The organism is Ligilactobacillus sp. LYQ135 (assembly GCF_053711055.1).
Window position 1 is genome coordinate 1 of record NZ_JBSJYT010000009.1, and the last position, 57,671, is coordinate 57,671.

General features: G+C 30.5%; 64 protein-coding genes and 1 pseudogene. 10 read left to right on the forward strand and 55 right to left on the reverse strand.

The features are described from left to right. Positions 1-462: 462 nt before the first annotated feature. The 19 genes from ACWCL1_RS07275 to ACWCL1_RS07365 all read right to left on the reverse strand — a co-directional run bounded on the left by ACWCL1_RS07275 (position 463) and on the right by ACWCL1_RS07365 (position 14,381). Complete coding sequence (locus ACWCL1_RS07275) at positions 463-1,038, reverse strand: tyrosine-type recombinase/integrase (protein ID WP_454546245.1); 576 nt, start codon at positions 1,036-1,038, stop codon at positions 463-465. Positions 1,039-1,209: 171 nt separating this feature from the next. Beyond that, positions 1,210-1,914, reverse strand: a complete 705-nt coding sequence (locus ACWCL1_RS07280) for a DNA methyltransferase (protein ID WP_454546246.1) — start codon at positions 1,912-1,914, stop codon at positions 1,210-1,212. Between the two features lie 2 nt (positions 1,915-1,916). Next, a complete protein-coding gene (locus ACWCL1_RS07285; protein ID WP_454546247.1) occupies positions 1,917-6,323 on the reverse strand; it encodes an Eco57I restriction-modification methylase domain-containing protein in 4,407 nt (1,468 codons plus the stop codon). Positions 6,324-6,472: 149 nt separating this feature from the next. Then, positions 6,473-6,715, reverse strand: coding sequence for a hypothetical protein (locus tag ACWCL1_RS07290; protein WP_454546248.1), 243 nt, complete (start codon positions 6,713-6,715; stop codon positions 6,473-6,475). Positions 6,716-6,771: 56 nt separating this feature from the next. Further along, positions 6,772-7,425: a hypothetical protein gene (locus ACWCL1_RS07295; RefSeq protein ID WP_454546249.1), complete on the reverse strand. Its 654-nt coding sequence runs from the start codon at positions 7,423-7,425 to the stop codon at positions 6,772-6,774. Beyond that, entirely contained in the window at positions 7,341-7,601 is a 261-nt protein-coding gene (locus ACWCL1_RS07300) for a hypothetical protein (RefSeq protein ID WP_454546250.1), read from the reverse strand. The genes ACWCL1_RS07295 and ACWCL1_RS07300 overlap by 85 nt, the downstream gene beginning before the upstream one ends. 603 nt (positions 7,602-8,204) lie before the next feature. Further along, positions 8,205-8,456 (reverse strand): hypothetical protein, encoded by a 252-nt coding sequence (locus tag ACWCL1_RS07305; RefSeq protein ID WP_454546251.1) that lies wholly within the window; start codon positions 8,454-8,456, stop codon positions 8,205-8,207. Between the two features lies 1 nt (position 8,457). Continuing rightward, a complete protein-coding gene (locus ACWCL1_RS07310; protein ID WP_454546252.1) occupies positions 8,458-8,787 on the reverse strand; it encodes a hypothetical protein in 330 nt (109 codons plus the stop codon). Further along, complete coding sequence (locus ACWCL1_RS07315) at positions 8,778-9,743, reverse strand: hypothetical protein (RefSeq protein WP_454546253.1); 966 nt, start codon at positions 9,741-9,743, stop codon at positions 8,778-8,780. The genes ACWCL1_RS07310 and ACWCL1_RS07315 overlap by 10 nt, the downstream gene beginning before the upstream one ends. Beyond that, positions 9,706-10,089 carry a hypothetical protein gene (locus ACWCL1_RS07320; RefSeq protein WP_454546254.1) on the reverse strand — a complete coding sequence of 128 codons (384 nt, stop codon included), beginning with the start codon at positions 10,087-10,089 and terminating at the stop codon, positions 9,706-9,708. The genes ACWCL1_RS07315 and ACWCL1_RS07320 overlap by 38 nt, the downstream gene beginning before the upstream one ends. Then, positions 10,086-10,472, reverse strand: a complete 387-nt coding sequence (locus ACWCL1_RS07325; protein ID WP_454546255.1) for a DUF1310 family protein — start codon at positions 10,470-10,472, stop codon at positions 10,086-10,088. The genes ACWCL1_RS07320 and ACWCL1_RS07325 overlap by 4 nt, the downstream gene beginning before the upstream one ends. 70 nt (positions 10,473-10,542) lie before the next feature. Continuing rightward, complete coding sequence (locus tag ACWCL1_RS07330; RefSeq protein WP_454546256.1) at positions 10,543-10,932, reverse strand: DUF1310 family protein; 390 nt, start codon at positions 10,930-10,932, stop codon at positions 10,543-10,545. Between the two features lie 187 nt (positions 10,933-11,119). Continuing rightward, positions 11,120-11,428 (reverse strand): hypothetical protein, encoded by a 309-nt coding sequence (locus ACWCL1_RS07335; RefSeq protein ID WP_454546257.1) that lies wholly within the window; start codon positions 11,426-11,428, stop codon positions 11,120-11,122. A 15-nt stretch (positions 11,429-11,443) separates the two neighbouring features. Continuing rightward, positions 11,444-11,731, reverse strand: a complete 288-nt coding sequence (locus tag ACWCL1_RS07340; RefSeq protein ID WP_454546258.1) for a hypothetical protein — start codon at positions 11,729-11,731, stop codon at positions 11,444-11,446. Positions 11,732-12,701: 970 nt separating this feature from the next. Continuing rightward, positions 12,702-12,878 carry a hypothetical protein gene (locus ACWCL1_RS07345; protein ID WP_454546259.1) on the reverse strand — a complete coding sequence of 59 codons (177 nt, stop codon included), beginning with the start codon at positions 12,876-12,878 and terminating at the stop codon, positions 12,702-12,704. Positions 12,879-12,909: 31 nt separating this feature from the next. After that, on the reverse strand, positions 12,910-13,152 hold the full coding sequence (locus ACWCL1_RS07350; protein ID WP_454546260.1) for a hypothetical protein: 243 nt from the start codon (positions 13,150-13,152) through the stop codon (positions 12,910-12,912). After that, the gene (locus ACWCL1_RS07355) at positions 13,137-13,754 is read right to left on the reverse strand and encodes a helicase HerA-like domain-containing protein (protein WP_454546261.1); all 618 of its coding nucleotides are present in this window, start codon (positions 13,752-13,754) and stop codon (positions 13,137-13,139) included. Before ACWCL1_RS07355 ends, ACWCL1_RS07350 begins: the two co-directional genes overlap by 16 nt. A gap of 24 nt (positions 13,755-13,778) precedes the next feature. Next, positions 13,779-14,168 carry a hypothetical protein gene (locus ACWCL1_RS07360; RefSeq protein WP_454546262.1) on the reverse strand — a complete coding sequence of 130 codons (390 nt, stop codon included), beginning with the start codon at positions 14,166-14,168 and terminating at the stop codon, positions 13,779-13,781. A gap of 69 nt (positions 14,169-14,237) precedes the next feature. Next, entirely contained in the window at positions 14,238-14,381 is a 144-nt protein-coding gene (locus ACWCL1_RS07365; protein ID WP_454546263.1) for a hypothetical protein, read from the reverse strand. A gap of 273 nt (positions 14,382-14,654) precedes the next feature. Here ACWCL1_RS07365 and ACWCL1_RS07370 point away from each other — a divergent pair, with 273 nt between their 5' ends. Further along, positions 14,655-16,040, forward strand: a complete 1,386-nt coding sequence (locus tag ACWCL1_RS07370; RefSeq protein ID WP_454546264.1) for a DHA2 family efflux MFS transporter permease subunit — start codon at positions 14,655-14,657, stop codon at positions 16,038-16,040. A gap of 112 nt (positions 16,041-16,152) precedes the next feature. On the opposite strand, the gene ACWCL1_RS07375 is transcribed toward ACWCL1_RS07370, so the two are convergent. Beyond that, positions 16,153-16,305 carry a hypothetical protein gene (locus ACWCL1_RS07375; RefSeq protein ID WP_454546265.1) on the reverse strand — a complete coding sequence of 51 codons (153 nt, stop codon included), beginning with the start codon at positions 16,303-16,305 and terminating at the stop codon, positions 16,153-16,155. A 26-nt stretch (positions 16,306-16,331) separates the two neighbouring features. After that, positions 16,332-16,631 (reverse strand): DUF961 family protein, encoded by a 300-nt coding sequence (locus tag ACWCL1_RS07380; RefSeq protein WP_454546320.1) that lies wholly within the window; start codon positions 16,629-16,631, stop codon positions 16,332-16,334. Between the two features lie 185 nt (positions 16,632-16,816). On the opposite strand from ACWCL1_RS07380, the gene ACWCL1_RS07385 reads away from it, so the two are divergent. Further along, on the forward strand, positions 16,817-17,566 hold the full coding sequence (locus ACWCL1_RS07385) for a hypothetical protein (RefSeq protein WP_454546266.1): 750 nt from the start codon (positions 16,817-16,819) through the stop codon (positions 17,564-17,566). A 127-nt stretch (positions 17,567-17,693) separates the two neighbouring features. On the opposite strand, the gene ACWCL1_RS07390 is transcribed toward ACWCL1_RS07385, so the two are convergent. From ACWCL1_RS07390 to ACWCL1_RS07470, 17 genes are all read right to left on the reverse strand, one after another. Beyond that, entirely contained in the window at positions 17,694-18,152 is a 459-nt protein-coding gene (locus tag ACWCL1_RS07390; RefSeq protein WP_454546267.1) for an HXXEE domain-containing protein, read from the reverse strand. A 234-nt stretch (positions 18,153-18,386) separates the two neighbouring features. Continuing rightward, positions 18,387-18,851, reverse strand: coding sequence for a hypothetical protein (locus tag ACWCL1_RS07395; protein ID WP_454546268.1), 465 nt, complete (start codon positions 18,849-18,851; stop codon positions 18,387-18,389). Next, entirely contained in the window at positions 18,844-18,987 is a 144-nt protein-coding gene (locus ACWCL1_RS07400) for a hypothetical protein (protein WP_454546269.1), read from the reverse strand. The genes ACWCL1_RS07395 and ACWCL1_RS07400 overlap by 8 nt, the downstream gene beginning before the upstream one ends. 30 nt (positions 18,988-19,017) lie before the next feature. Continuing rightward, on the reverse strand, positions 19,018-19,167 hold the full coding sequence (locus tag ACWCL1_RS07405; protein ID WP_454546270.1) for a hypothetical protein: 150 nt from the start codon (positions 19,165-19,167) through the stop codon (positions 19,018-19,020). Between the two features lies 1 nt (position 19,168). Further along, the gene (locus ACWCL1_RS07410) at positions 19,169-19,540 is read right to left on the reverse strand and encodes a DUF1310 family protein (protein WP_454546271.1); all 372 of its coding nucleotides are present in this window, start codon (positions 19,538-19,540) and stop codon (positions 19,169-19,171) included. 464 nt (positions 19,541-20,004) lie between these two features. Beyond that, positions 20,005-20,667, reverse strand: coding sequence for a hypothetical protein (locus ACWCL1_RS07415; protein ID WP_454546272.1), 663 nt, complete (start codon positions 20,665-20,667; stop codon positions 20,005-20,007). A gap of 17 nt (positions 20,668-20,684) precedes the next feature. Further along, entirely contained in the window at positions 20,685-21,539 is an 855-nt protein-coding gene (locus ACWCL1_RS07420) for an ATP-binding cassette domain-containing protein (protein WP_454546273.1), read from the reverse strand. After that, entirely contained in the window at positions 21,520-21,903 is a 384-nt protein-coding gene (locus tag ACWCL1_RS07425; RefSeq protein WP_454546274.1) for a GntR family transcriptional regulator, read from the reverse strand. The genes ACWCL1_RS07420 and ACWCL1_RS07425 overlap by 20 nt, the downstream gene beginning before the upstream one ends. 200 nt (positions 21,904-22,103) lie before the next feature. Continuing rightward, the gene (locus ACWCL1_RS07430; RefSeq protein WP_454546275.1) at positions 22,104-22,706 is read right to left on the reverse strand and encodes an SAP domain-containing protein; all 603 of its coding nucleotides are present in this window, start codon (positions 22,704-22,706) and stop codon (positions 22,104-22,106) included. 545 nt (positions 22,707-23,251) lie between these two features. Then, the gene (locus ACWCL1_RS07435; RefSeq protein ID WP_454546276.1) at positions 23,252-24,031 is read right to left on the reverse strand and encodes a DUF805 domain-containing protein; all 780 of its coding nucleotides are present in this window, start codon (positions 24,029-24,031) and stop codon (positions 23,252-23,254) included. Positions 24,032-24,182: 151 nt separating this feature from the next. Then, a complete protein-coding gene (locus ACWCL1_RS07440; protein ID WP_454546277.1) occupies positions 24,183-24,479 on the reverse strand; it encodes a hypothetical protein in 297 nt (98 codons plus the stop codon). Next, positions 24,479-24,808, reverse strand: coding sequence for a hypothetical protein (locus tag ACWCL1_RS07445; protein WP_454546278.1), 330 nt, complete (start codon positions 24,806-24,808; stop codon positions 24,479-24,481). The genes ACWCL1_RS07440 and ACWCL1_RS07445 overlap by 1 nt, the downstream gene beginning before the upstream one ends. Beyond that, the gene (locus ACWCL1_RS07450; RefSeq protein WP_454546279.1) at positions 24,808-26,088 is read right to left on the reverse strand and encodes a hypothetical protein; all 1,281 of its coding nucleotides are present in this window, start codon (positions 26,086-26,088) and stop codon (positions 24,808-24,810) included. Before ACWCL1_RS07450 ends, ACWCL1_RS07445 begins: the two co-directional genes overlap by 1 nt. Further along, a complete protein-coding gene (locus ACWCL1_RS07455) occupies positions 26,081-26,458 on the reverse strand; it encodes a DUF1310 family protein (RefSeq protein ID WP_454546280.1) in 378 nt (125 codons plus the stop codon). Before ACWCL1_RS07455 ends, ACWCL1_RS07450 begins: the two co-directional genes overlap by 8 nt. Positions 26,459-26,885: 427 nt before the next feature. Continuing rightward, complete coding sequence (locus tag ACWCL1_RS07460; RefSeq protein WP_454546281.1) at positions 26,886-27,524, reverse strand: hypothetical protein; 639 nt, start codon at positions 27,522-27,524, stop codon at positions 26,886-26,888. Positions 27,525-27,602: 78 nt separating this feature from the next. Beyond that, a complete protein-coding gene (locus tag ACWCL1_RS07465) occupies positions 27,603-28,418 on the reverse strand; it encodes a hypothetical protein (RefSeq protein ID WP_454546282.1) in 816 nt (271 codons plus the stop codon). Between the two features lie 53 nt (positions 28,419-28,471). Beyond that, on the reverse strand, positions 28,472-28,840 hold the full coding sequence (locus tag ACWCL1_RS07470; RefSeq protein ID WP_454546283.1) for a DUF1310 family protein: 369 nt from the start codon (positions 28,838-28,840) through the stop codon (positions 28,472-28,474). A gap of 200 nt (positions 28,841-29,040) precedes the next feature. Between ACWCL1_RS07470 and ACWCL1_RS07475 the strand changes: the two genes are divergently transcribed. Then, entirely contained in the window at positions 29,041-29,484 is a 444-nt protein-coding gene (locus ACWCL1_RS07475; RefSeq protein WP_454546284.1) for a hypothetical protein, read from the forward strand. Positions 29,485-29,516: 32 nt separating this feature from the next. Here the strand turns inward: ACWCL1_RS07475 and ACWCL1_RS07480 are convergent, their stop codons facing one another. From ACWCL1_RS07480 to glsA, 6 genes are all read right to left on the reverse strand, one after another. Further along, a complete protein-coding gene (locus tag ACWCL1_RS07480; RefSeq protein WP_454546285.1) occupies positions 29,517-30,017 on the reverse strand; it encodes a DUF805 domain-containing protein in 501 nt (166 codons plus the stop codon). 505 nt (positions 30,018-30,522) lie between these two features. Then, entirely contained in the window at positions 30,523-31,017 is a 495-nt protein-coding gene (locus ACWCL1_RS07485; protein WP_454546286.1) for a cysteine hydrolase family protein, read from the reverse strand. Between the two features lie 113 nt (positions 31,018-31,130). Next, positions 31,131-33,215: a glycine--tRNA ligase subunit beta gene (gene glyS / locus ACWCL1_RS07490; protein WP_454546287.1), complete on the reverse strand. Its 2,085-nt coding sequence runs from the start codon at positions 33,213-33,215 to the stop codon at positions 31,131-31,133. Position 33,216: 1 nt separating this feature from the next. Then, a complete protein-coding gene (gene glyQ / locus ACWCL1_RS07495; RefSeq protein ID WP_454546288.1) occupies positions 33,217-34,134 on the reverse strand; it encodes a glycine--tRNA ligase subunit alpha in 918 nt (305 codons plus the stop codon). A 298-nt stretch (positions 34,135-34,432) separates the two neighbouring features. Then, on the reverse strand, positions 34,433-35,119 hold the full coding sequence (locus ACWCL1_RS07500; RefSeq protein WP_454546289.1) for a DUF554 domain-containing protein: 687 nt from the start codon (positions 35,117-35,119) through the stop codon (positions 34,433-34,435). Between the two features lie 92 nt (positions 35,120-35,211). Next, on the reverse strand, positions 35,212-36,141 hold the full coding sequence (gene glsA / locus ACWCL1_RS07505) for a glutaminase A (protein ID WP_454546290.1): 930 nt from the start codon (positions 36,139-36,141) through the stop codon (positions 35,212-35,214). 153 nt (positions 36,142-36,294) lie between these two features. On the opposite strand from glsA, the gene gadC reads away from it, so the two are divergent. Together gadC and ACWCL1_RS07515 are read left to right on the forward strand one after the other, a co-directional pair. Beyond that, entirely contained in the window at positions 36,295-37,848 is a 1,554-nt protein-coding gene (gene gadC / locus ACWCL1_RS07510; protein WP_454546291.1) for a glutamate:gamma-aminobutyrate antiporter, read from the forward strand. 2 nt (positions 37,849-37,850) lie between these two features. Further along, entirely contained in the window at positions 37,851-39,260 is a 1,410-nt protein-coding gene (locus ACWCL1_RS07515; protein ID WP_454546292.1) for a glutamate decarboxylase, read from the forward strand. 48 nt (positions 39,261-39,308) lie between these two features. On the opposite strand, the gene ACWCL1_RS07520 is transcribed toward ACWCL1_RS07515, so the two are convergent. From ACWCL1_RS07520 to recO, 3 genes are read right to left on the reverse strand one after another with little or no spacing between them, the layout of a single operon-like run. Continuing rightward, a complete protein-coding gene (locus ACWCL1_RS07520; RefSeq protein ID WP_454546293.1) occupies positions 39,309-40,826 on the reverse strand; it encodes an amino acid permease in 1,518 nt (505 codons plus the stop codon). Positions 40,827-40,846: 20 nt separating this feature from the next. Further along, entirely contained in the window at positions 40,847-42,439 is a 1,593-nt protein-coding gene (locus ACWCL1_RS07525; protein ID WP_454546294.1) for a bifunctional aspartate transaminase/aspartate 4-decarboxylase, read from the reverse strand. Positions 42,440-42,465: 26 nt separating this feature from the next. Next, positions 42,466-43,260 (reverse strand): DNA repair protein RecO, encoded by a 795-nt coding sequence (gene recO, locus ACWCL1_RS07530; RefSeq protein ID WP_454546295.1) that lies wholly within the window; start codon positions 43,258-43,260, stop codon positions 42,466-42,468. Between the two features lie 177 nt (positions 43,261-43,437). On the opposite strand from recO, the pseudogene dhaK reads away from it, so the two are divergent. The 3 genes and pseudogenes from dhaK (at position 43,438) to dhaM (ending at position 45,406) form a co-directional block, all read left to right on the forward strand. Beyond that, positions 43,438-44,432 (forward strand): annotated as a pseudogene (dhaK, locus tag ACWCL1_RS07535) (dihydroxyacetone kinase subunit DhaK). Positions 44,433-44,450: 18 nt separating this feature from the next. Beyond that, positions 44,451-45,035 (forward strand): dihydroxyacetone kinase subunit DhaL, encoded by a 585-nt coding sequence (dhaL, locus tag ACWCL1_RS07540; protein WP_454546296.1) that lies wholly within the window; start codon positions 44,451-44,453, stop codon positions 45,033-45,035. Next, positions 45,035-45,406, forward strand: a complete 372-nt coding sequence (dhaM, locus tag ACWCL1_RS07545) for a dihydroxyacetone kinase phosphoryl donor subunit DhaM (protein WP_454546297.1) — start codon at positions 45,035-45,037, stop codon at positions 45,404-45,406. Before dhaL ends, dhaM begins: the two co-directional genes overlap by 1 nt. A 51-nt stretch (positions 45,407-45,457) precedes the next feature. Here dhaM and ACWCL1_RS07550 read toward each other — a convergent pair whose 3' ends face one another. After that, positions 45,458-46,906, reverse strand: coding sequence for a basic amino acid/polyamine antiporter (locus ACWCL1_RS07550; RefSeq protein ID WP_454546298.1), 1,449 nt, complete (start codon positions 46,904-46,906; stop codon positions 45,458-45,460). A gap of 252 nt (positions 46,907-47,158) precedes the next feature. Here ACWCL1_RS07550 and ACWCL1_RS07555 point away from each other — a divergent pair, with 252 nt between their 5' ends. Further along, positions 47,159-47,932, forward strand: a complete 774-nt coding sequence (locus tag ACWCL1_RS07555) for a sulfite exporter TauE/SafE family protein (protein ID WP_454546299.1) — start codon at positions 47,159-47,161, stop codon at positions 47,930-47,932. 42 nt (positions 47,933-47,974) lie between these two features. On the opposite strand, the gene ACWCL1_RS07560 is transcribed toward ACWCL1_RS07555, so the two are convergent. The 4 genes from ACWCL1_RS07560 to parE form a co-directional block, all read right to left on the reverse strand. Continuing rightward, a complete protein-coding gene (locus tag ACWCL1_RS07560) occupies positions 47,975-48,439 on the reverse strand; it encodes a phage tail protein (protein WP_454546300.1) in 465 nt (154 codons plus the stop codon). A gap of 27 nt (positions 48,440-48,466) precedes the next feature. Next, a complete protein-coding gene (locus ACWCL1_RS07565; RefSeq protein ID WP_454546301.1) occupies positions 48,467-49,213 on the reverse strand; it encodes a LytR/AlgR family response regulator transcription factor in 747 nt (248 codons plus the stop codon). A 111-nt stretch (positions 49,214-49,324) separates the two neighbouring features. Beyond that, the gene (gene parC / locus ACWCL1_RS07570) at positions 49,325-51,766 is read right to left on the reverse strand and encodes a DNA topoisomerase IV subunit A (protein WP_454546302.1); all 2,442 of its coding nucleotides are present in this window, start codon (positions 51,764-51,766) and stop codon (positions 49,325-49,327) included. A gap of 12 nt (positions 51,767-51,778) precedes the next feature. After that, on the reverse strand, positions 51,779-53,809 hold the full coding sequence (parE, locus tag ACWCL1_RS07575) for a DNA topoisomerase IV subunit B (RefSeq protein ID WP_454546303.1): 2,031 nt from the start codon (positions 53,807-53,809) through the stop codon (positions 51,779-51,781). 214 nt (positions 53,810-54,023) lie between these two features. On the opposite strand from parE, the gene plsY reads away from it, so the two are divergent. Continuing rightward, a complete protein-coding gene (gene plsY, locus ACWCL1_RS07580; RefSeq protein ID WP_454546321.1) occupies positions 54,024-54,632 on the forward strand; it encodes a glycerol-3-phosphate 1-O-acyltransferase PlsY in 609 nt (202 codons plus the stop codon). A 35-nt stretch (positions 54,633-54,667) separates the two neighbouring features. Here the strand turns inward: plsY and ACWCL1_RS07585 are convergent, their stop codons facing one another. Genes ACWCL1_RS07585 through hslV form a run of 3 tightly spaced genes read right to left on the reverse strand, consistent with a single transcriptional unit; the run spans position 54,668 to position 57,510 of the window. Further along, positions 54,668-55,543 carry an aldose 1-epimerase family protein gene (locus ACWCL1_RS07585; RefSeq protein ID WP_454546304.1) on the reverse strand — a complete coding sequence of 292 codons (876 nt, stop codon included), beginning with the start codon at positions 55,541-55,543 and terminating at the stop codon, positions 54,668-54,670. A 12-nt stretch (positions 55,544-55,555) separates the two neighbouring features. Continuing rightward, positions 55,556-56,971 carry an ATP-dependent protease ATPase subunit HslU gene (gene hslU / locus ACWCL1_RS07590; protein WP_454546305.1) on the reverse strand — a complete coding sequence of 472 codons (1,416 nt, stop codon included), beginning with the start codon at positions 56,969-56,971 and terminating at the stop codon, positions 55,556-55,558. An 11-nt stretch (positions 56,972-56,982) separates the two neighbouring features. Continuing rightward, positions 56,983-57,510 (reverse strand): HslVU peptidase proteolytic subunit, encoded by a 528-nt coding sequence (gene hslV / locus ACWCL1_RS07595; RefSeq protein WP_454546306.1) that lies wholly within the window; start codon positions 57,508-57,510, stop codon positions 56,983-56,985. Positions 57,511-57,671 lie beyond the last annotated feature (161 nt).

Consider the following 57,671-nt stretch of genomic DNA (forward strand, 5'->3'; position numbering starts at 1 on the left):
AATCTTATCGGCAATCACTTCTCCCTGTTTAACCGTATATTTATCTGCTCGGGGTAAAGTTTTACTTTCCTGACGCTGATCCGCTAACGCTTGAGCTAAACTAGCATCGTAGTGATAATTACGAAACCTTTTGGGCAACTTACGTTGCTTCGTGGAATGATAATCTTGAAAATGTTGCACTCGCCGAATTTCACGGTTAATCGTCCATTCTGGACGATTAACCGTGAAATTCGGGCAATTTCTGCCATATTATGAAGTGTGCTTGATTCCAAAGGACATCAATTTGACATCGTTCATAGTAAGTCAACGGGTGATAAAAATGCGGGTTAGCGTGAATCAACATGTATTCGGTCAACGGATCGTAATGAGCATTCAAATTCAAACACCTTGCTTTCTAATAAATTCAAAAACCAACTTCAATAATTAATAACGATAAAATTATTGATTATTATAAAAAAGCGGTTATTTAAAATCAATCGTATCTAGCAAAGTTTGTTGGTTAATATCATCTAAGCCCAAATAAGTTAAAGCCCTTTTTTCACTAGTATAATTTAGTAACTTCATTACAAAAGCAATATTATGATGTGTTTGTTGATAAATTTGATAAGCGCCCGTTTTACGCATGGTATCCGTACCTAAATAATCTAAATTTAATAAATTACCGATTTTTTGCATAATTTTATAATACTGATGTGGACTTAAAGGTTTTTGTTGATTTTGCATGGAAGGAAATAACCACGTTGAATTAATCTGACGAGTTTCACGCCAAAGGCGGTAGCGGACTAAATCAACTTCAAGCGGATCTAAATATAGCGCAGTTGATGAATCCAAATAAGCATTCAATTTAACCTTGCCTTGTTCATCAAAAACGTCATGATAACGTAAATTAAGGACATCAGATACTCTCAATAAGGTAACTTTACCAACTTGAAAAATAATATAGTTACGCATTCCATACTGAAATTTATCTAATAAAGTATCTTCAATTTGTTTTAAAGTTTGTTTATCTTTAATTGGTAATACCTTTGTTCTCTTCATAAAATAACTTCCTCATAAATTTTTCTAAAAAAAATCGCATCAATTTTGATGCGATTAATGAAAGCCACTGATAAATAAAGGAATTAAATTTCTCTTAACATTATATTTAGCACATATTAGTCTAACTAAAATATCAAAAGAAATATTCAATTTAAAATAAAACTATCATTACTAGATTTCTTCTTTTAACTCTTTATAAACGTCTTCAAAACTAACGACTTTATATTTATATTGTACAGTGTCCATATTCACTGAATCATCATCTAGACAGAATAAATCTAATTGTTCCGTTTTATTTTGGTTTCCATACAACGGTTCATCTTCTCCACTTATTATTGAATCAAAAGTATACTCAATCCGGCTAATTTTTTTAACTCCATATTTTTCAGGAAGTTGTTTCCATTCACTAAATATTATCGGTGAACCATCCTTTTTTTTCCGTGTTAATGTGTCGCCTTGTACCATGTTAGATTCAATAATCACTTGTGCGCTTTTTAGAACCTTTTTATTATAGTTTTTATTAAATTTCTTTACATCACTCTGATATATATTTTTAAAAGTGGACATCATATTTATTCTAAGATGCCTCAAATTATCTGAGAGTAATTCAATACCGTATAAAGAAGATATTGCTAATAATGTATTGTAATCGTAGTCTTTAATATTATCGCTTTTTTTATAAGCAACATCCATTTTTCTTTTTAATAATTCAATCAAAAATGCTCCTTCACCAGCAGCCGGTTCTAAAAAAGTAGCAGATAAATTATTAATTTTTTCCTGAACTTCTGGTTGATTTAACATTAAATTTACAGTTGATAGTGGAGTAAAAACTTCACCATGTTTTTTCACTCTTTTATCAGATTTACTAAATTTCACCACTAGCGCATCTCCTGCACATTTTTTTCAATAAAATCTATTTCCTTATCAGATAAATTATATTTTTTATACAATTGATTATCAATTTCTTTAATAGATTTTTCCCAATTAATATCTGATTTTTCTGAAAAATTCTGCTTTGGCACTAATTTCCAACTTGTTGCACCATTTCTTGGAGTTACCTTTAATATGCCTAATATTCCTCTTGAAAATTTAGTTTTAATATACTTAAGTGCATTTTTAGCTTCAGATTTTGTAGAAAATGCTCCAACACTAATAAATGTAGCAGTATGACCTGTTTTAGGACCTGCAATAAATGGCTTTGTTATTTTCTCTCCAAATTTTCCGCTACCATTCGCACCTGGCATTAAAATTTTATAACTCATTAAATTATCATGTTTTCTAATATATTTAGGATCTATGAATTTTTCAACTCGCTCATTATTTTCTCTTCCATATATACCAATAAGATCTTTGCTATTAATATTATTTTCATTTATAAAAATCTCAGGTAATATAGAAAATATATTAGAGCTAACATCCTTTTCATGCCCTTTACTTGTTTTTTCAGTCACTTTAGGAAAGTCCTTTAGTAAAACATCACTAAAATGATATGAATCTTTAGAATATATAATGCTACTCATTGAATCTTGAAATTTTATATCATAAAACTGTTGAGCTAATTTATTCAATTCGGCATATTTTGTAAAAATTTTTATCTTACCATAATTTTCATTTTTATTGAAAAGTGAAATAACTACTCCCCCTTTTATATCAGTATTAGGAAAAATATTTTTGCTCTCAGCTTCATATTTTATAACCTTAAAATGAGGATTATTTAACATCTTTTCGTTCCATTTTTTTGGTGTACTACCAGCATTAAATAAAAATCTAGCAGGTGTTATTAATACCGAAATATCTGCCAATGAATATGCCAAATTCATAAATAAATTATAAATCGGTTTAGCATAGGAATCATTTGCACCATAGCTATTATCCTGATATGGCGGATTTCCAACTACTACATCAAACTTCATTACATTAAATTCCTCTTTTACTCTTCTTACTTCATTTTCTATGTCATTTTTTGAATCATCAATAATATTTTCAATATATTTAATATTTGTGGAATAGTTCTTAAATCCACATAATGTTCTTTCAGTAATCGTTTTTGCCATAGGAGTCTTGGCAATAACGTAAATATTTTTTTCTAATATTGATTTCCAAATGCGTTGCTCATCTTCTAAACTAAATTTTCCAGCAGTATATTCATTTAATTTTTCAAACTCCTTGTGATAAAAAGAAGTCGCCATATACAATGGATATAATCCTGTTTTAGAATTAATTTCTAAAATTTTACGGCTATCTTCAAAGACGTTATCTGTTAATTCATTTTGAATCCAGTGCATTGCATTCTTACCATCTACCGTTGTCTTATCAAACTTATCATCAAAAAACGATAATCCCCCAACAGTTTTACCCAGTTGCATATTTACAACTTTCCAAGGAGTTAAAACGGTTTCCTTATCTGGATTTTTAAATGTACTAAAAATTTCAGCAATTTTTTCTGTCCGCATTTCTGGATCAAGATTATCATATGCTTTAACTTTATTTCGAATAATATGTCCCGCTTCGATAAATACTTCAGTGTCATAGTATTTAATAAATTTTCTAAATAAACCCTTTGTTACTCCCTTAGGCATGAATTCTTTCCAAGACTCGTCATCGACTTTTTCTAAAAAAGAATTAATGTCAATATCCTTATCAACATCTAAATCCATTCCATAAATCATTAAAGGAATTCGGATAGAAACAGATCTTAAGATAGAAATCATCGTTTTTTTCTGTTTCTTTAATTCGTTAACTTTATCTATAACTGCTTGTTCTTCTGGAGTTCGATCTTTCTTTTGCTTTTTTCTTGCTTTTTCTGAATCGTCATACTCTTCATCTGTTAGATTTTGATTATTTATCTGAATTTCAACTGGCTTCTTTTCTTTTTTTGTTGTTCCAACGATTGCTTTTAAATTGTTAAAATCATTTAAATCAACATCATCTAACATTAAAAGCTCGTCACTATAAATTGAATCATCATCAAAGCCTGTTTTAACCGCTTTTTCAGCATATACTCTCTTTAACTTTGTAAGCAGACTATCCACATTATATGGCTTCATTCCTTGACCTTGTTCGCCAATAATCGGTAAGAAATTTAATAATTTCTTCATTTCTTTTTCTTGAACGCTACTGTTACGTTTACCTACACCAGTGTTTAAATTAGCTGATTCTGACATAATTTTTAAAGCTCGATCTGGCGCAAAATCAAAAATGTAAGCATTAGTTTTTCTACCAAATTTTTCATCTGAATATGGTGTTTGTGCTCTAAATGCAGCCTGTAAATAAGCCATTGGACTACTTGTATTAGATAAGAAAATGACGGCAGTCCATGGTTTTACAGTCACCCCTGTGGTTAACTTTCTAACTGTTAAAGTGATCGTCTTAGTTGACGATGGATCGTCTGTAATAACATCTTTTACTCGTTGAACATCATTTGCATTAGATTGCAAAGATTCATCATCAGCTCTACCATCATCTACAATATTAATGATTTTATAATTTTTAAAAACTTTATGATCCTGCATCAAATCTTTTAAAGCTCTTGCTGAAGCAACACTTGGAAGTAACCATAATGTATGGCGTAATTCATTTCTAAATTTTTCTGTTGAAAATGGATAATTAGTTCTACTATCTGGCGTAGTAATATTGTCTAAAAATTTTTTTACATTATGCTCATAAATAAATCTTCCAGTATTTTTATCAACTTTAAAGAACTCCATAAAATTAAAAGATTTATCTTCAATATTAATAAAGTGGGTATCATTAAAATATTTATTCATTTCAAAAGTGTACATTGAAACTTTTGGAATATCTTCATATGGATTTGTTTCATTGGGATGATCTTTATCCCACGAATACTTGGCACTTTGTTCCATAACATAGTCCCAAGTGTAAACTTCATCTTCATCATAATTATCTAAGATATTAAATGGAGTTCCCGATAATTGAAGGCATTTTGTATGATTTTTCCTAACTTTTTTTAAAACATTTTGAGCCAAACTAGTTTGCGTTCCCTCGTGCGCCTCATCAATAATAACTAAATCCCAGTTAATTTTAGCAATTAACTCATTTTTATCACCAACTTTTCCGCCAAAAATTTTAGAACCACGCAAATCCTGAATACTTGCAAAATAAATATATGGTTTTTCTGAATTAACTAAATTTTCAATTGACTCTCCCTTATTTTTTGATCCGTAATAATATCCTTCTTTAGAAAGCTCCATTTTATTAAAATCTTCAAACCAACTATCATCTACAACTGGTCGATGAGTCATGATAAGGACTTTGTTATACTTTTCTTCTTTTATTAATTCTAATGCCGTTAATGTTTTTCCAAAACGCATTTTTGCATTCCATAACATATCATTTTTATTTTTAAATGTATTTATGGTTTTTTTGATAGCTTCTTCTTGCTCTGGTCTTAGAATTATTTTTTTATATTTATTTTGTACCGAACTGTCTATTGAGCTTCTACCTTCTTTGACAGCTTTAATTGCTTCTTTAACAGTATCGACATTTGTTTCGTACCATTCTTGTCCTTGTACTCGATTAGACTTTTTTACGCCAGAACGTTTCAAAATATTATGAACGTCGTAATCTCTAAACCAAGATTTATTTTTTTTACTATATGCTAATTCTACCCACTGAAGCGTATGAGGCACCCCTGCGGTTTCCATATATTGATTGATACGATCATTAGCAGCCTTTTTTAGATCATCACTATTGGCACGGCTATCTATTTCCTCATCAACAGTAGCATCACCTACTTTTTCTAGCCCTTTATATGCTGGCCACATATTATCACTATTATCTGCGGTTTGAACGTAAATTACTTTTCGATCAGTAGTTTTATATAAATTATTATCTTTTGGTTCACTAAAATCGGGAGCGTCACTAATATCAAGATAATCTGTTGCAAACCAATGCAATAAATAATGTATCCTATATAAATTTCTTAAACCTGTATCTTTATCTGGCCTTTCTAACGTATGCGCTGCACTATTCCCCGTATTTTTTATTTTATAAAAGAAGTTAATAATATTTTTATCTTCAATCTTATTTAAGTTTCTCAATTTTTTTAAATTATCATTGAAAGTATCACGTTCGCCGATACTACAATGCTCTAAATCAAGCACTTTCTTAACTAAATTTTCAGCAATTTTACGTAACTTGGCCAATTCACCATCAAAATCTCCATTTACGTAGCATTCTTCTGCCGTAACTGCTGTATTATAAAATTCTTGTAAGTTTAAATTTTTTTGCAAAAAATTAAAGTTACTTTTAGTTACTGTTTGCATCACAATCTCTCCTGTACATAATTGTTAATCTACCTAAGATAATATTTTAGTATAGAAAACTAATATTATCTAGACTATAAATATAAAAAGAGGTAAAAAAACATACTTATATGAGATTGATATAATAAGTTTCACGCCAAAAATCAACTTCAAGTGGATCTAGATATAACACAGTTGATGAATCCAAATAAGCATTTAACAACCTTACCTTGTTCATCAAAAACATCATCATAGTGCAAACTAAAGACATCAGAAACCCATAATAAAGTAACTTTACCAACTCGAAAAATTGTATAATTCCGCATGCCATATTGAAAATGATTTAATAAAGTATCTTCAACTAATTTTAAAGTTAGTTTATCTTTAATTGGTAGAACTTTTGTTTTTCTCATAGAACATCTCCTTCATAAATTTTGATAAAAAAAAAGAGACCTAAGTTTCTTTTTCTTTAATAGCCTAAAGAACTAGCAGTAGCCTCTCCTTGAGTAATATATTCATTTACTTGTTCTTTTTGTTGTGCTGTTGAATAGTATTTGTTAATTAAATCATTCACATTATAAGTTGAACTTTGACCTCTACTTGTCGTAAAGGTAACTTCATTCCCATTAATTTGATATGATCCAGTTGAATCAGCTGTTCCTTGCCCTATTACATTATCTGTAATAAAAAGTCTTTGAGGACTTATTGGAGCATCAGCTTTATAAGCTTCCATATATGCAAGCATACCTATTACTTGGTTTGAAACATTTGCTGAACTATTTTGTGTAGCTGAATTTACACCAGTAGTAGAGTTGTTTGTACTAGTTACTTTTGAACTACTATTACCACTTTCATTTGTAGTATTACTGTTGTCTTGCTTTTCCTTTTGTGCTTTAGATGCTTCGTTAGGCGTTACTTTTTCTCCAAAAGATTTATTTTTATCAATTTTATCGCTATTGTTTAATGTTGCTTGAGCGGTCTCCTGTCCATTATCGACAGATAGTACTGCTTTATTTCCATGATCTTTGACATTAATTTTTAAAATTGTTCCAATCTGCAAAGTATAAGGATCATTAATATCATTGATTGATTCAATAACAGCTGGCTTAACATTAAAATGCATACCAATTGCCCAAATCTGTCTCCTTCACGAACTGTATAGGTTCCATCACTGTTTAAATTACCAATTTCGCTTGGAGTTTTAGCATGCCAAACACTATCAGCATTAACATTTGAAACTAAGCCAATTCCCAAAAGAGTAGCTAATGAACTAACTAAAATTAAATTGCTCTTTTTCATAAAATTACCTTCTAATTTATTTGTACAACTACGTTATAACACTACTGTCATAAAAAAGATAATATAGTCCCAGCAATTATTTTTTGACATTACAAAACATCATAGTTCAATATTAAATTGTGGCTCCTCGCCACACTCGCAAGCTGATGTCAGCTTGACCACATTTACCCCCGCCTAAAGGAGCGCGGAAAACAAATCTTTGTTTTCCCGGCCTTAAGGGTCTTTTGGTTTTGTGGTCAAGGGTTGCCTTTCCGCTTCGCTTCAAGCGTAATGCCCCTTGACTCTTAATTTAATCCGTTCAAGCGCTTTGCTTTGAACTAATACTTTAAAAAGGATTATAGATTTGGTAGCCCATATTTTTACCAAACTTATCAGCGAATTCTTTTAATTCCTTATTCAATAATTAAGTTGCTTTTTTCCATGAATGTTTAGTATTAAAATCTAATTCTTCTGTTTATGGAAATCCTGTATTCATATAATAATTACGGATATAATCTATTTTTTGTTCAATCGTATAAACATGATTATATTTATAAGTTCTTAAACCAGCATAACCTAATTGAACAACGCCTTAAAACTAGCATGATATTTATACTATATTATTTAACCTTTTAGTTTATCAATTTCTTTTTCTAAATTATTTCCTAATTGTTTTAACCACTTACCATCACTAATCGCTTCAATGCCTTTACCAACTTGTTCAATTTGTCCCCCTAACACACCTTTTTTCATGGTTACACTTCCGGTAGCTCCTCCTAGTTTCAACGCTACTTTTCCAATCGATGAAACTCCCATCACGACTTGAATTAAACGTTTTTCCGCTTCTTTCTTAACCTTTTTAGCATTAACACCCACTTTATTCTTCCTCCAATTTACGTACTTTCATTTGATATTCCATGTTTTCATCTTCAATCATTCGCTTAATTTTACGATATTCTGCTTGATACTCATCATGAACACTTGCTTTTACTTGTTCTACAAAATTCATACCTTGTCTTAAATTCATTTGACTATCTTCATCATCAAAAAGGCGATTAGCATAGTGATATGTAATTTGCTGTAAGTCTTCCAAATCATTCATTAAACGCTTTTCTTTGCGCTGTTCATCACTGATTTGTTCTTCCAACTTTTGCTTGGTTGCTTGATATTTTCGTTGTAATTCAACTTTTTCATCTGCTAATTCCATAAGCCAGCTACCTCTTCATCGCCTGCTTCAAATTGCGTTGCTGCTTGTTTAATCTTATCTGCAAACTGCGTTAAGCTTTCTTGGCGTTCTTCGACTTCTTTTTTGAGATTTTCCAAAACATCTTGTGGGTCAGTAACCATGGTTTTATGCGTTACTCCAACTTCTGCTAAAGCATCATGTACTTCTTGAGAACTTAAATCTCTTCCGATATCCATTGACGCATGCAATATCGCTTTCCAATCATCTTCAAACTCTTGCTTTTTCTTCTCTAAATCACTTTTAATTTCTTCTAACCCTTGATCGACATACGCTACCATACTAGCTGCCAAACCAATTACCCCTGCTGGTTTAATTTTAATTTTCACATCTCCAACATCTTCCATGCCTTCTGCTCCTAATTTTTTAGCAATCCATTTTTCTCCTAAATTAATAACATTCTTAATTCTAATCCCCATATTTTCTGGAGTTTCTAATAAATTTTTTAAATTACTTTGGGTCTTTAATTTGCCATTATCAAATTGATATCCGCCCCACATATGTTGGTTAACCGTATCACCATCTAAATATTGCGCCCCATCTACATGAATTAATTTCCCTACTGTAAACGGATCAAAACTAAAATATCCAAGTGAAACAAAATCTTGACTATCTTGATAGTTATAAACGCGATCTTTCATCTCCAACGCTTGTTGCGCATGCTCAAGCGATAAATCCGGAAAAATATTTGGTCCTTCGTATAAACATGCTCGCTTTATTCTATTAGGATATTTAGTTGCTGCAGTCGCATACTGTCCGTCCATTGAACCTAATGATTGCCCATAAACATATACTTCTGCATTCGGATATTCTTCACAAACCTTATCTAACGTTTTCGCTGATTCTTTTAACTGCGGTGTTACTTCATCTTTCTCACCAAAATTAGTCCCAGCCGCATAAGTTATTGCACCTATAAGCACTATTATGATTTACTTCAGTTGCCACTCCTACTTTTAAATCATTACCCAACCAATCGGCATTTCCATCTGCACTTCCGGGAGCATTTGAGCCTTGATAAACTACCGCTACCTGCTTCACATCTTTAGGGTCTTGATTATTTTCAGGCGTTACTACATACGCTTGCATACCTTCACAACTTGTATCATTGTTACCTTTTTCATCAAACCCATATTTCTCTTGCACATAGCCTGCTGTTTTACTACTATCTTTTCCTATTTTATAAGGCCGACCTACTTTATAATCCCCATATTCACCCCATGCAAAATCTACATTATCCTTATCAGTGTAATCATTCCAATTTTTCATTTATCTTCATCTCCTGTCCATTCATCTAATTTATTAGCACAAGTATACTCATAGCAATAAATATTTTTTCCACCATCATCACTTCTCAATGCCATCCCAAAATCTAAATTTCTATCATCATTAACATATCCGTTAAGCATAAATCCTCCCATCGGATTTTTTTTAACTGTATCCCATTCGTACGTAATCGACTTAATATGATGGTCTTTATCGCCATAACGTACTGCTTCATCCATTTCTTTTTGATGTTCTTTAGCAATCTTAATCATTTCTTCTTTTTCGCTCATTGGTTTCACCTTTCTTACGTTAGATACACCTACAATTGCTATTAAAGCAACGAATGCTCCCACAACAATTAATGTTATTTTTGTTCTTTTTTTCATATTAATCACCATCTTTATCGGTATAAGTACTCCAAGGCTTTACTTTTACATCTTCTTTTTTGCTAGCCATCTATTCCAGTCCTTTCCATTTGGCTAAAGTAGAATTACAGTGATGAACAGCACACTCAACTTTCCCATTATTTTTATCAAAATATATCTGAAAATCTAAATCTCTATTACCATTAACATATCCATTGACATAAAAACCACCCATTGGATTGTGCTTAACAGAATAGTATTCAAAAGTAATAGATTTTATTCGATGTCCATCATCACCACTACGAACATCTTTCTCCATATCCACCTTATGCTCTTTAGCAATCTTTATCATTTCTTGTTTTTGTTCAATATGATTCACAGTTAATCCACCTCCAAACACTAATAAAATAATTAAAGTTATTTTTGTTGATAACTTAGCATTTTTAATTTTATAAATTAATTTTCTTAATATATTTTTCATATTTGAATTATAGTATAAAATACATTTAATTGATAATTTAAAATCAAAAGTAACTTTATATACAATCAGCAACTAATAAAATACCGTACCTAGTGGCACGGTTAAGACATGTTCATTCTTTAAGATGATCAATTTCATACAATAAAAGATATAATATTACATTCTTTTTTATAACAATTAAATTTATTTAGTGAAACAATGAACCTACTGTCATTCCCATTCCAGATTTTCCAAGATAATTTTGAGCAATTTTATTAGAAATTTTAAATAATTTCTCATTTTCTTGATTTAAATGCAGTCTACCCTTTGACAACATGTAGATTCCTGAAAAGTCTTTAGTTAGATGTACTGCAGCTACATTTAAATCTTTTCTTCTTGCTAATTCTTGTGCAGTATTTAAAATTATATTTTTGATTCTATTTAAATAGATATCAGACTCATCATTTATAGAATTATAAGCTTTATCTAGTAATTCAAAGTATTCTATATTTTTCATAATAATATCCTTGTATTAAATATTATCTCCATATCTAATATCAGATATTTTACGTAATTTTTCTAATATTTGAGATTGTTTTTTATCTAAGAAAATATTATCTTGTTGGATCGCTTTAGACATTTCTAAATGAAAAGCATTTAGAATATAAGGTATAGGTCTATTAGGAGATTTTAATTCCTTGAGATATTTATCAACGATTATATATGATTGAGAATTTACATCTAAAGATTTAGATAAACATTCTAATAATTCAATAGCATTTTTACATCGTTCTATACCTCCAGAAAACCATCTTAACACGAGTATTCCTCCTATTTTCTAATAACTTTTGTACATATTATGCAATTTATCATAAACTATTGTATTACTTTTGTTGAAACCACATAATAGGACTAAATTTTCTATTATATACTTGAGCGATTTTAGCTACATATTTTTGCAATTCAATTACACTTTTAGGCGCTTTATATTTATGTGATATTAAGTAATCACTTAATATCACTACAATTTGTTCGTTTGCACCATTTTTAATTTTTTGATCAAAGCAGGCAAGTTGTCTTGCAGTTTCAGTATCCTGTTTTTTTCATATCGACAATTGCGGAGTATAAAAGTTGATGTAGTTTACTTGTATTATCCTTCATAATGTTACCTTCTCAATATATAATTATCTTACAATATATATCATTGCAAAATTTTTAGTATCTAATTCATACTCCTTAATAATTAAACTAGGATTTCTTTTAGATAATTTATAAATCCAAAATGTTTTAATTTAGACAAAATAAATATTTTGTTAAGAAACAAGAATTGTAAAAGTTGCTAATATCCATACTAGATATAGGTAATAGATTTCATCAATGAATTTTGATATAAAAAATTTTTTAAGCTCCAGTTGCTAACAACTTGATTAGTAATTATATCCATTATGAAAAACTGTAAAACAGCAATAAAGCCAAAAATAACACTGTAATTATAGAATTTAAATAAAATTTATCTTTTATAAAATTACTTCCTTTATTTTTTAAAATGGTCACTTTCATATAACTTTTTTTAATTACTTACTGAGAGAATTTCATCTTGATACTCGACATGATTTGTTTCTTTATCAACAATATATTGCTCTGTATACGTTGAATTATCACCCTTTTTTAAAGAAGTAACTGTAATTAAATAATTATTTCCTTCATCTGGATAATCATAAACAGTAATTTTACTATTTTTTGAAGTAATTCAATGCTTCATTTTTTCTTGTGCTTCGGATACATCATTATTAGTCCGTTTCATTTGGTTTAACGCCATTCTTAAAAACTAAAATCCGTTCTTTAACTTTATTTAACCTGTCTTTGCCACATTCAATCCGGTTATTCCATGTATGCAATTTTTGCATGGCTTGTTCTTTTTGATTTTGAATGGTTGTAATGACTTGTTTTGAAGTTACTATGTTCAAATGCCCACCGGTTAATTTTTGAATAATTTTATTACGATTCTTCCATGCGAAAATTTAAAATCAAATAAAAAATAAACGCATTTAAAAAGTATCCGGATAATGAGTTAGGTGGAGTAGTATCAGTCACACTTTGACAAAGATTTATTCCTAAAATTGCTAAAACTAATACCGCTTTGGAAATGAATAACATCATTACGTCCATTAGTCCTTTTTTAAAGAAACTATTGGAGTATTTAGGAATTAAACTTAATAGCGCCATCAATTGATCACGCATACCGTCTTCAAAGTATTTAGCTCTGGTCGTTGCATACCTGCTAAAAAGAAACCTAATTGACGTCCTAACAGAATAATTTGTTTCAACTGACCTAATACTTTAGTCTGTTCTTTATACTCCAAGTTGCTTAAGTAAGCAACATATTCATCAATGAATAAAACCTTCGGTTGCATTTCAAAAAAACGGTAATCTTTACCAATTCCACTAGAATCAACTAATTTTTGTTGATATTCCTTTTGACGTTCAACCATGACTTCATAAAATTCACGAATACACTTACCGCTTTGCCCACTAGTTGCAAAAACTTTTTCCTTTAAAATCGGTGCTTGATTTAATTGTGATAAATCTGACATTTTTGGATCACAAACATAACAATCAGCGCCTAAGTCAAGAAAAGCCTTTAATAGTGCTTGTAAGAAATAAGTTTTACCACCACCAGTAACGCCGGCAATTAAAGCATGCGGAAACTTGTTGTAATCCCAAACATAGCCATTCATTAATTCAATCTTTTCATTATTACTTTTAATCTGATCAATATTAATTCGTTTACTAATGGTATTAGTATTTAAACGATAGGCTTTATAGCCTTTTTCATCACGCACTTCAAATAAATCACCGTAAAGGACTTATTCTAATTGTTCGCCAATGTGATTAAATTTATCCTGATTCTTTTGTAAATCCATTGGAAACCTTACCGTAATGATATGATCTTTATATTGATAATAAGCCTTTGGAAAATAAATAATCTTCTCCCGTTTTTGATTATTTACTCTTGTTTTAGTTAAATACAACTTATTATCAACGATCATACGAGCTAATAATTGATGGTGCTTAACTCTAGAAAAGAAACCATTCTTTATTTCACTATGTTTATAAACAAATATTGTAATCATTAATCCTGAAACAACAATAATCAATGGTAAAACTACGTTTTTAACCGATAAAAAATTAGTGGGACTACGGGAATGTTCCCATAGCATTAACGCAATTCCACCAATTAAAAATGGCAACTCCATCAATAAGCAATACCATCAAATGATATTACGATGAAATTGCCGAATTCTAATTTCTTTCAAATGAAACATTTAATTCACCTTATTTCTTTGTGTCAGTTTAGTAACTTTATCAATACTTTTACTTAAACCATTAACAGTAATTTGGATTCCGACATGTGGTAAAAAATTGCTATTAGGAATCGCATAATTATTAGCTAATTTAACTTTTTTCATTTTAAAATCACATTATATTTAACTGCAGTAACGTGTCGATTAATTCTAACTTCTTCATCTTCTTTACCTTGAAATAACAATTTACAAAAAATAGAAGCTTTTAGAATTAAATATTCATTCGTGTTCTTCATTCCTTTCAAAAATTAAAAGAACTAAGGACTAACTCAACTCTTAAAAATATATATCAAAATTTTACTTACATGAATTTTTGAATTCTGATATACTAATCAACATGCTGAAAGCACTTATAAAGAGAGACAGGAGGAATTTTTAATGAATTATAATAAAATAAAACATCCATGGTTATCACTAATGGGACCTATCATTGGAGCATTTATTGGAATGTTTTCAGAAACATCTTTAAATATTGCCTTACCACAATTATCAAGAAGTCTAAATGTTGGCAATGCAACTCTTCAATGGATCGTAACAGGATATATGCTTATTATCGGAATTGTCCTTCCACTTTCAAGTTTATTGACAAAATGGTTTACAACTCGACAAATCATTACTACAGGACTTAGTGCATTTCTTATTGGAGCTATTATTTCAGCATTAGCTCCGAACTTTACTGTTTTATTAATTGGTCGAATGATTCAAGGAATCGGCACAGGTACAATCTTACCGCTAATGTTTACTATTGCAATGAACATTTTCCCACCACAAAAAATGGGAATGGCTATAGGTATATGTTCGTTAGTTATTATGTTTGCTCCAGCTATAGGACCAACTTTAACAGGATTTATTTTAGCTAAATTATCATGGAATTGGATTTTTTGGTCATTTATACCATTTATATTAATTGCTTTTTTCTTTGATTTAAAATTTTTACCAAATATAAGTAAAATTACACGTCCAAAAGTTGATTTTATATCAATAATTTTTTCAATTTTAGGCTTTGGATTAGTAGTTATGGGCTTTAGTTTTGCTGCTCACTTAGGTTGGATGTCACCACTTGTTTTGGGATGCTTAGCCATTGGTATTATTATTATTTTACTTTATATTCACCGTCAGTTAACTCATGAAAATCCAATTTTGAATTTACGAGTTTTCAAACATACAGCTTTTACTAAAGGAACATTACTCGTTATGCTTGACTTTGGAATTATTATTTCAGCAATGTACTTATTACCTCAATATATTCAACGAGGTATGTTAATTCCAGTTGCTATAACTGGTATTGTTATGTTACCTGGAGGAATCGTAAATGCTGTTGTTTCTGGACTTGCTGGTCGTTTATTTGACCGTTATGGTGCTAAAATTGTTGCAATTATTGGATTTATAATTGCAATTATTGGAGCAGCGATGTTTTTGATTACTTCGCCTCATTCAGCCATTGCATTTATTATTACTGCGCATATTATTTTGATGATTGGTTGTCCATTAGCAATGTCTCCCTCGCAAACACATGCATTAAATTCTTTGGACTTACACGAATCAGCTGATGGAAGTACAATTATCAATACGCTTCAACAAATTGTTGGTGCGATTGCTACTGCATTATCAACAAGTCTTTTACAACTTGGTTCACATGGGGCTACCACTCCTGTAGCATTTACAAATGGTGTTCACTATGGGATCATCTTTACAATTATTTTGGCAGTCATTGGATTACTAATTGCGATATCAATTAACAACAAAAATGAAATCCACCACTAAAAAAGCATTATAAATTTAAAAGCTTTTATGATTAGACATTTTTACCTAATTATAAAAGCTTTTTATTATCCAAAATGTATAGAAAATAATGATTAACAGTAAGATTATATTTTTAACTGATAAAAAAATTAATAGGACTACGGGCATGTTCCCATAGCATTAACGTAATCCCACCAACTAAAAACGGCAATTCCATTAATAAGCAATACCATAAAATGATATTACGATGAAATTGCCGAATTCTAATGCCTTTCAAATGGAGCATCTAATTTACCTTATTTCTTTTTTACCTTATTTCTTTGTGTCTGCTGTACTATTATTTGGTTTAGTAACCTTATCAATACACTTATCTTCCGCTAAATCATCTGCAGTAATCCGAATTCCGACACGTGATAAAAAATTATTATTTGGAATCACATAATTAGTGAACTTTGGCTTGACTAACTTAACTTTCTGACGAAAAGCAAAATCCTTTTCGGGTGTATCAGCTGGCAAAACCATCGTATAGGCTTGACGTTTAGCAGTTGAAAAAACTTTATACCGCCGGTCTTTGATTTTTCCAGTCAATTCACCGTTCTCATTAGTTCCAATATTTTGTCCCTTACTTTGTAAAAAATAAGTTTGTTAAAAGCTAATAGCAAATCCCCACTCTCTTCATATTCGACTTTACAAGGTAATTTTATAATTAAAAGAACATCAATAAAACGATATATAGTACTTTGTATAAATCTTTTCATGTATAATAGTATTGATAAAAATTAGAAAGGGATTTTTTTATGATTACATATCAAGGTTATGGAAATTCTAAAAAATCGGTTTTATGCTTACTGCCAGGTGCAGGCCTTGGACCGTGGGCTTATGAACAAATACTCCCACTAGTTACTCAAAATTTTTATGTCATTATTCCTAATGTCTTAACGAATTTCACGACTATAGATAATGCTATATATCAACTACATGAATTAATTAGTAAAAAATTCAATGGAAAGATACAGATATTGGCTGGATTAAGTATTAGAGCTCAAATTTCATTAAAATTAGTAGCGACATATCCTAACATATGTAATAAATTGTTATTAGAAAGTTGTGCGGCATTTCCCCAACCAATTTCTAAATTAATTAAACCATTGACTAATTTAAGTTATCCATTAACACGCTTGAGTTGTTTTAACAAATTACAAGCAGCAGCTTTGCATTTACCATCGAACGAATACAAATTTTATAACCAAGAAGTCAAAAAAATATCCAAGCAAACTCTGATTAATACATTAGTGGCAAATACAAATTTCAATGTTAAAAATTTTATTCCAATTAATTTTAAAGGGAAAACATTTATTATATATGGAACAAAAGAAAAAAATTTAATCATTAAATCAAGTTACTATCTTGTTCAAAAAATTGTAAATGCTGAAATAATTCCTTTAAAAAATTATCATCATGGCGAGCTTACATTAAAACATCCGTTTAAGTTTTCTAAAATTATAAATACGCTAAAAGATACTAATGTAAGAAAAAGAAAGTCCTAAAATATCACCTTTTACTAATACTAACTAAATACTTTCATGATGAATTTTCTGCTTTAATAAGCTATCTTGATTAAAAAATAGTTAAATTTATTAATTAGTTTTTTTTTAGTAATAAAAAATAGCATAACTATAAATTAATGATGATAAAAGTTAAACAAAATATGGTTATTAGTATAAAGTGGATCATACTAAAATTCCATATCAAATTAATCAAAATACATGTTATAAAAACGCCGCCTACTAATCCAGGAACGTATTTTTTCAAGTAAATTGATTGTACTATATGAAAAATTATATGAATATTATATGCACTCATAAATCCGGTATAAATTAAACTTGTAGTTTCATTTTTTTCGTATAAACATAAAAATGAAATTACAAGTAACAAGATAAATTCTTCAAACACGACACTAGCAAATTTAGCAGTTGATAAACTTGTAATTCTCCGATTAATTTTAATAATAGATTTTGGCAAATGAGAATGATGAGAAAACTTTCCAAATTTTTTAAAATAAATGATTTCTTCCATTTCATGAATCATAAAAATTGAAGGAAATATTGACATAACAAAAACTGTTTGTAGCATAGAATTTATCCTCCTAAAAAATTAAATTAATGATTCCTTGTTATATAAATTTAATTCTTTTTTGTGGCTTCTTGCCACACTCGCAAGCTGATGTCAGCTTGATCACATTTACCTCCGCCTTTCAGGAGCGCGGAAAACAAAAACTTGTTTTCTCGGTCTTAAGAGTCTTTTGGTTTTGCGATCAAAGGGTTGCCTTTTCGCTTCGCTTCAAGCGTTTTGCTTTGAACTAGTAGTTTAAAACGGATTATAGATCTGCAATCCCATATTTTTACCGAATTTATCAGTAAATTCTTTTAATTCCTTATTCAGCAACTGAGTTGTTTTTTTATCTTCGACTTTATTTCCAGAATCATAATCGTATATATTATTATCCTTATAGTAATGATTATAATCAATCATAATAAGTCCTCCACCAGAACATGCAACATCAAAATGTTTAGCCATTGCATCAGGGTCTAAAAGCTTTGCAGGAGAATATTCTACACTATTATTTTTAAATATCTTACTTTTTAATAATTTTTCATTTGTTCTTGGAAAACCTGTATACATATAATAATTTCTTATATAATTTATCTTTTGTGTGGTTGTATAAACGTGGTTATACATAAAGTTATGCGAACCAGCATATCCTAAGTACAACATAAGCAATATTAAAATTACCCGTAGTGTATTTATTAATATTTTTCTAGTTCTACTCATTATTGAATAACGCCTCAAATCCTGTATTTTTATTATTTAAATAATTTTTAAATTTCTTTTTAGCTCCTTCAATATCTTCTGCTGTTCCATCTGTGCTTAATAAAAAGTCTTCAGGCATTACTACGTACGCTTGCATATCTTCCTTGTATCATTGTTACCTTTTTCATCAAAATACATATTTCTCTTGCACATAGCCTGCTGTATGTTTATTATTCTTTTCACCAATTTTATATGGATTGCCTATATCAAAAGTTCCATATTCTCCTTTAGCAAAATCTATACGATCTTTATCTGTATAATTATCCCATTGTTTCATTTTATTGCCCTTCCCATTTATCAATAACATTTGAACATGTATACATTCGACATTCAATTTTACCATTGACTTTATCAATCATTAATCTTACAAACAATTCCTTATCGCCATTTACATACCCATTAATCATAAAACCGCCCATTGGATTTTTTTTAACTGTATTCCATTCGTACGTAATTGATTTGATATGATGGTCTTTATCGCCATAACGAACTTCTTTATCCATTTCTTCTTTATGTGCTTTTGCAACTTTAATCATATATTCTTTTTCACTCATTGGTTTCACCTTTCTTACGTTAGATACACCTATAATTGCTATTAAAACAATTATTATTCCTGTAACAATTAATATTATTTTTGTTCTTTTTTTCATACTAATCACCATCTTTATAACATTAAACAAAATACATTGATTCCAAGATTTAACTTGTTTAGCATCACTTTCAAAAGATATGTAATTGATTTGATGCGAGAATTTTTATCAGCATAACTAACTTTTTTACTTCATATTTTTTTATGTGTTTTTATTTAATCTGATTCAAGGTTAAGTCATACCAAATTATTAATAAAACAAAAGTTATTTTAGTTAGTATTTTTAATTTCCTTAGCTAATTTTTAATATTTTCATTATAGTATTAACAAATTCACTTGACAATTTGAAATTAATTTTTATAAAAAATACCATATTCAAATGATATGGAAGAAATGATTATTTTTAAATTACTTACCTAAATTTTATGAATTACGTTTCTATTTATTTGATCCTAATTAAGTTTATAAATATAAAAAACCGCCCTTACTTTGGACGGTAATAATTTATGTATTAGTTTTTGAATTTTACTTATCACGTATTTGCATTCTTTGAGCAAAAATAAATGAAAGACCAAACATTAGAATAACCCAAATGGCACTTGAAATATATAATGTTACATAAAAATTAGATACAAATAACTTATTTACAAAAGTAATAATTGATAAGTGAATATTAGATGTAGCCCATATATAAAGAAGATAGAATCCAATAACCATTACTAAAAGTTTACCAAGTCGGCGGAATAATGCAAAAAAACTACCAATCGCAAATAACGTAGACATTCCGACAAAAGTTCCGCAAATAATTGAAAAAATCATATTGGTAATTAAATTTACTGAAGCTTTTGCATCAAATACATGAGATGTAAAAATGCCATAAATAATTAAAACCAATGAGATTATCAAAATTTCTAAAAACTTACTCAACCAAAATGTTGTTCGTGAAAAATTTAATTGACTCGATAAACGATAGTCGCGATATTGTGTTAAAAGAATTGAGAACAATGCAATTGTAATTATCCCATTGATTAAAATATATCCGCATTCGATAAAAAATATTTTATCAATTGTTCTTCCACTAATAATTTCAAGTAAAATATAGGATCCTAAAATTAAAGTTAATGCTCCAAATGTCATTCGAAGTTTATTGCGATATGTACATTTCATTAAATTTAAAGTCTGTTTCATCTTCTTCTCCTCCTACTTTATTCTGTTAAAACATTAAATGCTGTTTGTAAGTCAACTGGACTAACATCAACTTTATCAGGAATTGACTTGTCAGTTAATTTATCTACATTAGTATTTACAATTAGTTGTTTTCCTAAGTCGATTTGATTAATCGTATCTGATGGATCAATTAAATCCCATATCATTGCCTTTGGACCTTTTAATTGAACAACTTTTTGTTGAATTTTATTAACTGGCTCTTTTAATAAGAGTTTTCCATCTTTAATAATTAATGCATCTTCCAGTAAATTTTGAACCTCATTGATTAAATGAGTTGAAATCATAAATATCCGTGGACGCTCATTATATGATTTTAATAATTCTTGATAAAAAATTTCACGTAATGTAGCATCTAAACCTAAAGTAGGCTCATCAAGAAAAATGATTTCAGCGTTTACACATAATGCAAGAATAATTTTAGCTGCTGTACGCAATCCCGTAGAAAGGTCTTTAAATTTTTGTTGTTCATTAATTCCAAAGCGTTTTGCAAGTTGATGTGCTTTTGAATAATCAAAATGATGGTATGCTATATCAGTATAAGAATACAAATCAACTATTTTTTCCCATCCATAATACATTTGAGTATTATCATTCATTAAATAAATCCGATGAAGTAAATCGTTATTTCCATGAATTTTTTGATTATCAATTAAAACTTCTCCTTGTTTAATTAAAAGTCGATTACAGATGCAATTTAATAGTGTACTTTTACCAACACCATTACGTCCTAATAATCCATATATCTTTTTGTCATTTAATTCAAACGAAATATCATTTAAAATTTTTCGTTTATGAAATGATTTTGATAAATTTTTAACTGTTAGTGTTGTCATTGCTATACCCCCGTTCAATCATTTCGAATAATTTTTGTTTTGAAATATTTAATTGTTGAGCTTCCGAAACCATTTTTTCAATGAAGTTTTGGTAAAAATCGTCTTGACGTTTATTAACAATTTTTTGATATGCACCCTTACGTACAAACATTCCCATTCCCCGTTTCTTTTCAATTAATTGATTATCAACAAGTAAGTTCATTCCTTTTAATACCGTTGCTGGGTTAACTTTTAATGCTTGCGAAAGTTGAGTTGTCGATGGAACTTGCTCGCCTTCAGTAAGTTCCTTTGTAAGAATCATTTCTTCAAGTTGTTTCGCAATTTGAATATATAAAGGATCTTCTTGATTAAATGTAAATTTCATAAATTCATTCCCTTCTCATTTCGATATAATTAGTTAACTACTTATGTAACTAAGTATATAATAATCTGAAATTTTGTCAAATTTTGGAAAAAATAACTTATATGAATTACTAATTTTTAACATGATTTATAGCTTTTTCACTATATTGTATGGCGCAGCAGTCTTTTAAATTATAATTTTTTACATCTTGATAAATATTTTTATTCTTTGATTAGAGCATTAATCTTTGATTGATACTTTTCTAATAATGAATGATGATAAACTTTATTGACTTTTTCAGACTTTTTAACTTGTTGCCACAGTAATGAAGCAATTTTCAACCTCTTATTTTTAAATCTTTTGGTTTGAGGATCCGCATAGAAAGCTTTAACGAATTGATTCCATTGATAAGTTTTTTCTTCTTTATTTACAACTCTATTATTGGAATCATGTGCTTTTACAAGGTCTGCAACTGTAGCGTTTACATCTTGATTTTGTTCTATTTCCCGCATTTTAATTGCCATTGATTTATTAAAAGAAAATTTATCAACATTATAATAATTTCGAAACCATCCACGTGCAATGTTATTGAATGAAAAACCTGATTCTAAAATTTTAGTATCTAAAGTAATTTCAGATAAACTTAAAGCATTTTTTCTACTAAAAATTCGCTCTGGTTTGATATTTTTCTCACCTTTTAAAAAGCGTTCGATATATTCTTGTAACTCTGCTTTAGTTCCATAAGTTGGTAAATGATATTTTCGGCAAAGCTCTTGTAACTCTGTTTTATACCAATATTGTGCTCTAAACTTATCAACTGTCATCTTTTTGTTACCCATTCTCATTATTATCCTCCGAAGAAAAGATTTTTCTTGCAACTAAAAAAATAAAATGTAATAATATAGTTGTAATAAAAAAGGAAGATGTACGGGTAATACATCTTCCATGAGATCCGTTTAAAGCGGTAACCAAATAATAGAATTTATTAACCGTTACTCAGTTAAAGTTGAGTGGCGGTTTTTTCTTTACTTATTTAAAGTGCTTGATCAACTCAATGATCAGTTGCACTAAGGTAATGGTTGCGGTGAAGACCGCAACCATTAAGCAAAGTGCCTGACCTGATAAACAGACACATCTTCTCCTCCTTTCTTTAGGAAGAGATAAACCAACAAAATTAAAATTTCATTGGCATCGCCTCCCTTCTGGGATTTGAAGACTACCGCTTTTCAACTTATCTCATTAATTATTATACTAAAAATCAAAACTCATCTCAATCAATTTTAGAACGTATGTTCATTTATATATTGCATTAAGAATCATTTTATAATTTTTTAGCTGCCTGCATTTAAAACATTGTAAAAAATACCGTTTAATTTTTGTCCAAACAATCTTTTGTCTGTAAACTTCCTGTTGGTTTGCAAAGAAAAATTAATAAAATAATCCCACAAATAGTATTAATTATGGGAACCATAATTAAAATTAAATAGATTAAATTCAATGTATAGTTCAACCAATTTTTCATGCCAATATCACGAAAACGACGCACATTAAGAGAAATTAATGGAATTGAAGTTGCAACTATAGGTATAATTGCAATAATCATCATGATAAAATATTTATCACGCAGACTATCATTAAAATAGCCAATCATTGGAATTATTGTATAAAAAATTAATATAAGTGTCATTTTCATAATTACATATGATAATATGCCCCAACCAAACATTTTTAAATTTGTTCGGTCTCTAAAATTAAATATATTATGAATAAAGTTTTTCCAGCCCTCAATAAAAGTTGGATTTTTTTCTTGTGAACCAATTACCACTTGTTTTTCAATCCCATTTGGAGAAAAAACGATAACATGTTTTTTAGAACTTAAGCTTCTTTTATATTTATTTGATTGCACTAAAGTTACAATACATATAATTGCACTTCCAATAAAGCCAACCCCACCGCCATAAATCCATATTACTGGAAGCCAGGTAACAGCATTTGAACCTATAGATAAATCACATAAAAAACCAAGTACCATTCCAATAAAAGGAAATCCAATAATTCCAATGATTCTTCCAAAACGACTACTATGTGGTGGAAGATATTGCATCATATAAATAGTATATGCAATTAGTATAACTAAAAGTGATAACATTTTCTTTCTCCTATTCAACTTGTAATTTTTTCATATCTTTTATGAATAAAATCAAGAAGCAATATGCTTCAGTGAAACTAGTTACAATAATTATTAAATCTTATAAGTAGTTTAAATAATCAGCACACCATACATATATTGTGTTCTAAATTTAGCCACCAAAGTTTTTAATTTCATTAATAATTTGACTAACTTCATCTTTGGCACTATCGATGTATTGCCCTTTCATTGAACTATCTAAACTACCGATCGTGCCATTTAAATTTTCTGCCATTGATTGTGTGGTTTCTTTTGCTTTAGATTTAGTCCTTTTCTTATGTTTACTTAATTTTTTTAACATTGCTGGAGCTAAATTATTAGTAATTAGATCTTTTTCATATTTTTTCATAACCTTGTCTGTATCAATTGAAACATCTGGATTATCATGTAAAAAAGGGGTAATGTCCATTAGCTTTGCTCCTCATCGTATAATTTTTTTAAATTACGATAATATTCATCTTGTTCTTGCTCAAATTCACTTTGAAGACGTGCTTGTTGGCGTCTAAAATGCTCATACCATATATCTTGTGAAACATTAATTGAATTTAATCCTTGTATGGTAAACTCATCATCTTCACCCTGTAATGCTTGACGTAAATTCATTGCAAGTTCTTCAAAACAATTATTCATGTAATAGTTTTGTGCCATTAAATTTTCCTGTTGTTGCTGATATTTTTTCTCTACTTGATGAAAGTTATCCTTAAGTTCTTCTTCTAGTTTTTGAATCTCATAACTCATTAATTAAAATACCCCGCAATCTTTTCATCTGCTCCTTGAATTTTACTAATGGCTTCGTCTAGTTTTTTGATCCAACCATCTATTTTACTTTCAAGTGCTTTGAACTGATGCATTTTATTTTTAAAGTGATCAGCAACTGCGTCATATTTACCTTTATAACATCCGCCATCTTTTAAGGCATCTTTACTTTCTTGGATTGATAAATGAGTTCCAAGAGAAGCAGCACGAGATTTACTGTCTTCCCATAATGAATCACATTTATCACTAGCATCTTGGTACAATTGTTTAATAATAGTGTACTCATTTTCAATGGCATTGGAAAGTGCCCGTAAAATATTGCGTGCTGTTCCAGCATCTAACATGATTTTATCAGCACTACTTAAGTTTCCTTGGGAGAATTCTTGATATTTATCACTAATATCTTCAAATTCATCTTTTAAACCTTCTGCAATTCCATTAGGCATTAGCTTTCCGTTGGCATCAAAATAATAGCCACCCCACATATGTTGACCAACAATTCCATAATAACCTTCAGAGTTTACCAAAGTTACCTCACCAACTGTCTTTTGGCCATTATATCCTAGTGGCACAATATCTTTACGATCTACATAATTATGAATTTTGCCTTTAACCTTATCTGCCTTTGCTTTCCTAGTTGGATCTAAATTAGGATAAATATTAGGTCCTTCATACAGCCATGCACCGTGTAAACGACTAGGATCATCAAGACTAGCACAAGCAAATTGACCGTCCATTGAAGCCAATGATTGACCATACACATCAATCTCAGCATTCGGATATTCTTTTGCTACCCGATTCAATGTATCTGCCGAAGCCCAAAATTGAGGAGTTTCAACGGGAATCGATGTGAATCGAGGTCTAATAATAGGATTAAATTTGTCATTATAAAGAGATCCTATAGCTTGAAAGAAATCATTAACAGCCCAATCAGAAGCAGCATCTCCGGGATTATTTACAAAGTCTCCATCAGATCCTTGATAAACAACCGCCACATGTTTAACTTGGTTTTTAGGAACACTTAAATCTTCTTGAGAAACGATATAAGCCTGTTCGCCAGCATGATTTGCGATTGGATTACCGTCTTTATCAAAACCTACTCTTTCACGAACATAGCCTGCTGTACGTCTATCTTTTCCTTCGCCAATTATATATTTATCACCCACATCAAAATTTCTATATTCACTTTTTGCAAAATCAACATGATCTTTGTCCGTATATTGATTCCAAGATTTTGTATATTTTTTATTTTTGCTAGTCATAATAATCTCCTATAAATTTACCCAAATTTTCAGATTCTCTGTATTCATGACAATTAATATTCTCACCGCCATCATTACTATCAAATGCTATACCAAAATCTAAATCTTTGTCTCCATTAACATATCCTTGTAAACTAAAGCCTCCCATTGGATTATGTTTTACTGTATCCCATTCATAAGTGATTGTTTTAATACGATGAGCTTTATCGCCATAACGTACTTCTTGATCCATTTCTTTTTGATGTTCTTTTGCAATCTTAATCATTTCAGCTTTTTCTTGTTCACTATGAATTCTCATAATTGTGTATCCTCCAGTAATAATAACTAAAACAGAAATAATGGCTATAATAATTTTTTTATGTTTTTTCAACAAAAAACCACCTTTCTAAGCAAAAAAATAACTATAAAATAAATTGTAAACTATTTAAATATTGTTCATAAATTATTTGTTAAACTTCTTCTCACACAGCTATAATTGTTTTAATATAGTGATCTTTATCATCATAACGTACTTTTTGATGTTCTTTATCGAGCTTAATCATTTCGACTTTTTCATGTTCACTATGAATTTTCATAATTGTATATCCTCCAGCAGTAACCATTAACATTATTAAGATAATTCTAACGATTAATCTGAAACTTCTAGCTTGATAAATTAATTTCTTGAATATTTTTTCATACAAATACACTCAAATTTTATAATAAATATAATTCACATATCTAATTATATTATAGACATATCTAATTAACAATTAGAATTTTGAAATAATCAATTTTGAAATTTCGAAAGTAAGAGTTTATTTGTAGGAATGATTGCAAATCTTATTATGAATTCCATCCACATAGTTCGTAAACATTGATAATTCTAAATTTTCACAAGATTTAAGTTGTCTTGTATATTCGGTTCTCTTCTTGCTTAATTGATGTTGCCGTTGAACACACGTAACTACTAATAGACTGAAAATTAAAACTGCTCCGCTAATTAAGGTAATTTTAGCAATTAATTTTGTTTTCTTTTGGGGCAATCTACTCAATATTAATATCATAATAATGCCAATCATAATGCAGAGAATTAATCCAGTTAATCCTAAAAAGCGAAAAATAAAATTATATGAAATTGTTCCTCCCCCTTCATAATCATACGAATATGGAGCCGAAGATAAATGATTAAAAATAGCACCGAAAAAAATATTAACAAGCATTGAATCAATAATCATATATGAATCTTTGTTTCTCAATGCTTTTTTTATCAAAAATTCCGGAATTGCAAGAATAAAAAATGGAATTCCAAATGTAAAGATAAATCCCCATCCGCCTATATAAAATGCTACTCGATTTACACACCAAAAATAAAATGGCCAAAAACAAATTAAATACAACTTTCCAAGCTTTGAAAAACTTACGCTAAATTTGCTAAATTTTAAAGAATTATTCATTCAATTTACCTCTATAATCTAATTTTATTTCTGAGAATTTTTATATTCCCACATTCTTATATTTATCGATTTGCTTTTCTAACCCGCTTCACTGACTTGACCAATTAGATAATCATAACTTGAAATTGATTTACCATTGATTTCAATTAAAACAACATTACTTTGAAGATCATGATCATCTCCACATGCATCAGTTAACTCCAATGTAATTTTTGAGGTTGGAATAACTGCAAATTTTGCCGTTTTAATCCCAGTTACATTGGAATCCAATTCTGATAACTGCTCATTTTCATATACTTTTCGATTTTTTATGTACTGTTCTTTCATCATTGCTAATGTTGAATGACGTTGGACAACAGTTAATATTCCAAGACTTCCAATTAATCCGCAACTAGTAATTACAGTTGCACATAAGGCAACTATATTCTTTTTCAGTGACCATTTTGAATGATTAATTAAAATCAACAAAGTAATTCCTAACGCAATACTGATAATCAAACAGCTTAGTGAAACAAAACGCCAATTAAAAGCATAATGATACTGAACTCCGGCTTCATCATCATAAACAAGCGGACGTTTAAAAAGGCCACCAAAAATAATCAAATAAATAATATTGACGATTATAGAAGCAGTCACAAATCCTTTATTCTTATTTTTTAATGCAATTCCCATTAAAATTTCTGGAACAATGAAAATTACATATACTGTTCCAAAAGTAAAAATCAATATCCAAGGACCTGCACCGGTTAAAATACTTCGTGCACACCACAGCGAACCGATTAAGCCAGTTAAGATATATCCAGTTGCAAGATTAATGAATAGACTTTTAAATAATAGCGAGCGGTTCTTAAAAAAAACACGTTGATTTTTTGATTTTCGTTTTTCCTTAGTCATTGTTATTAACCTTTCGTAAATTCTTTATGATTTTTGTCAGTATACTGATTTCATCATTTATCCATGCCTTTCCACTCATCAATTTTATTTGCACATGTATACATTCTTGGATTAATTTCACCATTATCGCTATCAAATTGAATACCAAAATCCAAATTTTTGTCTCCATTTACATATCCATTAAGCATAAAACCATCCATTGGATTTTTTTTAACAGTATCCCATTCATAAGTAATAGTTTTAATATGATGATCCTTATCACCATATCTTACTTCTTCATCCATTTCTTTTTGATGTGCCTTTGCAATCTTAATCATTTCAGCTTTTTCGTGTTCACTATGAATTTTCATAATTGTATATCCTCCGGTAATAATCACCAGAATAGAAATAACTAATATAATGATTTTTTTATGTTTTTTCAAGTAAATAGCAGCCTTTCTGAATTTATAAAATGATTTAAATTAAATTTTAATATAGTTACATAATATTTACAAATCAATTTGCATAATTTAATTATCAAATTTAAAAATACACTAGATAAAATTCATTATGTAATTTAATAATATTTTTTCGTGAGTTATCATAGTTATGATATATAATTTTTTAATGTGAGGTTAAGTACATGAAAAAATTTAAATTTATTTATTCATTGATAACTTTATTATTACTATCTGCTTGTACATCGCAAAGTGATACGAAATCAATGAATACTTCTTCTGCAATTTCTTCATCACAAGGATCAAAATTTAAATTAAAAGAAGATACTGCCAAACAAAAAAATGACATTAATAATATTATTAAGTTATATAACCAATATGGTTTAGTAATTGATATTCAATCTTTTAATGATGGTTACTCTGTAAACTTAAAAAATACATCTTTACTGCAAGATATACGTGATAACGATAAAAATGGATTTCTTAAAAATACTATTATTCCAGTAACTCAAAAAATTAGTGCACAAACAAATACTAAAATTTACTTTAATGCAAATGATCCTAATTTAGAATTAATTGTCATCGTTAATAAAGGAATTATCGAGTATCAAATTAATTTATCAAAATAAAAAGAACTACAATTATTGCAGTTCTTTTTAAACTATTTAAGAGTATTTCGATTAAATGTTCCAGTTGAAAAACAAAATAAAATAATGACTATTAAATTATAAATTCCTGCTATATATTTAACGATAGACATCTTTAAGAAAAGTGTTATTAAAAATAAAATACTATAACAAACAAGCATTATGATTGCTAAAATTGGATGAACTCCCAAGTCTCGGAATCGTCGCATTGCAAGTGCAAGTAATGGAATAGTAAGTGCACAAAGTAAAACATAATCTATAATAACTATTTCCATTAAAATATGAACATCACCAAACATCATTGCAAACTGCCTAATTATAGATAATAGATATCCTTCAAGGTATGTAATTCCAAAGTAACAAAAAGCTTCTAACCAAAATTCCGATCGGCTAGCTTTTCCTCTATAATTAAAGGATAACTTCCAATAATTTTTCCACGCTTGTCGAAGTGATGCTTCTTGTTTGATCTTATCAAACGTTTTACGTGTTCCAAATTGTCTGGTTGGTAAGCGCATAAAATGATCGCCATAATGATACACCAAATCAATCCTATAATTCTAAAAAGCATAAAAATCCTAATAAAGTACCAAATAGCAACATAAATTGCTAATAATGGGACTATTACAAAATAACGCATGCCTGTATCTTTTAATCTTCGAGATATTGCAGCAAGAATTGAAACTAGCATTATTGGTTTAATCATTTTTATAACTACATTTAAAGCTAATGCTAAAGTCCCTAAATGTTCTAAAGAAATCAGATTAATAATGCTCATAGCCACTATAATAACAATATAGAAAAGCATATTCTACCAAAATCCTGCACGAGTAGATACTCCATTAAAATCAAAAAAACCTTTCCAGTAATCTTTCCATGCTTGGGTAAAAGTTACTTTTCCCTCCTCATATACAATTTTCACCTAGTAATAACCACCTTTAAATTAATTATATAATCTATCCCTACTCAAATAACAGATAGTCAACTTATCAAATTGTAATATATAGAATGCTATATTACAAATTAATTTTTAAAAGTTAAGAATCTTTTATCCCAAATTTTTTCATAAAAGTTAATTATTTCACCGGCTTTTAAATAATCATTATCAAAAGTTGTAGTAGTTTGATGAAGCATCGTTATTTTATAGCCAAGATCATGAGCAACCTTAATTGTTGTATCAACACAATACTCTGTTTGAGCACCACAAATTTGAATTTTTCGTATATTAAGTTTCGTTAATAAATTTTTAAGTTCAGTTTTATAAAAAGAATCTGCATGTACTTTTTCAATATAGTAATCGTCATCACTATTATGTAAATCTGAAACTAATTTCCATTCGTTTGATCCATGTTTTAAAGAAGAATCATTATGTTGAATAAAAATCACTGGCTTTTTATTTAAATGAAATTTGTCAATTTCATTATTTATATTTTGGATTATGTTTTTATAATTATAGATTTTTCCATTTTTACAAACTCCATTTTGTAAGTCAATTACTAGTAATACATCTGATAACATTAAAAAATCTCCTTCTTTTTAAATTTTTCCATCTCATTGAATCCTTAATTTTTATTATAGTAAAAAAACTCATTGAATTCAGCATCTCACATGCTAAGTTCAATGAGTTTATTTTATTTAACGTTTAAGTTATCTAATTCACCAAAGCTTTCTGCTAAATCTGCAATTTGCTTAAGTTGAAGTAAACGATTGTTTTTAACTTTTTCATCTTTTGACATAATCATGGTTGAGTCAAAATATTTTGTGATTGGCAATTTTAAGGAAGCTAATTTTTGGAATTTTTCTTCTAAATCAGCTTCTTCAAAAGCTGCTGCAATTTGCTTAACTGCATTTGCAAGTTCCTTTTCAGCTTCATTTTCGAATAATTCCGTATCAACAATTGCATCCTTTTCAAATTCAGGTGCTTTTTTAGCCATCCGACTAACCCGCGTTAAAGCTTCAATTGTTTCTTTGAAATCTTCATCTTCAAGATGTTTTCCTAAAATTCGTGCTGCTTCTTGAATATCTACAAAAGTATTTTTAGGACTAGCAATTACTGTATCTAAGACATCATGCCGCATACTTTTATCGCCATTCATAATTTGAGCTAATCGATCCATGATAAATTGTTGCATGTCTTTTTGCTCTTCTTTTGGCATGATATTCTTGTATAGATCTGGACGTTGTTCCATTGATTTTTCAATAAATTGTTGCATTGTAGGAACTGAAAGTTTCCAATTACGATCAAGCGCAATGCGAATAATTCCAAGTGCTTGACGTCGCAATGCATATGGATCATTTGAACCGCTTGGGATCATACCAGCTGCAAAGAATGCTTGGATACTATCTAATTTATCAGCAATTGAAAGTACAGCTCCAACATTTGATTTTGGCAATTCTCCTTCAGCACTTGTTGGTAAATATTCTTCACGAATTGCAGTTGCAACGTTATCATTTTCACCCTGTAAACGTGCATAAATTTCACCCATTATTCCTTGTAACTCTGAAAATTCGCCAACCATGCCAGTAACAAGGTCAAATTTATAAATCCGAGCAGCCCGGTCAAGATCCTTTAATTCTTGTTCATTTAAGCCCACAAATTGGCCAATTTGAGCAGCTAATAAACGAACTCGTTCCATTTTTTCAGAAACTGTTCCGATTTTATCATGGAACATTACCTTATCTAATCGATCTACATAATCATCAATTGAGTGCTTTTGATCTTCTTCATAAAAGAATTTAGCATCTTCTAAACGAGCAGTTAATACTTTTTCATTTCCTGAAATCACATTTTCGATATATTCTTTATTCCCATTACGAACAGAAACAAAATTAGGCAAAAGGTTACCATTTTGATCTGTTACATAGAAGAAACGTTGATGATCTTTCATAGAAGTGATTAATACTTCATCTGGCACTGCGAGATATTTTGAATCAAATGAACCTGCAAAAACAGTTGGAAATTCAACAAGATTATTAACTTCTTCAAGTAGATCTTCATCAACTACAATATTCCAATTATTGTTTTGTGCAAGCTCTTTAATTTGATTACGAATCATATCTTTACGTTCTTTAGCATCAGCAATCACCATTTCTGAGCGTAAATCTGCTACATATGAATCAGCATTTTGAATATCAATAGCTTTTCCTAAGAAACGATGGCCTTGAGTTGTTCTGCCAGATTTAATGTTTAAGATTTCAAATGGAACAACTTGATCATCTAATAATGCTACGATCCAGCGAATTGGACGTACATATTGAAAATCGTTTGCTCCCCAACGCATCATTGTAGGGAACTTAAGATCCATAGCTACTTCTTTCATTCCTTGCATTACTTCAGCAGCTTTTTTACCAGGAATGAATTTTTTTACATATACATATTCTGTTCCTTTTAATTCTTTAAAATAAATGTCATCAACTGATACGCCTTGTCCACGAGCAAACCCTTGAGCTGCTTTTGACCAGTTACCATCTTGATCATAAGCAATTTTTTTAGCAGGTCCTTTAGCTTCTTCTTCAATATCTGGTTGTTTATCAGCAAGACCACTAACCTTAACTGTTAATCGTCGTGGAGTTGAAAAAGTTTGTATTTCATCAAAAGATAAGCGTTGCTCATTAAGAAAGTTTTCTGTTTTTGCAACTAATTGAGCTGCACTTGGAGTAACAACATGTGCAGGAATTTCTTCTAATCCAATTTCAAGTAAAAATGTATGTGCCATGTTATTTATCCTCCTTTAATAATTGTTGCCGTAATTTTTCATCTTTAATTAGTGGGAATCCTAAACGTTTACGTTCAGCCACAAATACTTTGGCAATTGCACGTGCCATATTACGAATTCGGGATAAGTAACCTGCACGTTCGGTTACTGAAACTGCTCCACGTGCATCTAACATATTAAAAGTATGGCTACATTTCAATATATAGTCATAAGCGGGATGAACTAATTTTTCATCAATTAAACGTTTAGCTTCTTTTTCATATGTGTCAAAGGCTTTAAGTAACATTTCTTGGTTGCTTTCTTCAAAAGCATATTTAGAATGCTCATATTCAGGTTCCTTAAAAATATCGCCATATTTAACACCATCAGCCCATTCAAGTTCAAATACTGAACTTACATCTTGAATGTATGATGATAATCTTTCTAAACCATATGTGACTTCCGCAGCAACCGGCTTAACTTCAAGACCACCAACTTGTTGGAAATAGGTAAATTGAGTAACTTCCATTCCATCTAACCATACTTCCCAACCAACACCTGCACATCCCATTGAAGGATTTTCCCAGTTATCTTCAACGAAACGAATATCATGTTCTTTTGGTTCAATTCCTAAAGCACGTAAACTATCTAAATATAAATCTTGAATATTATCAGGATTTGGTTTCATCAATACTTGGAATTGATGATGTTGATATAAACGATTAGGATTTTCACCATAACGTCCATCTGCTGGGCGACGTGAAGGTTCTACATAGCACACATTCCATGGTTCTGGCCCAATTGCACGTAAAAAGGTATATGGACTCATTGTTCCTGCCCCTTTTTCTGTATCATATGATTGCATTACCATACAACCTTGTTTTGCCCAGAATTGTTCAAGCGTCATGATAATGTCTTGCATTGATAATTTTTTGGACATATTAAATTCTCCTTTAAATAATTATTTGAAGAAACAAGATCAGCGCACAAAAAAATCCCTACGTAACGCCAATCTGGTTACATAGGGACGATTCTTCCAATCGCGGTTCCACCCTACTTCTAGGAAAACCTAGCAACTTAATTCATTGAAGCTCCGAAAATGCCAAGTTCAAAAACCGCATATCTGATTTCACCATCCAGACTCTCTGTAAATTAGTTTAAAGAACCATTTTTTCATCTACGTTTCATCTATATTCTGTCGCTATCATAATCTAAAATTAAGCCCTTGTCAATGATTATTATTTAATTAGCATTTGAAAAGCACCATAAACAATTGGTCCTAAAAGCGCGGGTAAAAAGTTAGCAACTTTAATCCGCTTAATTTCTAAAATATCGCATGCAAGCGCTACAATCAATAATGATCCCACTGCACTAATTTCATTAATTGTGCTACTTGTCAATAATGGTTGAATAAAGGTTGCACATCCATAAATGATAGCTTCATAAAGGAATACAAATGGTCCAGCAAGTAAAACACTGTATCCAAAAATGGCGCCATAAACTAAAGATGTAATTGCATCTAAAATCACCTTGAATAGCATCAAACTTGTGCTTCCTGATAAAGCAACATCTAAAGGACCTACAATTGACATTGAACCTACACATTCAATCATAAAAACTGTTACAAAGCCATCGACAAAATGAGGATCACTTGTTTTCATCTTTGATTTAATAAAATCACCAAAATGATTAAATTTCCCATCAATATCAATCCATACACCAATTACCGATCCAATTACTAAACTTACTAACATCAATAGTGGTTGTTTAGTAGCAATCGCTCCTTGGATGCCAATAATTCCTACACAAAGAGTAGCAATTTCCATCATTGAATTAATTTGACGGTCAGATAAAAATTTTTGTAGTGGTTTACTTAGCAAACCACCAATAGTAATACCAACTAAATCCAAAAATACATAAAACATTCTAAATATTCACCTATTCTACTGTATATCTCACACGAAATAATTATCGGTAAAAACTAGGAGAATATCAAGTAAAATATGCATTTTAATAATTAATTGAAAATATTTAAGCTTAAATCACTTACAAGCATGCCTAATGCTTGCATTCCAGCAACACTATTTCCGGCTTTATCTAAAGAAGGACCAAAAACTCCAATTCCAGCCTTTTGAGGAACTGCTGCCATTAAACCGCCACCAACTCCACTTTTAGCAGGAACTCCAACATGAGATGAAAAGTCTCCAGATTCATCATATAGTCCAGCAGTTGTCATAATTGACTTAACAATAGTTGCGTTTTCTTCTTTTAAAATCCGTTTATTATTCCATGGAGCAACTCCTCCATTAGCTAATAAAGCAGCTAAGTTTGCAAGTGATTTAGTTGTAACATTAACAGAACATTGTTTAAAATAAGAATCCAAAATATCTTCCACATTACCTTCAAACATATTGTTTGCTTTCATGTAGTATGCGAGTGAACGATTAACGTCACCTGTACGTGATTCTGAATGATAAATTTCTTCATTTAAAGTTAAGTGATCATCATTACAAATTACTTTCATAAATTCTAAAATATTTGCAAATCTCTCTGTACTATTTTCACCATCAATCATTGAATTAATTACAATTGCACCTGTATTTACAAATGGATTCATGGGATAATGACGTTTATTAATTTCCATGTTTAAAATTGAATTAAATGGAAATCCAGTAGGTTCTTCATCTACGTGTTTGAAAACATTATTAAGTCCATTTTCCTCTAAAGCTAAAAGTAAAACAGGAACCTTAGAAATACTTTCAATTGCAAAGGTACTGTTTGTATCTCCTGAGTTATAAATCGTATTTGTCTTTAAATCATAATATGTTATTCCGAGTTGTTTCGGATCTACTTTGCCTAATGCAGGAATATAAGTAGCAACATGCCCTTGAGCATATGAGTCAAATGACTTGTTAATTACATTATCTAATACTGTTTGAATAGTCATAAAATATCCCTCCTTTATATAGGTTTTAATGCATATGGTTTTTAATTGCAATCTTTTAGGTATTAGAAAAAAGCAAAGAATTTATTAATTAAATTTCATTGCAAACATCAGACAAATGACCATAATTAAAAAGTAAGAAAGGAGGTTATTTTTATGGGCTCAAAGACATCATCTAAAAATAAAAAGATTTTGTCATTATTTGGCTTTTTTGCACTTACATCTTCGATGGTGCTTACAGTATATGAATATCCTACTTTTGCGACTTCGAAGTTAAACCTAATTTTCTTTGTAATTTTAGGTGGGCTATTTTGGTTCTTACCAACTGCTTTGGTTTCAGCAGAAATGGCTAGTGTAAAAGGATGGGAAGACGGTGGTGTTTATAGTTGGGTAAGCAATTCTTTAGGAAATAAATGGGGATTTGCTGCTATTTTTTTCCAATGGTTTCAAATTACAGTAGGATTTGTCACGATGGATTATTTTATTATAGGAGCGCTCTCAATAGTTTTTGATTGGCCGGCTTTAAATAATTCACCAGTGGTCAAATTCCTAGGAGTATTAATTATGTTTTGGATTCTAACATTTATTCAAATGCTAGGAACTAAATATACCGCAAGAATCGCCAAAATGGGCTTTGTTGGTGGAATTTTAATTCCATCAGTTATCTTTTTTATATTATCAATTGCATATATTGCACAAGGAAATGCTTTACAAATTTCATTTAACATAAAGAATTTAATTCCAAATTTTTCTAAAATATCTACTTTAGTAGTTTTTACATCCTTTATTTTAGCATTTACTGGAATTGAAGCATCAGCATCACATGTTAATGAATTAAAAAACTCATCTAAAAATTATCCAATTGCAATTTTAATGTTAGTTATTTTAGCTATTTCACTTGATGCTTTAGGTGGAATTAGTGTTGCCGCAGTTGTTCCTCAAAAAGACTTATCATTAAGTGCTGGTGTAGTTCAAGCCTTTAAGTCTCTTTTACTACACTTTAATTCACATCTAGATTGGCTAGTAAAATTACTTGCATTAACAATTGTTTTTGGAGTTATTGCAGAAATTAGTTCTTGGATCATTGGGCCTTCTCGTGGTGTCTATGTTGCTGCTCAACAAGGATTAATGCCTAAAATATTTCGTAAAGTTAATAAACATGGTGTCCCCGTTCCTTTATTAATCGCTCAAGGAATTGTTGTCACTATTTGGGATGCAGTTTTAACATTTGGTGGCGGTAGCGATAATGTTTCATTTTTAGCTGCTGTATCATTAACAGTTGTTATTTACTTAGTTTGTTACTTACTAATGTTTATTGCTTACTTTAACTTAGTTTATAAAAAAGAAAATTTAAAACGAACTTACAATGTCCCTGGTGGTAAAGTAGGTAAAACATTATTTGCATTGTCAGGATTATTAACATCAATTTTCGCTTTTGTAGTTTCATTTGCCACTCCATCTGCACTACCACCGCAAGATGGAAAAATTTATCAAGTTGTTTTGATTTGTAGTTTCATAGTAGCCTTAGTTATCCCATTTATTATTTATGCATTTAGAAAGCATTTTGGTAATAAAAATGACGACTTTAAAATTAAACATTTTTCAAGTACTGACATAAATAAATTCGTAAGACCTGTGGGTAGAGGCGAACATTATATGCAACATGAATTGCAAAATAAAAAAAATAACACTAACATAAAGGAGAGATAATTATGTTATTTGACAGAAATTCTCAAGAAGAATCCAAATATTTAGACCCTATCTTTGGTAGTAAAACAGAAACTAAAGATTTGCCTAAATACAAATTTGCAAATGAATCAGTTGAACCAAGAGTTGCCTATCGTATGGTTAAGGATCAACTTGTTGATGAAGGTAATGCTCGCCAAAATTTAGCCACCTTCTGTCAAACATATATGGAACCAGAAGCAACTAAAATCATGGCAGAAACCCTTGAAAAAAATGCTATTGATAAATCTGAATACCCACGAACTACTGAAATTGAAAACCGTTGTGTTAATATGATTGCTGACTTATGGCATGCACCTGAAAATGAACATTTTATGGGAACTTCAACTGTAGGTTCATCAGAAGCATGCATGCTTGGAGGATTAGCAATGAAATTTGCTTGGCGTGAACGGGCTAAAAAATTAGGTTTAGACTTAAATGCACATAAACCTAATCTTGTAATTTCTTCAAGTTATCAAATTTGCTGGAAGAAGTTTTGTACTTACTGGGACATTGAATTACGTGAAGTTCCATTAGATGAAGATCATTTATCATTGAATATGGACAAAGTAATGGATTATGTTGATGAATATACTATTGGAATTGTTGGAATCATGGGGATTACTTACACTGGTCAATATGATGATATTAAAAAATTAGATGAACTTGTAGAAGAATATAATAAACACACCGACTATAAAGTTTATATCCATGTTGATGCTGCATCTGGTGGATTCTATACTCCATTTATGGAACCAGATATTGATTGGGACTTTAAACTTAAAAATGTTGTTTCAATCAATGCTTCTGGTCACAAATATGGACTTGTGTACCCTGGAATTGGTTGGGTTTTATGGCGTGATAAAAAATACTTGCCAGATGATTTAATTTTTAAAGTAAGTTATTTAGGTGGCGAAATGCCAACAATGGCAATTAATTTCTCACGAAGCGCTTCTCAAATTATTGGACAATACTATAATTTTGTCCGCTATGGTTATGCAGGTTATCATGATATTCATTTACGTACCCATGAAGTTGCTGAATATATTATTAATGAAATTCAAAAAATGGGACGCTTTAGAGTAGTTAATGGCGCTGAACATCTTCCAATTCTTTGCTATACACTAACTGATGAAGCTAAAAAAAATCAAGCTTGGACTTTATATGATTTAACTGATCGTTTAAGAATGAGAGGATGGCAAGTTCCAACATATCCAATGCCAAGTAACTTAAGTAATTTAATCGTTCAAAGAATTGTCTGTCGTGCCGATTTAGGAATGAATGAAGCTGTTGAATTAATTGAGGATATGAAAGCTTCAATTAAAGAATTAGACAATGGCAAGATATTAAATGAGATTGATAAGAAAAAACCAGTTAAATATGGTTTTATTCACTAATTAAATTAACATAGATATAAAAAAATAAAGCAGACCAATTTGTCTGCTTTATTTTTTCTTTTTCTCATTAAATTCTTTTTCCGTTAAATATTCAGGTCGTCCCATTGGATGAACAAATTTATTCACATCTTCACTATGCAGATGATGAATCGTAAAGTTTTGATTTTGCCCACCGAAATGTTTTCTAAATGCATAAATTATAAACGGTAAAATTACAGCAATTAAAAAACTCCCAATAAGAACAACTTGATATATGTGACCTTGTCTCTTTGATAAAGATGATGGAGTCACGAAGGAAATCAAAAATGCAAAAATAGATAATAAAAGTCCAAAAGTGGCTAAAATTGTTTTTCCAGCCTTACTTTTAACTGCATTGTATGATCTTTCTTTATACGGATATTTATACACTAAACTAAAATAACTTGTAAAAATCAAAATATAGCATAGTAAGTAAATGACTACTGTTAAAGAAACCGCAGCTAGAAATGATACATTATCACTTCCTCCTCCGAAAGTCAAAACGGCATCCCATATAGATACTATAATACCTTGGAGAATTAAGATTGGAACGGGAACATCATGCTTATTTAATTTACGAAAAATTTTAGGCATTAATCCTTTTTGAGCAGCTACATACATTCCTTTCGAAGGACCAATGATCCATGAACCAACCTCAGAAATTACCCCAAATGCAATTAAAAACGCCATGATCTTTACTAACCAATTTAAACTAGAATCAAGATTCAACAATAAAGATTTAAAGGCTTGAACTACTCCTGCACTTAATGATAAATCTTTTTGCGGAACGACGGTTGCAACACTTAAACCACCTGCTCCATCCAAAAAAATTGTTAAGATTGTCAAAATTAAAATGACAAGTGGGTAATTTTTACTAGGATTTTTTAATTCATTAACATGTGGTGCAGAAGCTTCAATTCCACCAAATGCTAAAATAAAGGATGATGCAACTACTAACGTTGATAATTGTGTAAAGTTAGGAATAAACTCATTCCAACCAAACTTAATTTGCAAGGCTCCACCTTTAAAAATATAGATTAGTGCTAAAATTAAAAAGAAAATGGAGGGGAATAAAATTCCTGCGATAAATCCAATTTGGTCAAGTTGAGCTGTTTTTTTAGTTCCTGATAATTGTAATAATGTTAAACTCCAAAAAATCACTAAGACGCCAATAAATTTAATTAATGGATTCTCATTTAATGCAGACCAATTAAAAATATATGCAAAAGCCCCTAAAATGAAATAACTCATCGTTACAAAACCAACTGTTGATTGAAACCATTCAAAAAAAATGGCTGCAAATCCCCATTTTTCACCTAGTGCATTACTAATCCAACCATAAACTCCACCTTCTTCCCAACCTTTTACGCTAGCCATTTCAGCACAAACTAACGATAATGGTAAAAACCAAAAGATTCCAAAAAGAATTACAAAGAATAATGAATGTAATTTAGCAGTTGCGAATGTAGGATATTCATATACTGTCAAAACCATTAAGGCAGTCAAAGAAAGAAAATTAAACATTGATAACTTTTTACTTTTTCCCATAAAACCACTTCCCCAAGTTATTATTTATTTTCTGAATTTAAATATCTTGTATAATATTCTTCCAATACCTCATTGATTTTTTGAGCAATTCTCAAATATGCTTTGCTTGGCAGATTTGCTTCAGATACTCGGATAATACCAGGTTGAGTTCCAAACCCAACTCCATCCATTAAAACAACTCCATTATTTTCAGAAAGTTTTGTAAGGAAATCAATTTGTGCAAATGATTTTTCGAAGTATTTTCTGAATTTTTTACCATACTTTTCTTCTGCTAACTTATAAATATCAATTAAAGTATAGTATTTCGCATTTGTCCTTGAATTATCTGGTTCAATGCCAAGGCCTGTTATTAAATCTGAATAACGTTTATTGACGACATAACGTGATTCATCGATATATTGATCTGTAGATCCAATGGCATAAACTAAATGAGTTAATGCAAATAAAACTTCCATCATTTGTTGTGGTGTTGATAATCCAGAAGTATGATACAAACCAATTGAGCGACTATCTGCAGCTACTCTTTCAATAAATGGAAGTTTTTCTGGAGTAGTATTAACTAGACTATAACGTTTATTCACTTCTTTTTTCTCTTCTGTTGGTAGTTGACAAATTAAACGATCAAAAATATTATCTTTGTTCATTGCCAATAATCCTAAGCGCCATCCTGTAGCTCCATAAAGTTTTGAAAATGAGTATATTAATAATGTATTTTTAGGAGCAATACTATAAACACTTTGAAATTCATCAACAAAAGTTCCGTACACATCATCCGTAATAATCATTAAATCAGGATTTGCAGTAACTACCTCTTTAATTTTTACTAAAACATCATCACCGAATGCGCGTGAGGCAGGATTGGTTGGATTAACAATAAATAAAGCTTTAATTGAAGGATCTTTTAATTTATCTAACTCCTCAGGATCAACATTCCAATTTTTATTAGGATTAGCTTGTAATTTTACTTCTACCAGTTCATAATCATTTAACTTAGGAATTTGCAAATAAGGAGTAAAAATTGGTGTATTAATTGCAATCTTATCGCCTGGATTAATCAAGTGATTTTCTGCTAATGAATGAAAAAGATAAACAATCGCCGCTGTCCCACCTTCAGTTGCAAAAAGTTCAGTTGAATTAGCTAATTTTACTCCATTGTATAAAGTTGATTCTAAATACTTATTCAAAATAATTTCTGCATTCTTTAAAATTCGATTAGGAGTAGGATAAGTGTTTCCAATTACCCCATTTGTCACTTCGGCAACAAAATCATCTAAATCTAATTGTAAATCATTTTCTACATAGTGAAGAATATCTTTTATAAAAGCATCTGTTGCACTTTTTTCAGGATCAATAAATTTAACTAATTGCTTATAAATTCCTTTTTTTTCAATATATCCAACTAAATCTCCCCGATTAATTGTTCTTTCAGATTCTTTGATTCCAAATTCAGTAAAACGATTAAAAGCTAATCTTGCTTTTTTATTGATCCAATTAGGATTTCCCTTACCTGCATTTAAAAATTTGCGATTATTTTTTTTGGCTAATTTAAGCATCAAACTGCTAATTTCAAAAGCGCCTAATTTTTCTAAGGCTTTTTTTTGATCAGCATCCATAATAAATCTATCCCTTCTATATTCACTTACTCTTGTAAATCTTTTTTATGATCAAATATTTTATCCCAGGAACTCATTTGATCTAAAAATTTTTTAGCTTTTACATATACTCCCACTTGATTATTATAAATTTCGTCTAGTGCTCTTCGTAAATTAAATTTAGTTGCATCTTTAACTTTAATTGAATTTAACTTAGTTAGATCAATAACACTAAATTTTCTTAAAAAATAAATCGTTCTCTGGTCTAAATGTAATCTATTTGGATCTAAATTCCAATGATTTTGACATAGTAATCCCCCATAGCTTTCAGAATAATCAAAAGGCAGATTCGTGCGGTTACATACTACACATCCTTGCCAATTAGGCTGTACTCCAAAACATCCTAAAAGTTTAACTTCTACTATATTAGTAATAATTTCCGGATCACATTCCTCATTAATTAACTGTAATGCCATTTCAATTTGGTTGAACCATAATTGAATTGAACTAGTAGAATCGGTAAAAGCTTGCCTTGTTAATCCTAGAATATAAGAAGCATATGCATTTAATTGAATGTCTTGACTAATGGTTTGATATTGTTCTACATCTCGTGTAGCAGAAATAAAGGATAAACCATTATCATTTATTTGTCCAATATAAGTTCCGTGAGAAAATGGTAAAATTGCTGCTCCCATTTTAAAACCACGTTTATGAGCTCCTCGAATAAAAAAATTCTTGAAACCAAAACGATCAGTTAGCATTGTTACGAGCATATCGCATTCACGGTAATTTTTTCGTTCAACGACAATTGCATTAAACTCTTCATTAAAATGATTACTCATGTGCTCACCTCACTTTTTATCATTTCTCAATGTATTTTAATATACTCCATAATGTAATTATTTTCATTAGATTGACTTAATTAATTTCATTTAAGTCATTTTATTTAATGGCGAAAATGCTTTATGCTAATATAAAGATGGAGTATAGAAGTTTGCAAAGCAAGGAAGTTGATTTCTATGAAAAAAATTATTAATGATCCTGCACATGTTGTTTCAGAAATGTTAAATGGAATGACTAAAACCTATCCGCAATTAATTAAGCGAATTCCTAATACAAATGTAATTATTCGAAGTGACTTAGATTCTATGAAAGATAAAGTTGCAATTATAAGTGGCGGTGGTAGTGGTCATGAACCCGCTCATGCAGGTTTTGTAGGTCCAGGAATTTAAGTGCTACAATTGCTGGTCAAGTATTTACATCACCTACTCCTGATCAAATATATAAAGCTATCAAAGCAACCAATCAAGGTAAAGGTGTGTTTTTAATTATTAAAAATTATTCAGGTGATGTAATGAACTTTGAAATGGCTAAGGACTTAGCCATTGCTGATGGAATTAATGTACAATCAATCATAATCGATGATGACATTGCAGTTGAAAATAGTATATATACGCAAGGAAAGCGTGGTGTCGCTGGAACCATTTTTATGCATAAAATTTTAGGTGCAGCAGCTTCTTTAGGAGCTTCACTTGATGAAATTACACAACTTTCACAAAAAGTCCTACCTTATATAAAAACAATTAGTTTTGCTTTAAATGCTGCTACAGTTCCTGAAGTTGGGAAACCTGGCTTTGAATTGAAAGATGATGAAATTGAGTTTGGTGTAGGAATTCATAGTGAACCAGGAGCTTATCGTGAAAAGTTAAAATCTTCACATGACTTAGCCCACGAATTACTAGATAAAATTGAACATCAAATGAGTTTAAGTAGTACTCATCAATATGCAATTCTTATTAATGGCTTAGGTGCTACTCCTTTAATGGAACAATACATTTTTGCCAATGATGTTTATCAGTTATTACAAGATAAAAAAATTATTCCTCAATTTAGCAAAGTTGGCAATTATATGACTTCAATTGATATGGCTGGATTATCATTAACGCTTTTAGAAATAGAAGACAAACAATGGTTAGATTATTTAAATTACCCTGTAAAAACAATCGCCTGGTAAAGAAAGGATTGATAAATAATGAATTTAACACTTGATCAATTTACAAAATGGATGGAAATCTACCAACAAAAAATCAAATATAATCAAGACTACTTAAATGATCTTGATAGTCAAATTGGTGACGGTGATCATGGGAGCAATATGCTTCGTGGAATGGATGTTGTTGTGGACGATTTAAAGCATAAAAAGGACTATGATTTAACTGATGCATTAAAAATAACTGCAATGGCATTAATTACAAATGTCGGTGGTGCATCTGGTCCTTTATACGGAAGTGCGTTTCTAGAAATGCATAAAAAAAGCCAGGATACTACTGAAATTGGTGAACTTTTAGATGCAGCGACTCGAGGAATACAAAATCGTGGGAATGCTAAACCTGATGATAAAACCATGTATGATGTTTGGTTACTTTTAACTGATGCAGTTAAAAACAATGAATTAACTTCAAAATTAATAAAACAAACAGTTGAACATACTAAAAACTTAATTGCTAAAAAAGGAAGAGCTTCATATCTAGGCGAACGTTCAAAGGGAGTTTTAGATCCTGGAACAGTTTCAAGTGGATACTTATTTGAAGCGTTACTGGAAACGGAGGACTTATAATGAATTATGGTATTTTAATCGTTTCGCATGTTCCTGATATTGCCAAAGGTGTTGCACAGTTAATTGAACAAGTTGCTCAAGATACCTCAGTTACATTTGCAGGTGGTACCGATAATGGAGTTATCGGTACTAATTTACAGAAAATTTCAGATGCAATTGATGCTAATGAGGCAAAGGAAATTTTAGCATTTTATGATTTAGGAAGTTCTAAAATGAATATTGAACTTGCTGCTGAACTAACTAATAAAAAGATTCACATCTATGATGTTGCATTAGTTGAAGGAACCTATATAGCTGCTTCATTGATCCCAACAGGAAGTTCTTTAAACGAAATTGAAAAACAATTGAAATTGCTTGAAATAAAAAAATAAAAACTAAAAGGAGACAATGACTTTTAATCGTCATTGTCTCCTTTTAAGATTTTAACTAAACATTATAATAATTCCCATAATTGCAATTAATACAATAATTGCAGCAAATACCTTTTCATACTTTGTAAAAATCGGTTCATCAAGTGCACTTTCTTTGCGTGCTTTTATAAATAAAGGAATCCCTAGTGCATATATCACAAATGAAATTGTAATGTACTTTACTCCAGCTGAAATTCCCATAATTAAAATATAAATTGCAGCTAAAATTCCAGTAATTAAAGCACTAGTTCGACCATTTTTTGCAGGATATAGTTCCTTTTTAACAGAAATTTTAATTAAATACATTGCACTTGCTAAATAAGGTGGAACAGTCATTGTAGCAACAATTGTATATGCCATTTCAAAGGCATTACTTGCATAGTGTGACACAAAAATAATACCTTGCATAATAATCGTTGCAATTATCAACGAAACAACTGGAACTTGATTTTTATTTTCTTTTTTGAAAATTTTAGGAAAAGCACCATCTTTAGCAGCTGCATATGGCATTTCTGCAAGCATCATTGTCCATGTAAGCCAACTTGAAAATACCGAAATGATTAATCCCCCTGCCATGATTAATCTTCCTGCTGGATTATGTAATGCAAGTGACAGTAATTGAGCACTTGAAGGAGAAACCATCTTAGCAACAATTCCATATGAAATTAAACCTAAAGGAAGTAATGAAACTAGGACATAAAGAACTAAACATACAAAAAATCCAAGTGCAGTCGCTTTTTTTACATCTTTTTGTGATTTCGCACGATCAGATAAAACTACCGCACCTTCAATTCCACCGAATGCCCACAATGTGACTGTCATTGTCTTTAGGACTTGTTTTGGAATACTTCCCATTGCTGGATCTTGAACTGATGGCATCGCATGAACAGCACTGAAGTTAGTAGTAAATACGTCCCATTTAAAATGAATTGCTAAAACAACGATAAAAATCATAATAACTGTTAATCGGCCAACTGTTCCAACGACATTTACCCAACTAGCTTGCTTAACTCCTACAATAATTACAAAAGCCATCATCCATAAAATAATGCTTGAAATGATTACAGAAAGCCAGTTATTTCCTCCTGTAAACTTACCGGGAAAAAAGTAATTTAGTGTGCTCATTAATAAAACTGCATAAGCAACATTTGAGAAACATTCACTAATCCAATATCCCCAGGAAACAAAAAAGCCTGTAAACTTACCAAAACCAGCTTCACCATATTTATATAATCCGGTTGTTAAATTTGGTTTTAATTCTGATAGTTTTAAAAACATTGAGGTTACAAACCACATTCCAATTCCAACTGTTGTCCACGCAATGATTTGAGCTTGGGCTCCAGCATTGGTTGCCATATTTTTAGGTAAATCAAAAATCCCGCCACCAATCATTGCACTTAAAACAATTGCTGCTAAACTTAATAATCCTAATTTTTCTTTCTTTTTGGTCAAATCTGCCACACTCTTTCTTTATAGATTAATTTAATTTATGCTACATGACGTGAATGTCGGTGGAGTTCAACCAAACTTTGCAATTCAAAAATCAATTTAATTCTCATTATCCATTCACGTCCTTTAATTGAAATTATATCTCACATTATATCAGTAATCTTGACAAAAAAGAATGCTTTTTTTAGATGCTTTCTAATTCGAATTATTTAAATCCTATGATAAACTATTTCTTGGGAAAGAAATCACTAAGGAATGATAGCTATGACATATATTTTATATGGAGTATTAATTATTGTTGGATTAATTACAGGAGCAATTACCAGTTTAGTTGGTGCAAGTGCTGTTACGTTAATCGTACCAACACTTGCAATGCTATTTCACGTAGATGTTCATACAGCAATTGGAACAAGTTTATTTGTTGATGTAATTACATCAATTGTAGTTTCATATAATTACTATCGAAAAGGACATGTGGAACTAAAATCTGGTCTTTGGATTGCAGTTGCTTCTGTGATTGGAGCACAATTTGGTGCAAATATTGCAAATGCAACTAAGGGAGTAACGCTTTCTGGATTATTTGGTGTTTTATTAATCATTTCTGGTATTAATGAACTTCATCGTTCCAAAAAAAAGCAAAAACAACGAAAAAAAATCGAATTTAAGCATGAGTGGGAGCAAATTCTCGTAGCAATTTTAATCGGGATCGCAATTGGCATTATTAGTGGCATTTTCGGTGCTGGTGGTGGTGTCATGATCTTACTTGCACTTGTTATTATTTTAGGTTATCCCATGCATATGGCAGTTGGAACATCGACTTTAATCATGGCGATTACTGCTTTTTCATCTGATATTGGTTACTTCAGACATGGACACATTGATTTTCTTTTTGGGATATTAATTTCTATTGGTGCTGTTATTGGCGGATTCTTAGGTTCAAAATATGCTAATAAGATTAATGATGAGGTCTTAAGCAAAGTACTAGATATTTTCTTTATTGTTATTGGAATTATAATGTTAGTACAAGTATTTGTATAAATTAAAAAACTCACCTTTAATGGCGAGTTTTTTTATTATTAATCAAATAAATATTCTTTTTTTGATTTTGAAATATGATCCTCGAATGGTTCCTGCTAATTTAGAGCGTTGTCTTGCAAATTTAAATTTATCCTTTAATTCTGCAGGAATTTCCATATTCTCACATAATTTAAATCCAACTGCACGTTTTTTAGGATCATCAAAAGAATACATTACATTAATGGATAATCCATTTTGATAAAAAACATAAATATGTTTGATATTTTCTGTTGCAAATTCGCTAATTTCAAGCGGCTTATAAGGAAAATATAACTCTTTTTCTTGAAAAATTTCATTAACTAAATCAATTAGTTTTTCATGATTCTTTGCACAAGCAGTCGTAAATTTATGCTTATACTTATTCCAATAGTAACGGGCCTCATTTGCACGTACCCCTGCTAATTCATTAGGATAATCGGCACTTTCTAACCCAACTGTTGATACATTTTTAAAATCAACTAATACCATTTAATTCTTTCCAATCGTACTTAAATTCTACTTTTCTTGTAATCTTTGTTTTAATGTTTTTACTTTACTAATTGAGAATGTGCGTTCAATTCCATTAATAAATTTAATTAAACGATTTCGATAATCAACTTTTTCAATATTTTGTGGATTAACTAATAATGAACGCGAAACCTTTAAAAAGTTAGTTTCCTCTTCAATTTTACTAATATTATTAAAAAATTCATACTGCCCATTTTTGGAAACCAAAATCACGCGATGAGCCTTATCAGATGACTCAATCAAAATGATTTCTTTTTCCTGAAAGTTTAAAGTTTCATTCCCAACTTTAAAAGAATATACATTGATATTCTCATCTTCTAAAGTCGTCTGTTCCATGCGTTGAAATGCTAGCTTTAAATTTTCAAAGATCTCATCACGCATTTGATCTTGTTCATCTTTTGTAATAAATCCCAGTGCTTCAACTTGTCGTTTTAATGTCAATGGTGCCATTTCAGTATGAGTTGTCACAAAGATAATTTTTGAAGTTACATCGTTATCACGAATCCACTGAGCCAAATCAATTCCATTGATATTTGAACTTAAATCAATATCAAGAAAATAAATTCCCTTTTGAATTTCATTTTCTTTAACAAAGTCTTTGATTTTATATGGATCAGAAGATGAAAAAGATAATTCAAATTGATTTTCGTGAAACAGTAAATAATCTTTAATTGTTTCTGATAGATACTTCAACTGTTGAGGACTATCTTCACATAATATAATTGGGTATTTCATAAATAAAAATCTCTCCCATAACATTTTTATTTAATTCGTAACAAACTCCGTAATTATTATACAATAAGGTTGCAGCATCTTGCTACAACCTTACTAAATAATTAAATATTATTAATTCTCATCTTTATCTAAAGTTACTGTTATTGCCCAAATCACATTTCCTTGAGTTTCGGTATCAATTACAAAAGAACCATTTGAATAGCGATCGCTTAACGGATAACTATTAGGATCAATTGTAATAATTTCACTATGATCAGTCATAACATGAATTTCTTCGTTTTCATCACCTAAAAGCAACGCTTCAATAATTTTATGTGGGTTACGTTTTAATTCGCGAAGAACTTGAACCCCACGACGTGCACGGGTTGTTTCTGGAATTTCATTTACATTCATCCGTTTGAATGCCCCACGATGAGTAATAATTCCTACAACTGAATCTGCATTTACAAATAATACTGAACTTAAATAATCATTTCGTAAATCCATATTCTTTACTCCAGCAGCTTTCGCACCTGAAGTTGGAACGTCACTTAAAGCATAACGCAAGCCATAACCACCATGAGTAATTGCTAATACTTGAGAATTTGGCTTAACCTCATTTAAATATTGAGCAGTAATAACTTTATCTGTATCAGTTTTTAATTTTATAAATTGGCTAGCACGTGATTTATAAGTTCTTCCAGGTTTTAAATCAACTACCTTGGTTTGTTTTATAAATCCTTCTTTCGTTGCAAAAACAAAGATTCCTTTGTCATTTAAAGATTTTAAAACTTGGACTGCTAAAACGTACTCATCAGCATCTAATCCAATTGTTTGAGATAAATGTTCTCCCGTATCTTTCCAACGCATTTCAGTAATTTCATGAACAGGCCGATAAATTAAATTTCCTTTATTAGTAAACATGAAAATATGATTTAAAGTACTTACTTTGCCTTGGAAAATTGCGTGGTCTTCTTCACGTAAACCATTATCCACTTCTCCAGAAGCAGTATATGATCTAAGTGATGATCTTTTTACATATCCTTGTTTAGAAATTAATACCATTACATCTTCTTCAGCTACAGTAACTTTAGTATCAATTTTTAACTCAGATACCTTATCTTGAATTTCAGTAAGTCGTTTTGAACCATATTTTTTTTCGACTTCTTTTAATTCATTTTTGATTACTTTATCAAGCTTTTTAGGATCATTTAAAATTGCCATGAATTCTTTGATTTTCTTTTCTAACTCAGCAGCTTCACTTTGCAATGCAGTTATATCAGTATTAGTTAAGCGATAAAGTTGTAATGAAACAATTGCTTCCGCTTGTTTTTCTGTAAAATCAAACTGTTTAACTAAATTATCCTTGGCATCCTTTTTATTTTCAGAGTGACGAATTGTATAAATAATATCATCTAAAATTGATAAGGCCTTAATTAATCCATCAACAATATGCTTACGTGCTTGCGCTTTACTCAAATCAAATTTAGTTTTACGTGTAGTTACTTCACGTTGATGTTCAATATATGCACTTAAAATTTGTTTTAATCCAACATGTTCAGGACGTTTATTATTAATTGCAACCATGTTGAAGTTATATGAAATTTGTAAGTCAGTATTTTTAAACAAGTAATTTAAAATCCCTTGTGCTTGAGCATTCCGTTTAAGTTCAACTACAATTCTTAGTCCTTCACGATCACTTTCATCCCGAACTTCTGCAATTCCTTCAACTTTTCGTAAAATACGCACTTCATCAATTTTTTTAACAAGTATTGATTTATTAACTTCATAAGGAATTTCAGAAATAATAATCTGTTGTTTACCACCTTTAATTCTTTCAATGGCAGTTTTTGAACGTAAAATAACGCGTCCACGACCAGTTTTATATGCTTTTTTTATTCCATCAATTCCTTGTAAAATCCCACCAGTTGGAAAATCAGGACCTTTTACATATTGCATTAATTCTTCAAGCGTAGCATCTGGATGATCCATTAAATAAATCGTTGCTTGAATAGTTTCAGACAAATTATGTGTAGGGATTTCCGTTGCATATCCTGCTGAAATTCCAGTTGCACCATTAACTAATAAATTAGGAAAATGTGCAGGCAATACGGTTGGCTCATACTCAGTATCATCAAAATTTAATACCATTTCAACAGTATCTTTATCAATATCTTTTAGTAACTCTGATGAAATTTCAGATAAACGTGCTTCAGTATAACGCATTGCAGCTGCTGGATCTCCATCCATTGAACCATTATTTCCATTCATTTCAATTAATGGCTCACGTAACTTCCAGTCTTGACTTAAACGAACCAAGGCTTCGTAAATTGACGAATCTCCGTGAGGGTGGAAATTTCCCATCACATTTCCGACAGATTTAGCTGATTTCCTAAATGGCTTATCAAAAGTATTGCCATCTTCATTCATTGCAAATAAAATTCGCCGTTGAACTGGTTTTAATCCATCACGAATATCAGGTAAAGCACGTTCTTGAATAATATATTTTGAATAACGTCCAAACCGTTCTCCCATAACGGCTTCTAACGATAATTCTTGAATATTTGTAGTCATACTTTAACCTCCTTAATCGTTGTTTGAGAAATCATCATCAAATAATGATCCTTCTTGATAATATTGTAAATCTTCTGTATCTACATTACCATGTGCACCTTCAGCAGCAACTGTATCCAATAAACTTCCATCTTCTTCTAAAGAGAATTTAACATTGCGTTCAATCCATTTGCGACGAGGTTCAACTTTATCGCCCATTAATGTAGTTACCCGTCTTTCAGCAACCGCATCATCATCAATTTTTACACGTACTAAAGTCCGAGTTTCTGGATTCATTGTAGTTTCCCAAAGCTGATCAGCATTCATTTCACCTAAACCTTTAAAACGTTGAAGTGAGTACCCTTTGCCGAATTCTTTAGTGGCTTTAGTTAACTCTGCTTCAGTCCATGCATATTGAATTTTGTTTTTACGTTTTACTTTCTTTTGAATTTTATATAATGGTGGTAATGCAATGTACACCCGTCCTGCATTAATTAATGGACGCATATATTTATAAAAGAATGTTAAAAGTAAAGTTTGAATATGGGCACCATCAGTATCCGCATCAGTCATGATGATAATCTTATCATAATTGGCATCTTCGATATTAAAATCAGCACCAACACCAGCTCCAATTGTATAGATCATGGTGTTAATTTCTTCATTTTTCATGATATCTTGTAATTTTGCTTTTTGTGTATTAAGCACTTTTCCTCTTAATGGCAAAATTGCTTGGAACTTACGATCTCTTCCTTGTTTAGCAGATCCTCCCGCAGAATCACCTTCGACTAAGAAAAGTTCATTTTTACGTGCATTTTTTGACTGTGCAGGTGTTAATTTTCCTGAAAGTAATTGATCTTTTTTACGTCGTTTTTTTCCATTTCGACTTTCATCACGAGCCTTACGTGCCGCTTGACGAGCATCACGCGCTTTTAAGGCTTTACGCACTAAATCTTGCGCAAATTCGCCATTTTCCATTAAATAGTATTGAAGTTGTTCACTAACCATACTATCAACAATCGAACGCGCTTCTGGAGTTCCTAATTTGCCCTTTGTTTGACCTTCAAATTGAAGAAGTTCTTCTGGAATACGTACTGAAACAATTGCTGATAATCCTTCACGCACGTCACTTCCTTCAAGATTTTTAGCACGTTCCTTTAAAAGACCAACTTTACGTGCATATTCATTGAAAGCTTTTGTCCATGCTGTTTTCATTCCTACTTCATGTGTTCCGCCATCTTTTGTACGTACATTATTAACAAATGACATAATGGTTTCTGAGTAACCGTCATTATATTGAGCAGCTACCTCTACTTCAACTCCATCTTTGCTGCCTTCAAAATACATTACATCGCCTAAAGTATCCTTATCCTCATTTAAATAAGCAACAAATTCTTTAATTCCTTCTTCAAAATGAAAAATGTCTTGTTGACCATCACGTTCATCAGTCAACGTAATCTTAACACCTTTTAATAAAAAGGCTGATTCGCGTAATCTTTCTGCTAATGTGTCATATTTATAATGGGTTGTTGAAAAAATATTTGAATCCGGTTTAAAAGTAACTGTAGTTCCACTTTTTTTACTTGTCTTACCAATTTTACGTAAAGTTCCGACCGGATGACCTCCATCAATGAAGTCTTCCTCATATTCAACTCCATCGCGCACTGTATTAACTGTTAATTTTTCTGATAATGCATTTACTACAGAAGCACCTACACCATGCAAACCACCTGAAGTTTTATATTCACCTTGGCCAAATTTTCCTCCAGCATGCAAAACTGTAAAAATAACTTCAACTGTTGGAATTCCTGTTTCATGCATTCCAATTGGCATTCCTCGACCAAAATCTGTAACTGTAATAGAATCATCTTTATGAATGGTTACATCAATTTCTTTCCCATATCCTGATAAAGCTTCATCAACAGCGTTGTCGACAATTTCATATACTAAATGATGCAATCCACGAGAATCGGTAGAACCAATATACATTCCTGGTCGCTTTCGAACTGCTTCAAGTCCTTTTAGCACTTGAATCGAATCATCACCATAATTTTGTTTCGTCATTGCGTTCAACCTTTCTTTTATTTTTCAGTAATCTTATTATAGTCATTAATTATGTTGTTATGTAAAGTATTAATTTTAAACATACGTTCAAGATTATATCATATTTTGTAATGATACTTCTAATCTTAATTGAATGCTTGTAAGTTAAGTGTTAAAATTTTAATTGACATTTTTTAAAGGAGGCGGAGTTCTCTTGAGTTGGAAAATACCTGTAATGCTTATCATTGGATATTTATTAGGATCAATTCCATCAGGAGTATTAATAGGCAAATTCTTTTATGGAAAGGACATCCGTAATTTTGGCAGTGGAAATATGGGGACTACCAATACATTTAGGGTTTTAGGAAAAAAAGCGGGCTTTATCGTTTTGTTCATGGATTTATTAAAAGGCTCTTTAGCAGCTTTACTACCTTTCTTTTTCCATTCAAATGCCAATCCAATGTTAATTGCTTTATCGGCTATTATTGGTCATGTATTTCCAATTTTTGCTGGATTTAAAGGCGGTAAAGCAGTTGCAACTAGTGCGGGTGCATTATTAGTTTATAATTGGAAATTCTTCTTACTAGCATGGGCTATTTTTATTATTACAATCTTCATTACAAGTATGGTTAGCATGGGAAGTATCGTTGGCTTCATTTTAATTACTATAGCTGCTTTTTGTGTAGGTGATCCGGTATTAATTGGTGTAGCTCTTGGATTAACAATTTTTGTAATCATTCGTCATTGGAAAAATATTGAACGGATTAAAAATGGAACTGAAAATTTAGTTCCATTTGGGTTAGTATATTGGTGGCGTCAAAAACATCCTAAAAATAACAAATAAAAAAATTGCGACATGATTTATGTCGCAATTTTTATTTAGAAAACGCTGATTTGATATTCAGTACTAAATTTTTGATGAGCATCCAGTTCATTATTTGCAAATTTATGTTTAAAGTCTTGATCTGAATTAACAGTATCTGCTAATCCCCACCATGGTTCTAAACAAACAAATTGACCTGCTTGAGGATAACATGACCAAACTCCCATAAATTCAGCGTCTGCTACTTTTAGTTCAACTCCATGTTTTTCTTCATCATCACAAAGTTTAACTGTAGTTGGTTCTTCGCCCAAATCGAAGATGATTGCATCATTTTTAAACATTTCATGATCAACTTCAACTTCTGATGCTCTTTCTTCTTTCAAATGATCAATGTCAGTATATGATCCTTTAAGTGGAATGATGTTTCGTGTTGCATGGGGGATTAATTTAACCAGATAGTCATCATAAAATTTGTCATTAGTCATTGGCACCTTAAATGCTGGATGACCGCCAATTCCAAACCAAATTTTTTCATCTGAAGGATTTTCAACCTCATATGCAACTTTTAATTCATGATTATTGATTGTAAATTGCAATCTCAAAATAAAATCAAAAGGATACATTTTTTTAGTTTCATCAGATGAATGTAGTTCAAAAATAACTTTGTTAGATTGTTTTTCTAAAATGTTAAAGTCCATGTCACGAGCAAATCCATGTTGCTTCATATGATATGTTTGACCATTAACCGTATAAGTATCATCTTTTAAACGACCTACAATTGGAAATAAAACTGGTGCATGTCTACCCCAATATTTAGAATCAGCACTCCAAATATATTCGATTCCTGTGTTTTTATTAATTAAACTAACTAATTCTGCTCCATGCTCATTGATAGTAGCGGTTAATTGATTAGAACTAATTGTAACTGCCATTTAATCACTTCCTTAAAGAATATAGCGTGAAAGATCTTTATCGGCGGCAATTGAACCAATTTTATCTTCAACATATGATTCAGTAATAGTAATTTCCCCCATTTGCATCTCAGGGCCTTCATAGAGTAAATCTTCAAGTAATTTTTCTAAAATTGTATGCAACCGTCGTGCACCAATATTTTCGTTTTCATGATTTACTTTATATGCAATTTCTGCAATTTTTTCAATTGCTTCAATTGTAAATGTAACAGTAATATTATCAGTTTCAATTAAGGCAATATACTGCTTAATTAATGCATTTTTAGGCTCTGTTAAAATCTTAACGAAATCTTCTTTTTTCAATTCATCAAGTTCTACTCGAATTGGGAAACGTCCTTGTAATTCTGCAATTAAATCACTTGGCTTCGTTTCTGCAAATGCACCTGAACCTACAAATAAAATGTGATCTGTATTTACAATTCCATACTTAGTTTTAATTTGTGAGCCTTCAACAATTGGCAAGATGTCTCGTTGAACACCTTCTCTTGAAACTTCGCCACTATTCTTATTACCAGTAGATGCAATTTTATCAATTTCATCAATAAAGATAATTCCAGAATCTTCTGCACGTTTAATAGCAGCTGCCGCAATATCTTCAGAATCAACTAATTTTTCAGATTCTTCGCGAACTAAGATTTCACGTGCATCCTTAACTGGAAGTGTCCGTTTAACACGTTTTTTAGGCATCATTGCACTTAAATCATTCAAGTCAATTCCCATTTGGCCTAACATTCCAGATTCATTATTTAATGCTTGCTTTGGATCATCCATTTCAATGGTAATTTCCTGATTTTCTAATTGACCACTTTGGAGCTGATCTTTTACACTCATTCGTTTACTTTGAGTTTCAGCATCCACTGGTTGGTTTTCGGTTTGATCTTCCATTTGAAATGGTAATTTACCACTTTGAAGATCTTGCATCATCTTCATAAAATCAGCTTGACGATTTTCGTTATTTTCTTTTCGTTTCTGTGGAACTAAAAGCTTTACTAACCGTTCATTTGCACGTTGAACCGCTTGACTACGTACATTGGCATACATTTCATCTTGTTCTAATTTATAAGATACTTCAACCAAATCACGTACCATTGATTCAACATCTCGACCTACATACCCAACTTCAGTAAACTTAGTTGCTTCAACTTTTACAAATGGTGCATTAACAATTTTAGCTAAACGCCGTGCAATTTCGGTTTTACCTACACCAGTTGGTCCAATCATTAAAAGATTTTTAGGTTTAATTTCATCTTGCATTTCGTCAGTTAATTGCATTCGCCGATAACGATTTCGCAAAGCAACTGCTACTGCTTTTTTAGCATCTTTTTGGCCGATAATATATTTATCTAATTCAGCAACAATTTGACTTGGGGTTTTCTCGCTATTTTTCATTTTAAATTCCTCTATTCTTCAGGTTCTTCAACAATAATATTATGATTGGTGAAGATATCAATATCAGCTGCAATATCTAATGCAGCATGTGCGATTTCAGCAGCAGACATATCTGGTGCATATTTAGTCATTGCTTTAGCTGCTGCTTGAGCAAAGTTACCACCTGAACCAATAGCTAAAACGTCATCATCAGGTTCAATTACTTCACCGCCTCCAGAAACAATTAATAAATTATTTTTATCACTAACAATTAACATTGCTTCTAATTTTTGAAGTGTTTGATCTGAACGCCATTCTTGTGCTAATTCTACTGCTGCTCTTTTTAAATCATTAAATTCATTTAACTTCTTTTCAAATCGATCTTCAAGATTAATTGCATCTGCAACACCACCAGCAAAACCAACCGCAACTTTATCATTGTAGATCCGGCGAACTTTACGTGCTTGACCTTTTGCAATTACTTTTTCTCCTAACGTAACTTGGCCATCTCCAGCAACTGCTGTTTGACCATTATGCTTAACTGCACAGATTGTTGTCATGATTATCCTCCTTGAGTATTCTTAATTTTTATCATTATATGCTATTTTCTAACATTGGTCAAAAATAGTCAAAAGTAGTAATACCTTCAGGTGTATTTTATCAAAAATATTTTTGAAAAGCGAAAAATTAATTTAAATAAATTCACATAAAATTTTCTTTC

Bases quoted from the DNA above. Each gene is read 5' to 3' on its own strand.
- ACWCL1_RS07275 (WP_454546245.1), bottom strand. From the start codon at position 1,038: ATGAAGAGAACAAAGGTATTACCAATTAAAGATAAACAAACTTTAAAA.
- ACWCL1_RS07285 (WP_454546247.1), bottom strand. From the start codon at position 6,323: ATGCAAACAGTAACTAAAAGTAACTTTAATTTTTTGCAAAAAAATTTA.
- ACWCL1_RS07290 (WP_454546248.1), bottom strand. From the start codon at position 6,715: ATGAGAAAAACAAAAGTTCTACCAATTAAAGATAAACTAACTTTAAAA.
- ACWCL1_RS07295 (WP_454546249.1), bottom strand. From the start codon at position 7,425: ATGCATTTTAATGTTAAGCCAGCTGTTATTGAATCAATCAATGATATT.
- ACWCL1_RS07300 (WP_454546250.1), bottom strand. From the start codon at position 7,601: ATGAAAAAGAGCAATTTAATTTTAGTTAGTTCATTAGCTACTCTTTTG.
- ACWCL1_RS07310 (WP_454546252.1), bottom strand. From the start codon at position 8,787: ATGGAATTAGCAGATGAAAAAGTTGAATTACAACGAAAATATCAAGCA.
- ACWCL1_RS07320 (WP_454546254.1), bottom strand. From the start codon at position 10,089: ATGAAAAATTGGAATGATTACACTGATAAGGATAATGTAGATTTTGCA.
- ACWCL1_RS07325 (WP_454546255.1), bottom strand. From the start codon at position 10,472: ATGAAAAAAAGAACAAAAATAACATTAATTGTTGTGGGAGCATTCGTT.
- ACWCL1_RS07330 (WP_454546256.1), bottom strand. From the start codon at position 10,932: ATGAAAAATATATTAAGAAAATTAATTTATAAAATTAAAAATGCTAAG.
- ACWCL1_RS07335 (WP_454546257.1), bottom strand. From the start codon at position 11,428: ATGAAAAATATAGAATACTTTGAATTACTAGATAAAGCTTATAATTCT.
- ACWCL1_RS07350 (WP_454546260.1), bottom strand. From the start codon at position 13,152: ATGCGTGATCAATTGATGGCGCTATTAAGTTTAATTCCTAAATACTCC.
- ACWCL1_RS07360 (WP_454546262.1), bottom strand. From the start codon at position 14,168: ATGGAGTTGCCATTTTTAATTGGTGGAATTGCGTTAATGCTATGGGAA.
- ACWCL1_RS07365 (WP_454546263.1), bottom strand. From the start codon at position 14,381: ATGAAAAAAGTTAAATTAGCTAATAATTATGCGATTCCTAATAGCAAT.
- ACWCL1_RS07370 (WP_454546264.1), top strand. From the start codon at position 14,655: ATGAATTATAATAAAATAAAACATCCATGGTTATCACTAATGGGACCT.
- ACWCL1_RS07375 (WP_454546265.1), bottom strand. From the start codon at position 16,305: ATGCTCCATTTGAAAGGCATTAGAATTCGGCAATTTCATCGTAATATC.
- ACWCL1_RS07385 (WP_454546266.1), top strand. From the start codon at position 16,817: ATGATTACATATCAAGGTTATGGAAATTCTAAAAAATCGGTTTTATGC.
- ACWCL1_RS07390 (WP_454546267.1), bottom strand. From the start codon at position 18,152: ATGCTACAAACAGTTTTTGTTATGTCAATATTTCCTTCAATTTTTATG.
- ACWCL1_RS07395 (WP_454546268.1), bottom strand. From the start codon at position 18,851: ATGAGTAGAACTAGAAAAATATTAATAAATACACTACGGGTAATTTTA.
- ACWCL1_RS07400 (WP_454546269.1), bottom strand. From the start codon at position 18,987: ATGCAAGCGTACGTAGTAATGCCTGAAGACTTTTTATTAAGCACAGAT.
- ACWCL1_RS07405 (WP_454546270.1), bottom strand. From the start codon at position 19,167: ATGAAACAATGGGATAATTATACAGATAAAGATCGTATAGATTTTGCT.
- ACWCL1_RS07410 (WP_454546271.1), bottom strand. From the start codon at position 19,540: ATGAAAAAAAGAACAAAAATAATATTAATTGTTACAGGAATAATAATT.
- ACWCL1_RS07415 (WP_454546272.1), bottom strand. From the start codon at position 20,667: ATGAAACAGACTTTAAATTTAATGAAATGTACATATCGCAATAAACTT.
- ACWCL1_RS07420 (WP_454546273.1), bottom strand. From the start codon at position 21,539: ATGACAACACTAACAGTTAAAAATTTATCAAAATCATTTCATAAACGA.
- ACWCL1_RS07425 (WP_454546274.1), bottom strand. From the start codon at position 21,903: ATGAAATTTACATTTAATCAAGAAGATCCTTTATATATTCAAATTGCG.
- ACWCL1_RS07430 (WP_454546275.1), bottom strand. From the start codon at position 22,706: ATGACAGTTGATAAGTTTAGAGCACAATATTGGTATAAAACAGAGTTA.
- ACWCL1_RS07435 (WP_454546276.1), bottom strand. From the start codon at position 24,031: ATGTTATCACTTTTAGTTATACTAATTGCATATACTATTTATATGATG.
- ACWCL1_RS07440 (WP_454546277.1), bottom strand. From the start codon at position 24,479: ATGGACATTACCCCTTTTTTACATGATAATCCAGATGTTTCAATTGAT.
- ACWCL1_RS07445 (WP_454546278.1), bottom strand. From the start codon at position 24,808: ATGAGTTATGAGATTCAAAAACTAGAAGAAGAACTTAAGGATAACTTT.
- ACWCL1_RS07450 (WP_454546279.1), bottom strand. From the start codon at position 26,088: ATGACTAGCAAAAATAAAAAATATACAAAATCTTGGAATCAATATACG.
- ACWCL1_RS07460 (WP_454546281.1), bottom strand. From the start codon at position 27,524: ATGAATAATTCTTTAAAATTTAGCAAATTTAGCGTAAGTTTTTCAAAG.
- ACWCL1_RS07465 (WP_454546282.1), bottom strand. From the start codon at position 28,418: ATGACTAAGGAAAAACGAAAATCAAAAAATCAACGTGTTTTTTTTAAG.
- ACWCL1_RS07475 (WP_454546284.1), top strand. From the start codon at position 29,041: ATGAAAAAATTTAAATTTATTTATTCATTGATAACTTTATTATTACTA.
- ACWCL1_RS07480 (WP_454546285.1), bottom strand. From the start codon at position 30,017: ATGCGCTTACCAACCAGACAATTTGGAACACGTAAAACGTTTGATAAG.
- ACWCL1_RS07485 (WP_454546286.1), bottom strand. From the start codon at position 31,017: ATGTTATCAGATGTATTACTAGTAATTGACTTACAAAATGGAGTTTGT.
- glyS (WP_454546287.1), bottom strand. From the start codon at position 33,215: ATGGCACATACATTTTTACTTGAAATTGGATTAGAAGAAATTCCTGCA.
- glyQ (WP_454546288.1), bottom strand. From the start codon at position 34,134: ATGTCCAAAAAATTATCAATGCAAGACATTATCATGACGCTTGAACAA.
- ACWCL1_RS07500 (WP_454546289.1), bottom strand. From the start codon at position 35,119: ATGTTTTATGTATTTTTGGATTTAGTTGGTATTACTATTGGTGGTTTG.
- glsA (WP_454546290.1), bottom strand. From the start codon at position 36,141: ATGACTATTCAAACAGTATTAGATAATGTAATTAACAAGTCATTTGAC.
- gadC (WP_454546291.1), top strand. From the start codon at position 36,295: ATGGGCTCAAAGACATCATCTAAAAATAAAAAGATTTTGTCATTATTT.
- ACWCL1_RS07515 (WP_454546292.1), top strand. From the start codon at position 37,851: ATGTTATTTGACAGAAATTCTCAAGAAGAATCCAAATATTTAGACCCT.
- ACWCL1_RS07520 (WP_454546293.1), bottom strand. From the start codon at position 40,826: ATGGGAAAAAGTAAAAAGTTATCAATGTTTAATTTTCTTTCTTTGACT.
- ACWCL1_RS07525 (WP_454546294.1), bottom strand. From the start codon at position 42,439: ATGGATGCTGATCAAAAAAAAGCCTTAGAAAAATTAGGCGCTTTTGAA.
- recO (WP_454546295.1), bottom strand. From the start codon at position 43,260: ATGAGTAATCATTTTAATGAAGAGTTTAATGCAATTGTCGTTGAACGA.
- dhaL (WP_454546296.1), top strand. From the start codon at position 44,451: ATGAATTTAACACTTGATCAATTTACAAAATGGATGGAAATCTACCAA.
- dhaM (WP_454546297.1), top strand. From the start codon at position 45,035: ATGAATTATGGTATTTTAATCGTTTCGCATGTTCCTGATATTGCCAAA.
- ACWCL1_RS07555 (WP_454546299.1), top strand. From the start codon at position 47,159: ATGACATATATTTTATATGGAGTATTAATTATTGTTGGATTAATTACA.
- ACWCL1_RS07560 (WP_454546300.1), bottom strand. From the start codon at position 48,439: ATGGTATTAGTTGATTTTAAAAATGTATCAACAGTTGGGTTAGAAAGT.
- ACWCL1_RS07565 (WP_454546301.1), bottom strand. From the start codon at position 49,213: ATGAAATACCCAATTATATTATGTGAAGATAGTCCTCAACAGTTGAAG.
- parC (WP_454546302.1), bottom strand. From the start codon at position 51,766: ATGACTACAAATATTCAAGAATTATCGTTAGAAGCCGTTATGGGAGAA.
- parE (WP_454546303.1), bottom strand. From the start codon at position 53,809: ATGACGAAACAAAATTATGGTGATGATTCGATTCAAGTGCTAAAAGGA.
- plsY (WP_454546321.1), top strand. From the start codon at position 54,024: ATGCTTATCATTGGATATTTATTAGGATCAATTCCATCAGGAGTATTA.
- ACWCL1_RS07585 (WP_454546304.1), bottom strand. From the start codon at position 55,543: ATGGCAGTTACAATTAGTTCTAATCAATTAACCGCTACTATCAATGAG.
- hslU (WP_454546305.1), bottom strand. From the start codon at position 56,971: ATGAAAAATAGCGAGAAAACCCCAAGTCAAATTGTTGCTGAATTAGAT.
- hslV (WP_454546306.1), bottom strand. From the start codon at position 57,510: ATGACAACAATCTGTGCAGTTAAGCATAATGGTCAAACAGCAGTTGCT.